This window comes from Ornithinibacillus californiensis (assembly GCF_001038485.1).
GTDB classification, from domain to species: Bacteria; Bacillota; Bacilli; order Bacillales; family Amphibacillaceae; genus Ornithinibacillus; species Ornithinibacillus californiensis.
Genome location: NZ_LDUE01000063.1, coordinates 57,672 through 114,146 on the forward strand (window position 1 = coordinate 57,672; position 56,475 = coordinate 114,146).

The 56,475-nt window shown below is 35.4% G+C and carries 66 protein-coding genes, 1 pseudogene and 1 other annotated feature (1 of these 68 cut by a window edge); of the genes and pseudogenes, 43 read left to right on the top strand and 24 right to left on the bottom strand.

The window, feature by feature from the left end:
• The 3 genes in view from TE34_RS16590 to TE34_RS16600 are tightly spaced (at most 25 nt apart) and all read left to right on the top strand, a layout consistent with a single transcriptional unit that may run on beyond the window.
• Positions 1 to 545, top strand: partial view of an MFS transporter gene (locus tag TE34_RS16590; RefSeq protein WP_047985938.1) — the final stretch only. It extends 712 nt beyond the left edge of the window; the window shows 545 of its 1,257 coding nt (coding positions 713-1,257); its start codon lies beyond the left edge, outside the window; it ends in the stop codon at positions 543 to 545.
• Positions 546 to 570: 25 nt separating this feature from the next.
• Positions 571 to 1,302, top strand: a complete 732-nt coding sequence (locus tag TE34_RS16595; RefSeq protein WP_053075115.1) for a DUF3784 domain-containing protein — start codon at positions 571 to 573, stop codon at positions 1,300 to 1,302.
• Between the two features lie 15 nt (positions 1,303 to 1,317).
• Positions 1,318 to 2,142 (top strand): SDR family NAD(P)-dependent oxidoreductase, encoded by an 825-nt coding sequence (locus TE34_RS16600; protein ID WP_047985939.1) that lies wholly within the window; start codon positions 1,318 to 1,320, stop codon positions 2,140 to 2,142.
• 40 nt (positions 2,143 to 2,182) lie between these two features.
• Here the strand turns inward: TE34_RS16600 and TE34_RS16605 are convergent, their stop codons facing one another.
• The 6 genes from TE34_RS16605 to TE34_RS21530 all read right to left on the bottom strand — a co-directional run bounded on the left by TE34_RS16605 (position 2,183) and on the right by TE34_RS21530 (position 8,790).
• A complete protein-coding gene (locus tag TE34_RS16605; RefSeq protein ID WP_047985940.1) occupies positions 2,183 to 3,655 on the bottom strand; it encodes a multicopper oxidase family protein in 1,473 nt (490 codons plus the stop codon).
• Between the two features lie 338 nt (positions 3,656 to 3,993).
• Complete coding sequence (locus tag TE34_RS16610; RefSeq protein WP_047985941.1) at positions 3,994 to 4,692, bottom strand: hypothetical protein; 699 nt, start codon at positions 4,690 to 4,692, stop codon at positions 3,994 to 3,996.
• Positions 4,693 to 4,722: 30 nt separating this feature from the next.
• Positions 4,723 to 5,613, bottom strand: coding sequence for an ABC transporter ATP-binding protein (locus TE34_RS16615; RefSeq protein WP_047985942.1), 891 nt, complete (start codon positions 5,611 to 5,613; stop codon positions 4,723 to 4,725).
• A gap of 55 nt (positions 5,614 to 5,668) precedes the next feature.
• Complete coding sequence (locus TE34_RS16620; protein WP_047985943.1) at positions 5,669 to 6,829, bottom strand: hypothetical protein; 1,161 nt, start codon at positions 6,827 to 6,829, stop codon at positions 5,669 to 5,671.
• Positions 6,830 to 6,890: 61 nt separating this feature from the next.
• Positions 6,891 to 8,120: a hypothetical protein gene (locus TE34_RS16625; protein ID WP_047985944.1), complete on the bottom strand. Its 1,230-nt coding sequence runs from the start codon at positions 8,118 to 8,120 to the stop codon at positions 6,891 to 6,893.
• 454 nt (positions 8,121 to 8,574) lie between these two features.
• The gene (locus TE34_RS21530) at positions 8,575 to 8,790 is read right to left on the bottom strand and encodes a cyclic nucleotide-binding domain-containing protein (protein ID WP_330218318.1); all 216 of its coding nucleotides are present in this window, start codon (positions 8,788 to 8,790) and stop codon (positions 8,575 to 8,577) included.
• Between the two features lie 301 nt (positions 8,791 to 9,091).
• Here TE34_RS21530 and TE34_RS16630 point away from each other — a divergent pair, with 301 nt between their 5' ends.
• The 3 genes from TE34_RS16630 to TE34_RS16640 all read left to right on the top strand — a co-directional run bounded on the left by TE34_RS16630 (position 9,092) and on the right by TE34_RS16640 (position 10,797).
• Positions 9,092 to 9,643: a histidine phosphatase family protein gene (locus TE34_RS16630; protein ID WP_047985945.1), complete on the top strand. Its 552-nt coding sequence runs from the start codon at positions 9,092 to 9,094 to the stop codon at positions 9,641 to 9,643.
• 53 nt (positions 9,644 to 9,696) lie between these two features.
• Positions 9,697 to 10,284: a GNAT family N-acetyltransferase gene (locus tag TE34_RS16635; protein ID WP_047985946.1), complete on the top strand. Its 588-nt coding sequence runs from the start codon at positions 9,697 to 9,699 to the stop codon at positions 10,282 to 10,284.
• A gap of 108 nt (positions 10,285 to 10,392) precedes the next feature.
• The gene (locus TE34_RS16640; protein ID WP_047985947.1) at positions 10,393 to 10,797 is read left to right on the top strand and encodes a VOC family protein; all 405 of its coding nucleotides are present in this window, start codon (positions 10,393 to 10,395) and stop codon (positions 10,795 to 10,797) included.
• A gap of 69 nt (positions 10,798 to 10,866) precedes the next feature.
• Here the strand turns inward: TE34_RS16640 and TE34_RS16645 are convergent, their stop codons facing one another.
• Complete coding sequence (locus TE34_RS16645) at positions 10,867 to 11,568, bottom strand: Crp/Fnr family transcriptional regulator (RefSeq protein WP_047985948.1); 702 nt, start codon at positions 11,566 to 11,568, stop codon at positions 10,867 to 10,869.
• A gap of 178 nt (positions 11,569 to 11,746) precedes the next feature.
• Between TE34_RS16645 and TE34_RS16650 the strand changes: the two genes are divergently transcribed.
• The 5 genes from TE34_RS16650 to TE34_RS16665 all read left to right on the top strand — a co-directional run bounded on the left by TE34_RS16650 (position 11,747) and on the right by TE34_RS16665 (position 15,324).
• Positions 11,747 to 12,037 carry a HesB/YadR/YfhF family protein gene (locus TE34_RS16650; RefSeq protein WP_047985949.1) on the top strand — a complete coding sequence of 97 codons (291 nt, stop codon included), beginning with the start codon at positions 11,747 to 11,749 and terminating at the stop codon, positions 12,035 to 12,037.
• A 57-nt stretch (positions 12,038 to 12,094) separates the two neighbouring features.
• Positions 12,095 to 12,268, top strand: coding sequence for a hypothetical protein (locus tag TE34_RS21270; RefSeq protein ID WP_169749109.1), 174 nt, complete (start codon positions 12,095 to 12,097; stop codon positions 12,266 to 12,268).
• A gap of 126 nt (positions 12,269 to 12,394) precedes the next feature.
• On the top strand, positions 12,395 to 13,567 hold the full coding sequence (locus TE34_RS16655) for a hydroxymethylglutaryl-CoA synthase (RefSeq protein WP_047985950.1): 1,173 nt from the start codon (positions 12,395 to 12,397) through the stop codon (positions 13,565 to 13,567).
• Positions 13,568 to 13,681: 114 nt separating this feature from the next.
• Positions 13,682 to 14,338, top strand: coding sequence for a reverse transcriptase-like protein (locus TE34_RS16660; RefSeq protein WP_047985951.1), 657 nt, complete (start codon positions 13,682 to 13,684; stop codon positions 14,336 to 14,338).
• 122 nt (positions 14,339 to 14,460) lie between these two features.
• On the top strand, positions 14,461 to 15,324 hold the full coding sequence (locus TE34_RS16665; RefSeq protein WP_047985952.1) for an AraC family transcriptional regulator: 864 nt from the start codon (positions 14,461 to 14,463) through the stop codon (positions 15,322 to 15,324).
• 69 nt (positions 15,325 to 15,393) lie between these two features.
• On the opposite strand, the gene helD is transcribed toward TE34_RS16665, so the two are convergent.
• From helD to TE34_RS16680, 3 genes are all read right to left on the bottom strand, one after another.
• The gene (gene helD, locus TE34_RS16670; RefSeq protein ID WP_047985953.1) at positions 15,394 to 17,673 is read right to left on the bottom strand and encodes an RNA polymerase recycling motor HelD; all 2,280 of its coding nucleotides are present in this window, start codon (positions 17,671 to 17,673) and stop codon (positions 15,394 to 15,396) included.
• 168 nt (positions 17,674 to 17,841) lie between these two features.
• Complete coding sequence (locus TE34_RS16675; protein WP_047985954.1) at positions 17,842 to 18,219, bottom strand: SLAP domain-containing protein; 378 nt, start codon at positions 18,217 to 18,219, stop codon at positions 17,842 to 17,844.
• 104 nt (positions 18,220 to 18,323) lie between these two features.
• A complete protein-coding gene (locus TE34_RS16680; protein ID WP_047985955.1) occupies positions 18,324 to 19,115 on the bottom strand; it encodes a nucleotidyltransferase domain-containing protein in 792 nt (263 codons plus the stop codon).
• Between the two features lie 145 nt (positions 19,116 to 19,260).
• On the opposite strand from TE34_RS16680, the gene TE34_RS16685 reads away from it, so the two are divergent.
• Positions 19,261 to 19,686, top strand: coding sequence for an OsmC family protein (locus TE34_RS16685; RefSeq protein WP_047985956.1), 426 nt, complete (start codon positions 19,261 to 19,263; stop codon positions 19,684 to 19,686).
• Positions 19,687 to 19,700: 14 nt separating this feature from the next.
• Here TE34_RS16685 and TE34_RS16690 read toward each other — a convergent pair whose 3' ends face one another.
• Positions 19,701 to 20,225, bottom strand: a complete 525-nt coding sequence (locus tag TE34_RS16690) for a CBO0543 family protein (RefSeq protein ID WP_047985957.1) — start codon at positions 20,223 to 20,225, stop codon at positions 19,701 to 19,703.
• Positions 20,226 to 20,701: 476 nt separating this feature from the next.
• Here TE34_RS16690 and TE34_RS16695 point away from each other — a divergent pair, with 476 nt between their 5' ends.
• The 5 genes from TE34_RS16695 (at position 20,702) to TE34_RS16715 (ending at position 23,600) form a co-directional block, all read left to right on the top strand.
• Positions 20,702 to 21,280: a TetR family transcriptional regulator gene (locus TE34_RS16695; protein WP_047985958.1), complete on the top strand. Its 579-nt coding sequence runs from the start codon at positions 20,702 to 20,704 to the stop codon at positions 21,278 to 21,280.
• 164 nt (positions 21,281 to 21,444) lie between these two features.
• On the top strand, positions 21,445 to 21,786 hold the full coding sequence (locus tag TE34_RS16700; protein ID WP_084710757.1) for a DMT family transporter: 342 nt from the start codon (positions 21,445 to 21,447) through the stop codon (positions 21,784 to 21,786).
• Positions 21,786 to 22,097, top strand: a complete 312-nt coding sequence (locus tag TE34_RS16705) for a DMT family transporter (RefSeq protein ID WP_047985959.1) — start codon at positions 21,786 to 21,788, stop codon at positions 22,095 to 22,097. Before TE34_RS16700 ends, TE34_RS16705 begins: the two co-directional genes overlap by 1 nt.
• 183 nt (positions 22,098 to 22,280) lie before the next feature.
• Complete coding sequence (locus tag TE34_RS16710; protein ID WP_047985960.1) at positions 22,281 to 23,228, top strand: RNA polymerase sigma factor; 948 nt, start codon at positions 22,281 to 22,283, stop codon at positions 23,226 to 23,228.
• A gap of 12 nt (positions 23,229 to 23,240) precedes the next feature.
• Positions 23,241 to 23,600 carry a VOC family protein gene (locus TE34_RS16715; protein WP_047985961.1) on the top strand — a complete coding sequence of 120 codons (360 nt, stop codon included), beginning with the start codon at positions 23,241 to 23,243 and terminating at the stop codon, positions 23,598 to 23,600.
• 44 nt (positions 23,601 to 23,644) lie between these two features.
• Here TE34_RS16715 and TE34_RS16720 read toward each other — a convergent pair whose 3' ends face one another.
• A complete protein-coding gene (locus TE34_RS16720; RefSeq protein WP_047985962.1) occupies positions 23,645 to 24,235 on the bottom strand; it encodes a cell wall hydrolase in 591 nt (196 codons plus the stop codon).
• A 331-nt stretch (positions 24,236 to 24,566) separates the two neighbouring features.
• Here TE34_RS16720 and TE34_RS16725 point away from each other — a divergent pair, with 331 nt between their 5' ends.
• A complete protein-coding gene (locus TE34_RS16725) occupies positions 24,567 to 25,043 on the top strand; it encodes a hypothetical protein (RefSeq protein WP_047985963.1) in 477 nt (158 codons plus the stop codon).
• Here the strand turns inward: TE34_RS16725 and TE34_RS16730 are convergent.
• A complete protein-coding gene (locus TE34_RS16730; protein ID WP_047985964.1) occupies positions 25,028 to 25,246 on the bottom strand; it encodes a hypothetical protein in 219 nt (72 codons plus the stop codon). The genes TE34_RS16725 and TE34_RS16730 overlap by 16 nt on opposite strands.
• A 141-nt stretch (positions 25,247 to 25,387) precedes the next feature.
• Positions 25,388 to 25,614: a binding site (T-box leader), on the top strand.
• A gap of 41 nt (positions 25,615 to 25,655) precedes the next feature.
• Between TE34_RS16730 and argS the strand changes: the two genes are divergently transcribed.
• From argS to TE34_RS16760, 6 genes and pseudogenes are all read left to right on the top strand, one after another.
• Positions 25,656 to 27,338, top strand: coding sequence for an arginine--tRNA ligase (gene argS / locus TE34_RS16735; RefSeq protein WP_047985965.1), 1,683 nt, complete (start codon positions 25,656 to 25,658; stop codon positions 27,336 to 27,338).
• Between the two features lie 107 nt (positions 27,339 to 27,445).
• Complete coding sequence (gene trhA / locus TE34_RS16740; RefSeq protein ID WP_047985966.1) at positions 27,446 to 28,084, top strand: PAQR family membrane homeostasis protein TrhA; 639 nt, start codon at positions 27,446 to 27,448, stop codon at positions 28,082 to 28,084.
• Between the two features lie 497 nt (positions 28,085 to 28,581).
• Positions 28,582 to 29,433, top strand: a pseudogene (locus tag TE34_RS16745) (DUF72 domain-containing protein).
• A 195-nt stretch (positions 29,434 to 29,628) separates the two neighbouring features.
• Positions 29,629 to 30,240, top strand: coding sequence for a class I SAM-dependent methyltransferase (locus tag TE34_RS16750; RefSeq protein ID WP_047985967.1), 612 nt, complete (start codon positions 29,629 to 29,631; stop codon positions 30,238 to 30,240).
• A 31-nt stretch (positions 30,241 to 30,271) separates the two neighbouring features.
• Complete coding sequence (locus TE34_RS16755) at positions 30,272 to 30,586, top strand: MGMT family protein (protein WP_047985968.1); 315 nt, start codon at positions 30,272 to 30,274, stop codon at positions 30,584 to 30,586.
• A 28-nt stretch (positions 30,587 to 30,614) separates the two neighbouring features.
• A complete protein-coding gene (locus TE34_RS16760; RefSeq protein WP_047985969.1) occupies positions 30,615 to 31,442 on the top strand; it encodes a VanW family protein in 828 nt (275 codons plus the stop codon).
• 40 nt (positions 31,443 to 31,482) lie between these two features.
• Here the strand turns inward: TE34_RS16760 and TE34_RS20350 are convergent, their stop codons facing one another.
• Positions 31,483 to 32,568 (bottom strand): response regulator transcription factor, encoded by a 1,086-nt coding sequence (locus tag TE34_RS20350; RefSeq protein ID WP_053075117.1) that lies wholly within the window; start codon positions 32,566 to 32,568, stop codon positions 31,483 to 31,485.
• Positions 32,569 to 32,706: 138 nt separating this feature from the next.
• On the opposite strand from TE34_RS20350, the gene TE34_RS16770 reads away from it, so the two are divergent.
• Positions 32,707 to 33,600, top strand: coding sequence for a 3-hydroxyacyl-CoA dehydrogenase (locus TE34_RS16770; RefSeq protein ID WP_047985970.1), 894 nt, complete (start codon positions 32,707 to 32,709; stop codon positions 33,598 to 33,600).
• Between the two features lie 45 nt (positions 33,601 to 33,645).
• On the opposite strand, the gene TE34_RS16775 is transcribed toward TE34_RS16770, so the two are convergent.
• Positions 33,646 to 35,202 carry an ABC-F family ATP-binding cassette domain-containing protein gene (locus tag TE34_RS16775; RefSeq protein ID WP_047985971.1) on the bottom strand — a complete coding sequence of 519 codons (1,557 nt, stop codon included), beginning with the start codon at positions 35,200 to 35,202 and terminating at the stop codon, positions 33,646 to 33,648.
• A 188-nt stretch (positions 35,203 to 35,390) separates the two neighbouring features.
• Between TE34_RS16775 and TE34_RS16780 the strand changes: the two genes are divergently transcribed.
• On the top strand, positions 35,391 to 36,239 hold the full coding sequence (locus tag TE34_RS16780) for a DegV family protein (RefSeq protein ID WP_047985972.1): 849 nt from the start codon (positions 35,391 to 35,393) through the stop codon (positions 36,237 to 36,239).
• Positions 36,240 to 36,281: 42 nt separating this feature from the next.
• On the opposite strand, the gene TE34_RS16785 is transcribed toward TE34_RS16780, so the two are convergent.
• A complete protein-coding gene (locus tag TE34_RS16785) occupies positions 36,282 to 36,596 on the bottom strand; it encodes a hypothetical protein (RefSeq protein ID WP_047985973.1) in 315 nt (104 codons plus the stop codon).
• Between the two features lie 112 nt (positions 36,597 to 36,708).
• Here TE34_RS16785 and TE34_RS16790 point away from each other — a divergent pair, with 112 nt between their 5' ends.
• The 10 genes from TE34_RS16790 (at position 36,709) to TE34_RS16835 (ending at position 45,058) form a co-directional block, all read left to right on the top strand.
• On the top strand, positions 36,709 to 37,182 hold the full coding sequence (locus TE34_RS16790) for a DinB family protein (RefSeq protein WP_047985974.1): 474 nt from the start codon (positions 36,709 to 36,711) through the stop codon (positions 37,180 to 37,182).
• Between the two features lie 136 nt (positions 37,183 to 37,318).
• Entirely contained in the window at positions 37,319 to 37,702 is a 384-nt protein-coding gene (locus TE34_RS16795) for a CopG family transcriptional regulator (RefSeq protein ID WP_047985975.1), read from the top strand.
• A 9-nt stretch (positions 37,703 to 37,711) separates the two neighbouring features.
• Complete coding sequence (locus TE34_RS16800) at positions 37,712 to 38,452, top strand: metallophosphoesterase family protein (protein ID WP_047985976.1); 741 nt, start codon at positions 37,712 to 37,714, stop codon at positions 38,450 to 38,452.
• A gap of 140 nt (positions 38,453 to 38,592) precedes the next feature.
• On the top strand, positions 38,593 to 39,117 hold the full coding sequence (locus TE34_RS16805; protein ID WP_047985977.1) for an RNA polymerase sigma factor: 525 nt from the start codon (positions 38,593 to 38,595) through the stop codon (positions 39,115 to 39,117).
• Positions 39,104 to 40,021 (top strand): archaellin/type IV pilin N-terminal domain-containing protein, encoded by a 918-nt coding sequence (locus tag TE34_RS16810; protein WP_047985978.1) that lies wholly within the window; start codon positions 39,104 to 39,106, stop codon positions 40,019 to 40,021. Before TE34_RS16805 ends, TE34_RS16810 begins: the two co-directional genes overlap by 14 nt.
• 22 nt (positions 40,022 to 40,043) lie before the next feature.
• Positions 40,044 to 41,174, top strand: coding sequence for a glycerate kinase (locus TE34_RS16815; protein WP_047985979.1), 1,131 nt, complete (start codon positions 40,044 to 40,046; stop codon positions 41,172 to 41,174).
• A 271-nt stretch (positions 41,175 to 41,445) separates the two neighbouring features.
• A complete protein-coding gene (locus TE34_RS16820; RefSeq protein ID WP_047985980.1) occupies positions 41,446 to 42,204 on the top strand; it encodes a MerR family transcriptional regulator in 759 nt (252 codons plus the stop codon).
• On the top strand, positions 42,197 to 42,826 hold the full coding sequence (locus TE34_RS16825) for a VC0807 family protein (RefSeq protein WP_047985981.1): 630 nt from the start codon (positions 42,197 to 42,199) through the stop codon (positions 42,824 to 42,826). The genes TE34_RS16820 and TE34_RS16825 overlap by 8 nt, the downstream gene beginning before the upstream one ends.
• Before the next feature lie 139 nt (positions 42,827 to 42,965).
• The gene (locus TE34_RS16830; protein WP_047986064.1) at positions 42,966 to 44,186 is read left to right on the top strand and encodes an MFS transporter; all 1,221 of its coding nucleotides are present in this window, start codon (positions 42,966 to 42,968) and stop codon (positions 44,184 to 44,186) included.
• 110 nt (positions 44,187 to 44,296) lie between these two features.
• Entirely contained in the window at positions 44,297 to 45,058 is a 762-nt protein-coding gene (locus tag TE34_RS16835) for a MerR family transcriptional regulator (RefSeq protein WP_047985982.1), read from the top strand.
• Between the two features lie 47 nt (positions 45,059 to 45,105).
• Here the strand turns inward: TE34_RS16835 and TE34_RS16840 are convergent, their stop codons facing one another.
• The 3 genes from TE34_RS16840 to TE34_RS16850 are packed head-to-tail and all read right to left on the bottom strand — an operon-like array spanning position 45,106 to position 47,648.
• A complete protein-coding gene (locus TE34_RS16840; protein WP_047985983.1) occupies positions 45,106 to 45,894 on the bottom strand; it encodes an ABC transporter permease in 789 nt (262 codons plus the stop codon).
• A complete protein-coding gene (locus TE34_RS16845) occupies positions 45,895 to 46,671 on the bottom strand; it encodes an ABC transporter permease (protein ID WP_047985984.1) in 777 nt (258 codons plus the stop codon).
• Positions 46,668 to 47,648 carry an ABC transporter ATP-binding protein gene (locus TE34_RS16850; protein WP_047985985.1) on the bottom strand — a complete coding sequence of 327 codons (981 nt, stop codon included), beginning with the start codon at positions 47,646 to 47,648 and terminating at the stop codon, positions 46,668 to 46,670. The genes TE34_RS16845 and TE34_RS16850 overlap by 4 nt, the downstream gene beginning before the upstream one ends.
• Positions 47,649 to 47,779: 131 nt before the next feature.
• Between TE34_RS16850 and TE34_RS20450 the strand changes: the two genes are divergently transcribed.
• The 4 genes from TE34_RS20450 to TE34_RS16865 all read left to right on the top strand — a co-directional run bounded on the left by TE34_RS20450 (position 47,780) and on the right by TE34_RS16865 (position 49,359).
• Complete coding sequence (locus tag TE34_RS20450; protein WP_064971738.1) at positions 47,780 to 47,920, top strand: YpzI family protein; 141 nt, start codon at positions 47,780 to 47,782, stop codon at positions 47,918 to 47,920.
• A gap of 164 nt (positions 47,921 to 48,084) precedes the next feature.
• The gene (locus TE34_RS16855; protein WP_047985986.1) at positions 48,085 to 48,312 is read left to right on the top strand and encodes a PepSY domain-containing protein; all 228 of its coding nucleotides are present in this window, start codon (positions 48,085 to 48,087) and stop codon (positions 48,310 to 48,312) included.
• 132 nt (positions 48,313 to 48,444) lie between these two features.
• Positions 48,445 to 48,879, top strand: a complete 435-nt coding sequence (locus TE34_RS16860) for an NUDIX hydrolase (protein ID WP_047985987.1) — start codon at positions 48,445 to 48,447, stop codon at positions 48,877 to 48,879.
• Positions 48,880 to 48,894: 15 nt separating this feature from the next.
• Positions 48,895 to 49,359, top strand: coding sequence for an NUDIX hydrolase (locus tag TE34_RS16865; protein ID WP_047985988.1), 465 nt, complete (start codon positions 48,895 to 48,897; stop codon positions 49,357 to 49,359).
• Between the two features lie 158 nt (positions 49,360 to 49,517).
• On the opposite strand, the gene TE34_RS16870 is transcribed toward TE34_RS16865, so the two are convergent.
• From TE34_RS16870 to TE34_RS20820, 4 genes are all read right to left on the bottom strand, one after another.
• Positions 49,518 to 49,925 carry a hypothetical protein gene (locus tag TE34_RS16870; RefSeq protein WP_053075118.1) on the bottom strand — a complete coding sequence of 136 codons (408 nt, stop codon included), beginning with the start codon at positions 49,923 to 49,925 and terminating at the stop codon, positions 49,518 to 49,520.
• A 117-nt stretch (positions 49,926 to 50,042) separates the two neighbouring features.
• A complete protein-coding gene (locus tag TE34_RS16875; protein ID WP_047985989.1) occupies positions 50,043 to 51,980 on the bottom strand; it encodes a hypothetical protein in 1,938 nt (645 codons plus the stop codon).
• Positions 51,973 to 52,224 (bottom strand): hypothetical protein, encoded by a 252-nt coding sequence (locus tag TE34_RS16880; RefSeq protein ID WP_047985990.1) that lies wholly within the window; start codon positions 52,222 to 52,224, stop codon positions 51,973 to 51,975. The genes TE34_RS16875 and TE34_RS16880 overlap by 8 nt, the downstream gene beginning before the upstream one ends.
• A gap of 270 nt (positions 52,225 to 52,494) precedes the next feature.
• Positions 52,495 to 53,535, bottom strand: coding sequence for an ArsR/SmtB family transcription factor (locus TE34_RS20820; RefSeq protein ID WP_053075119.1), 1,041 nt, complete (start codon positions 53,533 to 53,535; stop codon positions 52,495 to 52,497).
• A 156-nt stretch (positions 53,536 to 53,691) separates the two neighbouring features.
• On the opposite strand from TE34_RS20820, the gene TE34_RS16890 reads away from it, so the two are divergent.
• Positions 53,692 to 54,219 carry an STM3941 family protein gene (locus TE34_RS16890; protein ID WP_047985991.1) on the top strand — a complete coding sequence of 176 codons (528 nt, stop codon included), beginning with the start codon at positions 53,692 to 53,694 and terminating at the stop codon, positions 54,217 to 54,219.
• A gap of 24 nt (positions 54,220 to 54,243) precedes the next feature.
• Here TE34_RS16890 and TE34_RS16895 read toward each other — a convergent pair whose 3' ends face one another.
• The gene (locus tag TE34_RS16895) at positions 54,244 to 55,161 is read right to left on the bottom strand and encodes an SDR family oxidoreductase (protein ID WP_047985992.1); all 918 of its coding nucleotides are present in this window, start codon (positions 55,159 to 55,161) and stop codon (positions 54,244 to 54,246) included.
• A gap of 119 nt (positions 55,162 to 55,280) precedes the next feature.
• On the opposite strand from TE34_RS16895, the gene TE34_RS21275 reads away from it, so the two are divergent.
• Both TE34_RS21275 and TE34_RS16900 read left to right on the top strand, forming a co-directional pair.
• Complete coding sequence (locus tag TE34_RS21275) at positions 55,281 to 55,445, top strand: hypothetical protein (protein WP_169749110.1); 165 nt, start codon at positions 55,281 to 55,283, stop codon at positions 55,443 to 55,445.
• Positions 55,446 to 55,598: 153 nt separating this feature from the next.
• The gene (locus TE34_RS16900) at positions 55,599 to 56,435 is read left to right on the top strand and encodes a mechanosensitive ion channel family protein (RefSeq protein WP_047985993.1); all 837 of its coding nucleotides are present in this window, start codon (positions 55,599 to 55,601) and stop codon (positions 56,433 to 56,435) included.
• Positions 56,436 to 56,475 lie beyond the last annotated feature (40 nt).

A 56,475-nucleotide genomic window follows, 5' to 3' on the forward strand; every position in this document is an offset into this window, starting at 1 on the left:
GTTTTACAACTACTGGATTAATGGATACACATCTCATTCCCTATTCAAATCACCATGGCCATTCGACGGTTGTAACAAGTACAGCAGTAAGTGTTTTAGCTGCCTTCAATATCATTGGAATATTGCTGTCTGGTATTATAGTAGACAAATGGAGTAGTAGAAAGGTATTAGTATTTTTATACATAACACGAGCCCTATCGATTTGTATGTTGATATATATGCAGGATTCTACATTTTTGATTATTTTTGCAATTATTTTTGGTTTAGTTGATTTTGCTACGGTAGCACCAACACAACTATTAGCAACACAGTACTTTAAAGCGTACTCTATTGGATTTATTGTCGGTTGTTTATCACTTGCTCATCAAATTGGGTCTGCATTAGGTGCTTACGTACCAGGAGTAGTTTATACGATTTATGGTAGCTATGAATTGGCGCTTTATGTTTCCGTATTGATATTGTTTGGGGCTGTTATAATGAATCTGTTGTTACCAGAGCCAGAACAATTAGAAACATTATCGGAATCACAATCGTATAAGAAGTAGTTAATTAGAAGTTGAGGTGTTTTTCGTGTCAAAAGGAATGTTAATATTCATCATTGTAATGGGCTGGACGTTAATTATTCATGGAGGTTTAACTTATTTAATTGTCAAAAAGAAAGAATATAGCCTAATCTCTGGTTTTAATAATCGTCCAAAAAAAGAACAAGATTATTTAATCGAAAAAGGCTATATTACTACTCTTGGTAAAATTTTCACTTATTCTTTTTACCTATTATTATTGGCAACACTATTATCCATTCTACGTATTCCCTATGGAGCAGAATTTGGCTTTGGACTATTCATTGTATTCCTCTTAAGTGGAATAATCTATCTTCAAAGGTTCGAAGTGCCACATAAGAGGAAGCGGTATCTATGGATAGTAAATAGTATCTCGGTTGTTACTGTAGGGGTAATCGTTGGTGCCCTGTACACTGGGAGCGCAGAAAATGAGGTTAAAATTGAAGCTAATCACCTTATTATAAGTGGGATGTATGGATTGGAATGGCCAATCGATGAAATTAAAAATGTTGAATTATTAGAGGAACTTCCTGAGGTAATCATGAGGACAAATGGTTTTTCTTCAGAAAATGTACAGAAAGGGAAATTTAAGCTGGAAGAACCTTATGGTCAGGGTAGATTATTTATTAAAGGCGGTGAAGGTCCCTACTTATATATAGTTTTTGGGGATGACTTTGTTATTTTAAACAGAGAACATAAAGAGGAAACGATTTCCCTTTATGATCAGCTTGCAAATGAGTAGTAAGGGGGAAGTGTAATGAGGGTCGCGTTGGTTACGGGTGCTAATGGTGGGTTTGGAAAACTTATCGTTATGGAGTTATTAAAGGCAAACTATTTTGTGGTTGCAGCTATGAGAACCGAAACGAATAAAGATGAGTTATTAGAGATGGTAAAGCAGTTAGATTTAGAGGAACGAATATTTGTTGCTGAAATGGATGTGACAAAAGAAGAACAAGTTAAGCAAGCAAGCCAGTGGGTGCAAAACCGTTTTAATAAGTTAGATGTTTTAATTAACAATGCAGGTTATTCCCAAGGGGGATTCACTACTGATCTAACTATATTAGACTGGCAAAAGCAATATGATACAAATGTGTTAGGTGTGATTCAAACAACTTCTAACTTCCTACCACTATTAAAGAATTCTAAGAAGGGACAAATTATTAACCTGAGCAGTGTCAGTGGTTATTTTGGTTTTCCTGGAATGGGCCCTTATTGCTCATCTAAATTTGCATTAGAAGGATATAGTGAAAGCTTACGATTGGAGCTAATTTCAGAAGGGATTTATGTTTCTCTTATAGAGCCTGCTTCTTTTAAAACCGGAATCTGGGAAAAGGGATTGGAAATAGGTGCTGTGATTCATGATGACACTTTGAAGAAAAATGCACTTGCCTTTGCAAAACAATCTTTTCAAAATGCAGGTGATCCATTGGAAGTTGCTAAAGTAATTGTTAAAGTTTGCAAATCGAACCGCCCGAAATTTCGATATCGAGTTGGAAAAGGTGCCAATTCATTATGGTTCATAAAAAAGTTTGTGCCATGGTCGATTATCGAAAGAACTGTTACAAAGAAATTAAGTAAATAAAAAAGTCGCAGAGAAGGAAGCAAACCTGCGACTTTCTTTATTATTTCACCTCATATTGTCCCATCATGCCTGCATCTTCATGCTCGAGGATATGACAGTGATACATAAATACACCTTTATGCGTAAAGTTGGTAATAATACGTACAGTTTCTCCAGGTTGAACTAGTATTGTATCTTTCCAGCCAGTTTCATTTGCGGGTGGAGGATTACCATCACGATCCAAAACTTGGAATTGTACACCATGTAAATGGAATGGGTGAGGCATCCCCCCTTGAGTTCCAGTACGTTGATTGGACACCTCCCAAATTTCTGTGTCTTTCCATTTGACGACTTCATCAATTCGTCCCATATCCATGGATTTATCATTAATGGTTAACGTAGCTCCTACACCAGCCATAACCATTTCCCTAGTAACTGTTGAGCTAGTTGGATCAATCTTTTCAATATCTGTTAATTGATCTGGTACTTCGAAGAGTTCTGTTTGCTCATCTGTACCAATAAATTTCATTAACGAAACATGATTATCTGAAATTGTCTTCCCAAGTTCTGATACAGTATCAATTAATTCGATCGTATCGCCAGTTTCTAACGTGGAGAAATCAACTAATATTTCTGCTCTTTCCGCAGGGCTTAAACGAAGAGTTGTCAATTCTACTGGTTTCTCTAAAAATCCCCCATCACTAGCAATTTGGTGAAATTCCTGATTATTATCAAACTTCAGTTCATACGTTCTACCATTTGAACCATTGAGAAGTCGTAAACGGACCATTCCCTTAGGTGCTTCTAAGTAGGGGGAGATTGCTCCATTCACTAGAAACGCATTTCCATATAACCCCATCATAATGTCATTCATTCCAGGATCATACTGCATGTTTCCACTAGAATCCAACCTTTTATCTTGAATAATTAATGGAAAATCATTTACGCCAAAATCTTTTGGTATTTCTAGACTATCCGATATTTCATCTTCAATAATAAATAGCCCTGCAAGCCCTTCATAGACTTGTTTAGCTGTTGAATGCATCATATGAGGATGATACCAGAGCGTTGCAGCTGGTTGTTCAATGGTAAATTCAGGTTCCCATGTCTCGCCTGGTTTTATACCGGAATGAGGTCCACCATCATCCTCAGCATCTACACGAAGTCCATGCCAGTGTAATGTAGTTGACTCATCCAAATCATTCTTCATTTTTACTTTAACTTCTTCACCTCTTCGGACCTTAATGACAGGACCAAGAATATTCCCGTTATATCCCAACGTTTCTGATTCCACACCATCTAATATTTCTGTCATACCAGGTGCTGCGGTTAAATGGAATTCTGCTTTGCTTGGAGCAGGATTTAAGTCCTCTAGTAAAGGTGGTATTGGTAAAGGCTTTGACTCTACTAAATGAGACATATCATCTTTCGCGTTAGGGGAGGATGTATCATCCCGCGTCCAGTTTACTAGTAGAATAATTGCACCGATAAGTACTACTGCTAGAACTACTATAAATATATAAGTCTTTTTCATCAATAATTCTCCAATCTGTTCTAAACACTACTCTTTCTATTTTAACGCGAAAAATGAATAATTCGTGGATATATTATTAACGTTCTTTGACAATCTTGATCGAAAGGTTACTTTTAGCAATGGTTGTGATAAATGTCACATCAAGAAATGTGATATAGATTTACAGTAAAGTCGTTATCAGTGCAGGGAGGGAGGCACTTGGATGGACATCGTTATTTATGGCAATAGGAATTGGGGTTTACTTTATTCAATCATTGTTTATTGATGATGAAGAGTATATGGAAGAAGACATATAAAAGGTGAATACTAGCGGACTAGTATTCACCTTTTTTTACTTTCTAAGATTGTGGTTTGAATTGGAGAAGAGATAGTCCAGAAATTTTTAGCTTCTGTCCTTCTGTTAAGCTCACATCTATTTTTGAATCAGGAGTTGTGTTCAATATTTCAAAGACTCTAGGATTTTTTCCTTCTTCCAAAATAATTAGATCACCAAAGGCATACCCCGAATCAGCCATAACAGAGTAGCTCCCTGCTTCAATATCCGTTCCAACCTCCCAGATTCCCGCAGATAATTGATTCGAAATCTGTGTAGGTGTTGGCGTGAACATAGCTTGATCTAAACCATCAATATGAACGATATGGGAGCCGTTTAAATCAACGGTGACACTACCTACACCATACCCATAATCTATTAATTCATCTATTAAGAGTGTGCCATTTTCATCGTAGACAAGTAATCTTCCTGACTGTGGGTTACCATTTGGTGATTGTCCTGTAATTGTGTATCTTCCCTCAGGAGGGGTAATATCTTCCCCAGTTCCCTCAATGGGACCAATCATTAACTCTTGTGCATTAGCGTTACTGCGGTCAATGGAATCGTAAATAGTATCACTTATTTCTCCAACAATCTCATCTCGCTCTGGACCAATGATTTCATTGTTCTCCTCGTAAAGTAATACCTTATCCGAGGGTTGCTGACTGCAGCCAATTAAAACGAATATACATGTTATCAAACTGAGGAAAACGATCCGTTTCATTTATTTTCCCTCCTAGTAATCTTAAATCTTTTAATCTTCATGATAGTATTTTTCATAGAATTCCGCTGTTCCGAGTGGTCCTATAGTTAGTTCCTTCTCTTTGATAGCTGCCAATTTTACTACCCATTCTTTTTGTTCATCAGTATCCATATTGCTTATAGGGATACAACATAAGTGATTCGCGATATAAAGATGGTCTTCTGGTAGCATATATGCTACCTTTTTGTATTGTTCAGGTGCTAATTCAAACTTAATATATTCGTCGGTAGTTTTATTCATAGTCTGCTCATGGATTATATCGCCGCCTTTTAAATAAAGAACCCGGTCAGCATATAAATCAAGATTAGATAATAAATGGGACGCAACAAATATTAGTTTTCCGTCTTGTTTCATTTTCATTAAATGATTCGAAATAAGTGAAACGTTAGCTACATCAAGACCGTTCATTACCTCATCCATCAGCATCATAGGGGTATCAGCTGCTGCAATCATAGCAAAACATAATCGTTGACGCATACCTAATGAATAGGTTTTTACTTTCTTTTTTACATAGCCTTCCATATGTAGCTGTTCGTAAATCTCTTTTACATGTTTACTAGTACCTTTCCACATATTCGCATACAACTTCATGTGGTCGACACCTGTCAATTCCTCAAATAAGTCTCCTTGATCAGGGAAGGTGGCTAGCTGTTTATGGATGGAAATTTCTTTTCGTTCTGTTTTATATTGAAGATTCCCTTGAAATGTTACATTCCCTTTATTCGGTTTTAAAAAGTTCGAAATAACATTAAATAAAGTAGTTTTACCAGTTCCATTTGGTGCAACTAGACCAATAATTTCTCCACTTTCTGCAGTTAACGATAGGTTATCCAATACTACTTTGTCTTTATATTTAACCGTAACATTTTCGAGTTTTAGCATAACGATCCTCTTTTCTCACAAATTCTCCAGTCTTTTTTTAAGATAAACTTTTTATTTAGAAAGCTTTTTCCAATGGAACGTTTTTTGGTACGCGTTGATAGGCAAACTTGTTAACAGCATATATTATACCAATTAATACTAGAGTTATTATTCCAAGAGTAGCCATTGCGTTCCAATAATCAATAGAACCATTGCCTAGTGTAGTAGCAAGATCGCCTGAGAGTACCTTATACATATCGATGTATTTAATCGGATGTAAGAATGGTGCATGAATTCCTGCTGCTGTTGCTATGTCTGGTAGGATAAAGAATCCTAACCCAATAAGAATATTAGCAAAGGCATTTTTGAATAACATATTAAGTAAAATCGATAGCGATAGTAATAAGAGAATTACTAGTCCAAATCCTAAGAAGATATAGAATAGGTACTGCCCAGTTGATAGTGCTATAAAATTCTCATTCTTATAGACTAATACTGGGAAAGAAAACTCACTCGCCTGAAATTTATTAGCTACATAGATACTACCAACTAAGAATCCTAGAAGTAAAAAACTATAAACATGTGTGAAATAAATCATTATTTTACTATATATTTTACTCATAAACGATAAAGGAAAGCCTTTCATAACCGATTGGTGTCTTTGTTCATAAATTAGCATTTCATTACCACTAATTAGTACGATTACGAGGAATAATAGTCCGGATATCATAGCTAATGCATTTGTTATATAATGATTCGTTGCAAAAGAATCTGATTCAATTGGTAGATTATTATCTTTAATATAATGTAATAAAGCATCTTCTTTTAATATGTCTTCTTTAGTAACGATTAAATGTTCAGGGATACCATCATTTCCTAGTTCGTGTACAGTTAATCGTAATTTGTTTATTTCTAAGCCATTCTCGATATATTGATCACTATCGTCGCCATTACCTATGTACCATAGTTGCATTCCTAATAATGATTGAATTTGAGTATGATAGTTGTATACTTCTGCAACTTCAGGTAGATCATGTCTCTGAAGGTCAAGGTATTCAAAGACGGCATATGACGTATTAGTTTCTGCTCTCTTCTTATCCTTTAATGACACTGGTTCATCTTGACTATAGTACATAAAGAACAAAGCGAAAATTACCAGAAGGAAAACAGCAACAAACCAACTTTTTCTATTTTTTAATAATAATTTCGTTTCAAAAAGGGTAAACTTCCAAAACATATCGACTATCCTTTCTGTCTTCAATCGCTTAGCTAAGTTGCACAGCGACTGTGCTTATTCACTATGCTGCTTTATGGTAGAAGCGACGTTTACTTATGATTCGGGAAACTACAAATAAGGAAATTTCTATTACTAAAATGGTTATCAGTAATACGATAATTCCTTTTTGATAGTTAATCGCATCTAGATGTAAGAGATAGTACTTTTCACCAGATATAATTCTTCCAAAGTCAAAGTATGTCTGAGGAAGATGACTAATGTTAATACCAAAAAGCTCATTTAATGTCCTAGAGTAATAGATTCTTTCGGAAAATAAGATAACCGTACTGACCATTAGGACAAGCCAGGAATTTTTAAATAAAAGACTCAAAATTGCATTTAAGCGAATAAATAAGTAAATCAGAACCGGAATGATTCCTAGTGCTAGTAAAAGAAACTTCGCTATTGAAATCGTATCAAATTCACTGAATCTGTAGCCGAAATAATCGTCAGGTTGTGAACTAGGCAAAGTGATTGGAACAGAAAGATTAAAAGATCCAAAACCATTTTGTATAGATATAATGACCACCGCTAGTAGTAATAACCCAAGTAGAACGAAAAGAGTGTAACCAAAGGCAACTCCAGACTTTACATTAATTAGTCGATACCAACCGATTGGCATTCCTTGTAGAATTGTGCGATGCTGCCTATCTCTAGAAATAATGTCACTACTGAAGTAAATGGAACAAAATATTACTATTAAAGCTGTTGTTCCTAAGAGGAAGTTAACAATCGTCTGCAAAGCAGTTTTTTGTTCAATCATTTCATAAGTTATAGGAATATTTGCATCTAAGTAACCTTGATAGCGAAGGTTTTTTAAGCTGACATCCCGACTTTGGTCCAAACCAGGAAATGGTGAATTAGCTATTAGCATCCAATCTCGGCTTGCACTTTGTACGTTATAATCAAAGCCTTTCATCCGTAATTGGATGAAGCGATGGAAGTTCTCATCTTCAAAAGCTTGTACCATTCTTGATTGTACTTTATAAGCGTATGTGTTATTTGCGTAAGGTGCTCCGGTCATTCCGCCAAAACCTGTCCCACCTCTAACAATCATACCTTGTCGCACAGCATCTAAGTTTTTTAGTTCTACTTTCATTTGTTCTGCATCAAAAGAATCCGGTGTCTCGGTAGCAGGTAGAACTAAAAGTGAGTAAGTTAAAATTAAACTAACTAGTGCAATGATAAATAAAATGTTCTTTTTACTTCTCATCATCATTTTGAATTCGTGAATCATCATCAATTTCATCATATTGAGTACCCCTTCAATGCCTTTTCACATTTGAGTTTGTTAATTTTTTGTCGAGTTTGAAAATATTGAAAAATAATCTTATATCCAATAGTAAATTTAACTTACAAAAATTGCAATTAGAATCTTCACAGAGTTCAATATATTTTTTCTGAGACTAAAGTACGAATAGGTTATTTAAGAGCAGGCGATAGTATTAGAGGTTGAGGCGGGAAGTAGGAGTCGGATTCTCAAAAACTAGTGGAAATTATTACTAGGCACAAATCACAGAAATATGGGACAATATCACAAAAAATGTCTACCACAAAATGGTAGACATTAATTATCTGAATTGAGCGTTCTATTGGAACAATGTAGAATAAAGTGCTCCTTTTTTACCATTTAATAGAGGTCTCTAATTTTAGATTGAAACTTCTACATCTGGGTGCTAGACCATCTCATATATTCAAAGGTTAAATTACTGTTTGAAACCAACGCTTCTTCTAATTCTTCTTTTCTTATGACTTGTACTTCTCCTGAAGAAAGTACCTTTCCACTTAATAAATATTTGGTCATCACTAAATAAGGACAATTCACCGACCATATCATCATGGCTACAAATACGTAGAATCAGTTCTTTCCCGTCAACTGTTAATTTTGATACCTGTACAAGACCAGACTTTACAATGTATATTTCATCGGCCTTTAGTCCTTCGTGGAAAGGTAGGCATCTTTAAAAAATCTCTTCGTGGTACTAATTGAAACCAGTAAGTCTTCTAAATCTTGGAAAATAGCTAGTTTCGTGCTACTTTTAGAACCCAAAATCCCCTTATAAAGGAAATTATTGTACCTTTAATGTTAGTTTACCATCAACTAGTGGTTACGATATTGTGAAAATTGGAACATAATTACTTGACATTAACTGAATACTTTCTCTTCCGCCAAAATCTAAATCATGGTAATATTTTCTATATAAAGAAAAGGGAGAAGCTATAGTGAACAAAATATACTTCGTACGGCATGCACATTCTATCTATACACCAGACGAGCTAAATAGACCATTATCAATAAAAGGATTAAAAGACGCTGAAAAAGTCACGGATTTCTTAAAAGAAGAAGATATAGATTTGGTTTATTCAAGCCCATACAAACGAGCTATTCAAACTATCCAAGGAGTTGCAGATTATCTTGATGTACCAATTCAGATTGAGGACAACTTTAGAGAGCGACTTTTATCGGATTATCCTGTAGAAGATTTTAATGAAGCTATCACTAAGGTTTGGCAGGATTATGATTATTCCTTTCAAGGTGGAGAGTCTAACAATGTTGCTCAAAGAAGAGGCATTATAAGTCTGTTAAAGGTTATGCAAGAACATCCAGATAAAAATATTGTAATCGGCACACATGGTAATATCATGGTGTTAATGATGAATTATTATAATTCAAAGTATGGTTTTGAGTTTTGGAAGCAATTAGAGATGCCTGATATTTATGTGTTAACATTCGATAATTCAAGATTAATAGATGTGAACAGAATCTGGATATAAGTAGGTAGCCACTAGATGGATAAATTTCTATGTAGTTAGAAGAGGAGAAGTTAATGGAAATTAGAGATTATGTACCAGCTGACGAACATGGCTGGGTAAGGTGTAGAGTGCTTTCTTTTTTGGACACAGCTTATTTTGATAACGTTTTAAGGGAAAAAGAACAATATGATAATCCAGCAATAGAGTTAGTAGCAGTGGAAGACGGACAAATTGTAGGGATCCTTGATATTGAGTATGAATTAGAGGAAGGAACTGTATGCTCAAGAGGTTCAGGACTTGGTGGTATGATTTGGCATATAGCAGTTCATCCGGATTATAGACGACAGGGAATTGCATCCAAACTTCTACTAAAAGGGGAAGAGATAGCAAAGGTGAAAGGATTGAATCGACTAGAGGCGTGGACGAGAGATGACCAGTGGGTAAATACCTGGTATGAGAAAAGTGAGTTTCAAAGAATGGATTCCTATCTCCATGTATACCTTGAAGGAGACGAAGAATTAAAGGGCCATATTTCGAGTGAAATACCTAAACTCTATCCTGTTCAAGCTTTTGCTCATTATATAGGAGTTCAAAAGGAAGAAATAAAGGATAAGTTCAAGCGAGTACATGAATGTAGATGTTATGAAAAGGCATTAGGTTAATAGATTTCTTTGTTGGAGGTTGTATGGAATTAAGTAATTCAAAAAAAAACAGACAGTAGGAGATTATACTTTACTAAATTATTACCAGGATAAAAGGAGGAAGTAAAAATGAGCAATTTTATAAAACGTGTTGGAACAACTTATTTACCTGTAGAGAGTCCAGCAGAGTCTTCAAGATGGTATCAAGAAATACTCGGTGCAAAAGAGAATTATCGTGATGAAGAAAAAGCAATATTAGACTTTGCAAATCAGAGCTTTTTTCTTGTGAGAGCAATGCCAGGTGAAAAAATAGGATTTAGAGATAGTCGCGAAAAAGACCATTTCTTGTTTACGTTTGAGGTGGATGGTCTGGAACAGCTTATAGAATTTCAATCATTTCTGAAATCCCAAGAAGTAAGAGTTGGAGAAATAGAAGATCGCGGTCACCCTGGTAATAACTTTATCTTTTACGATTTAGATGGAAATATGTTTGATGTTTGGAGTGAATTAAGTCCAAGTTATAAAGATAAATAGTTTAGTCAAAGGACTTCTCCAGTTGGGGGAGGTCTTTTTTGGTATTAAATATAAATCTGACAAAACAGATCAAATTAACAATAAAGCATCCAAATCCAAGACCTCAATTCGTTTATGAGGTTTTTGTTTGATTAATCCTTTTTCTTCTAGTTCAGCAAGCTTTCGGCTAATAGTTTCAGGAGTTGTACCTAGATAGGATGCTAAGACTTTCTTACTCATTGGAAGTGTGAGTTCATCCGTATCTTCATCAGGGTCAATACTTTCGGCAAGAAATAGGGCAATTCGTTTCTCAACAGTTTCCGTTGAGAAACGTGTCGTTTGTTTTTTAGATTGCTCAAGTCGATTAGAAAACTCTGAAAGCAGCTTCATTGCTATAGTTGGATACTTCAATAGTAATTCTTGTAAGTCATCTCGTTTAATCACACAAATATTAGTAGCTACAATAGCCTCTGCATAGGATTCATGTAGGGATTGTTTAAATAATGCTAATTCCCCAGTATAGTCACCAGAATTTAATATTCTTACTAACTGTTCTTTACCGGATTCTGCTAATCGGTAGATTCTAATTTGTCCTTTATTCACGATATATAACGAATCAGCTTCGTCTCCAGCATGATAGATATGTTCTCCTTTATTAAAAGAAATTGATCGGGTCATCGTCATAATTTCATCTAAATACGTTTTTTCTAAGTGATTGAATATGGGGACTTGGGTTACACATGCTGTCGGGCCATTATGATGACAGCGGCACGGGATTTGATCTTTATTCATAACATTTTCTCCTAATGAACTTATCTAATTATAAGTATAACGAATAGTGCTATGAAAAGTTAGTCTATATTCATATTGTCATGTTTTTTTCGAATTCCTTAAGTCATATCCTCCACTTTTTGAGTTAAGCTATAGTAGAATAAGGTTAGGTTTTAAATAAGATGAGTGGGGTGTACCGATGGGTTTGCAAATCACAGAAGAAGCAGCGAAGTGGTATATAGATGAAATGGGCTTAGAAGAAGGAGATTATGTTCATTTTTTCTTGAAGATATATGGTGGAATTAAAACAGACCACCCTAACTATTTCCTTGGACTTTCAATTGGTCAGGACGGTGAAATTGGAGTTAAACAAGAAGTTAATGGGATTATTTTTTATTTTGGGGAAAAAGACACTTGGTTTCTAGATGAATTCGATATGAAAGTAACGATGGGCAAAGAAGAGGTTGAATATCAGTTCACTGAGAAATAAGAATAACTAATATGGACATAATAATCCTTGAATATGTTACAACTAGGAGGATGAATTATGTCTGAGCAAAATAAAAATATGAACCGAGATACTGGTAGACAAAAGAACCATGGAATCAAATATAATACCGAACCAGAACGTAATGGGAAGCGTGATACAGAATTTGCTAGTGATAGTGAATTCTTAAATGTTAACGGTAAGAAGAATAAACGTAAAAGAGATAACGGCTAAATTTTGATAGAAATGGAGCTTGTTGAAATTAACAAGCTCCCTTTACATAAATGTGCTTTGATTTGTGTGATTTTTCACATATAGATATAATAGGGGCAGAGAAACTGTATTAAAGGAGAAGACAACATGAAAATAGGGATCGAAAAAATAGGATTTTACACGCCACATATATATGTAGATATGGAGAAATTAGCGGAGGCTCGAGGAGTTGAACCTGCTAAATTTACTATTGGAATTGGGCAAAGCCAAATGGCTGTTGCACCAATTACACAGGATTCTGTAACTTTAGCAGCTAATGCAGCGTTAAGTATTATTGACGATGAAGATCGAGAGAAAATAGATTTTGTAATTTTTGGTTCAGAATCTGGAATTGATCATTCGAAATCAGGAGCAGTTTATGTCCATCGTTTAGTAGGGTTAAATCCGCATGCACGTGCGGTGGAAGTGAAGCAAGCATGTTATGGTGCTACAGCAGGGATACAAATGGCTAAAGGTCATGTGGCTTTGAATCCGGAGAGTAAAGTACTCGTGCTAGGATCCGATATAGCCCGTTATGGCTTGGATACTCCTGGTGAATCAACACAAGGTGCTGGTGCTGTAGCAATGATTATTAGCGCTAATCCACGAATCATGGAACTAGAGAGTCATAATGTGTATTTAACAAACGATATTATGGATTTTTGGAGACCGATATATTCGGACAAGGCTTTTGTAGATGGTAAGTTTTCTAATGAACAGTACATTCTATTCTTTAACAAAGTTTGGGAAGTTTATAAAGAAAAATCAGGGTTAGAGTTAAGTGATATGGAGGCTATTTGCTATCATCTTCCTTATACGAAAATGGGACTAAAAGCTTTGCGTACGGTCCTTGAAGAAGCACCTGAAGTTGATAGAGAGCGGTTGTTAGAAAATTATCAAGTAAGTACTCTATATAACCGTAATGTTGGGAATATATATACAGGGTCTCTTTATCTAAGCTTACTTTCTCTCTTGGAAAATAAGGACGATCTCAAAGAAGGCGCTAGAATTGGCATGTTTAGCTATGGATCAGGAGCTGTTGGGGAACTCTTCTCAGGAGTTCTTCAACCAAATTTTAGAGAACACTTAAACATCGAAGGTCATAATAAACTATTTGATACAAGGAAAGAAGTCTCTATTGAAGAGTATGAACAAATTTTCAATGAAACTTTACCGGAAGATGGGGCTGACATCGAATTAGATATCGATAAGGATCCTGCGCCTATCGTATTAAGCGGAGTAGTTGATAATAAACGTCAATATGTTAATAAACGTAGCTAATGAAGGAGAACTCTAGGAAATTTCTTAGAGTTCTTTTATAATGGGTGAAACGGTATGATGCAGGAATTTCGGTTGAAAATATAACTATCCAATACATAATGAGGATGATTATAATTGAAGATTAAAATTGAAATCACTTATCGTACACCAAAGGGTACGGAGGCTACTTTTCACTCAGATGAGATGAATCCGGAAAAGGCTTTGTTGTTAGCGGAAGATTTTGAAAAAAATATACGTATTAAGAGTATGACTTTCTATGATAACCATGAAACCACATGGATGTATAAAGAATTAAAGAAATATGTAGAAAGTGTGGACTCCGAGCCACATCATATAGTTGTATTCTTCGATGGCGGATTTGATATTGAAACGAAGCAGTCAGGTTTAGGCGTTGTGATTTATTACGAGCAGGATGGTAAGCAATTTAGAATAAGAAGGAATGCAGCAGTAGAGGAGCTTAATACGAATAGTGAAGCAGAATATGCTGCTCTACATTTAGGTGTATCCGAATTGGAACTTCTAGGTGTTCATCATTTACCAGTAACCTTTACTGGAGACTCGCAAGGTGTTATTAATCAATTAAATGATGAATGGCCGTGTTATGAGGAAGAATTACTTCGGTGGATGGATCGAATTGAAAAGAAGATAGAGCAGTTAGGAATAACACCAGAATACCAATTAGTACCACGAAAAAAGAATAGGGAAGCCGATCATTTAGCAACACAAGCAATCAATGGAACCGAGATTATGAGTCATAGTGAAATTACATGAGGTGTTACACATCGATAAGAAGCATCTGTTAAAGGTGCTTCTTTACTGTCTTAATCGAGCATGAAAAGACAGGAATCCATAAGAATGCATTGTTAGAATGAATACAGGAAGGAGTGATTTAGTTGGAAAGGTTGCAAAGTATGATTGAAAGTATTGAGTATATTGAAGAGAATTTAGACGGTGAATTAACAGTAGAAGCAATCGCTCAAAAGGCATATATGTCTAAGTTTCACTTTCAACGTATGTTCAGTATGCTGACCGGCTTTACAGTTAGTGAATATGTTCGTAATAGGAGACTTACAAAAGCGGCTCAAGAAATTATTAATAGTGATGTTAAAATTATTGACATCGCTATGAAATACGGTTATGAGAGTCCAGAAGCTTTTACAAAAGCCTTTCGGAGTATTCACGGTATAAGTCCCACTTTCGCAAAGAAAGATATTCATTCACTTAAAGCCTTTCCGAAACTCTCTTTCCATATTCAAATTAAGGGAGATGTGGAGATGGATTACAAGATTGTAGAAAAGGAATCATTTCACGTTGTAGGTAAAAGTATTCGCACGACTACGATTGGTGGAGAAAACAATAGAAAGATTGCAGCCTTTTGGAATGAATCCAATACAAATGGATTTTCAAGAGAGTTAGCAAAAAATTGTGGACCATTAGGCTTACTAGGAATATGTATGGATTTTGATCAACAACAAGAAAATTTAACATACTTTATTGCAACTGAGAAAAATGTTAAATCTATCCCAGAGGAGTGGGAAGAAAGAGTAATTCCTAGTGCAACTTGGGCTGTTTTTTCCGTTATAGGCGCTATGCCTGATGCGATGCCTAAAGTATGGGAGAGAATTTTCTCAGAGTGGTTTCCCGCTACAGGGTATGAGCATGCTGGTGGTCCAGAGATGGAGGTTTATCTAAGTGAGGATGATCCTTCTTCAGAGGACTATTATAGTGAAATATGGGTACCAATAAAAAAGAAATAGTAGAAACTAGTAACTGGTTTTATTAAGAAAGTATGCACCGTCTTTTTATAAGCGGTGCATACTTTTTATTTATGTTAGAGCCTCTTGGATAAAAGTACAAGGACTCTCGTTAGTAACAATAGTTAAGGAATGCATTGCTCTTGTACAAGCAGTATAGAAAAGTGTTCGGTCTGATTCTTGATTGTAGTGTTCCTTGGAGGCGTCAGGAATGATGACAGCATCGAATTCAATTCCTTTGGCCAAGTATACCGGTAGTACCACTATTCCTTTTTCAAAAGAATAGGTATCTTCTTTGATTTGCTTTATTGGAATTTTATCTTTTAGCAATGAAAAGATGTGGTTACTTTCTTCTAGAGTTTTACAAATTAAAGAGATTGTTTCAAATTCTTGATCTTTCAAGTGATTAATTATATTGATTAACTCTACTTGATTATCCATTTCATTACTAAGTGTAACGATTCTAGGTGGTTCCCCCTTACGTTCAAAAGGCTCGATTATATCTCCACCAGGAGCGAATTTTTTGGTGAACTCCACGATCTGCTCGGTTGAACGATAGCTTTTAGTTAGAACAATTCTTTCGTGAGATTCTTCCATGATATCCGGTATCAATGGATTCTCGGAAGTAGCAAAGGTATAAATAGCTTGGTTGATATCGCCTAATAGCGTCATTCGGGTATAGGGGAAGATCTCTTTTATAAAGGAATACTGAAAAGCAGAGTAATCCTGTGCCTCATCAATAAATAAATGTCGAATAGATCGTTTTTCTTCATCTCCAAGTATCTTTCCTCTGAAATAACGATAAGGGGTGGCATCTTCCCATGTTAAAAATCTATTATCTATATGTTGGATTGTTAGCTTGCATATAGAGGGCCATTCCGCTGGAAGTAGATTTGATGACCACTCAGAAAATACTTGGCGATAAGTAGCTAATGTATTAACAAATGCGTACTGCTTAATTTGCTTCTTAATAGATGCGAACTGCTTCTTTACTACGATGGTACGCAAAATATCTTCCTCTAGGCTGGAGTCTTCTTCATCAATCCGTTGATTTTTATAGTAAGCTTGTAAGTATGCTTCTTTATCTAATAACTCTATTTGCTCCATTACCCAGTCCTTGGATTTTTCTTTCTGTTGATGTACTAGAAGTTCTTTCAATAGCCATTTAGCAACTAGTTCCATTTTGTTAGGGATAGACATGTTCTCATCAAGTGAATAAAAATACTCAGAGATACTCTCTCTTGAGATGAATACTTGCCCACGGAAGGTAATATTTCTAAACTGAATACCTTTCACTGACAAGGAATTTATATATTTATCTAATAAGGATTTATATTCTAGACTCGACTTAAACTTCATGTTTAATTGTCTTATCCCTAGTGTAGTTTTATCGTTGCATGTCAAAGAAAATTCCATTTGTTCAAATGGGGATTCAATTACAATATCTTTTTCTATACTGTCACGCAAAAAATCATAAAAAGTTGTTTGGCTAATATTAGTTTCTCCTAGCTCAGGAAGCACGTTAGCAATATAACTTGAGAAAAGGGGGTTAGGAGAAAATAGCAACAGATTCTCAGCGTTCAAACTGTCACGAAAGCGATATAATAAGTATGCAATTCGTTGAAGTACAGCGGATGTTTTACCACTTCCGGCAACTCCTTGTACAACTAGTAGTTTGCTATGTTCATTTCTAATGATCTTATTTTGTTCCTTTTGGATGGTGGCTACAATGCTTTTCATAGTCGTGTTAGCATTATTACCAAGAGCCGCTTGAAGTAGTGTATCGCCAATAGTTACACCAGTATCAAACATACCTTTTATTTTACTTTGTCTAATAATGAATTGACGTTTTAAGGAGATTTCACCAGTTATCGTTCCATCCATCGTTTTGTAATTAGCTTTACCAGGTGAAAAGTCATAATAGAGACTAGAAATGGGTGCGCGCCAGTCATAGATTAGAAATTCTTCATCTTCTCGATCCATGAGTGAGGCAATACCGATATAAATCTGTTCTGTTTGATTTCCCGGTTCCTCGATAAAGTCAATTCTTCCGAAATAGGGTGAATCCTTTAGTCGGTTTAATATTTTCAGCTCTTTTCCTATTCCACCATGTGATCGTTCCCGTTCTGCTAACAATTCAGCTTGTTGTTTTAAGCTTGCTTGTGTCTCAATAACATCATCGGGTTCATCAAGGTTAACTGTAACATCCTCCCAAAAGTTCTTTCTTAAGTCAACAATGCTTTCTTTAAGATGTAAAGACTTTCCGTAAAGTTTTTCTTGTTTGATGTTGATTTCTTGTACGACGTCATCAACCCGTTTTTGTTCTTTCTGTAATTCGTTGTCGTGACTCATTCCATCAACCCCATTCTTTTTTCTATTTTTGTTTGACTATCAACATGGGAAGTGGTATAATATAATTGGGTTAATATTAGCTATGTTGATAACACGCAGACACTTTATTAGTCTACCATATTCTGTAATAACCTGCAACGTTTTCTATAGAAAACGTTATTTCTGTTTTCATGGAAATATCTTAAGTACCCCTTCCGACAATCCCTCACTATCTTTGTAGCTCCCAACAGGAAAAATAAATGTCCAAGGTATACTAGTTTTTGCTTCAACAACCAAATTAGGTAATGTAAAAACATACTCTGCCAATGTGACCTCTCCATGTACAAGCGATATTTTATCATTCATGAACTTTTTTTCTTCATCTGTAGTATTATGTACAATTACTATGACGAGTAATTCACCTTTATAATTTCGATCCATCCGAAGTGGCGTGAATTGAATCGGCTCACCATTAAATGATTCCTGTTCAAATACTCTTTGAACTAAAGATCTGTCCTTCTCTGATATAGCCTTTTCCCAAGTGGCTTCAAGTTTTAGTGTTTGCATTTTATTTAATCTCCTTTTAATGATTCTCCTAGATAGAATATTTATTGTAGGTATTGCAATAGTACCAATTCCATATGAAATTAGCTAATCAAAGATTGAACTTATTAGTCAAGACAGTTTTTAATTTCGTTTAGTGTGTTGCGGAATATATCGTTTAGTTCCTCTGTTATGTTTATTTGACGTTTATGAAGAGATTTAATGGTGATTTCCAAATAGTCCATTTCTTGTAAAGCATACTCCAAAAGAATCTGACTATCAGAGAAAGTTTTAGTCATTCCTCTCCTTTTTAACGTTATCAATGACAAGATAGCTCCTTTTAAGTCACCTTGTGGGATGAATTCGTTAACAAGTCTTTGAAAATCTAATGGTGGAAAGCTGTGATAGTTTATAACCCATTTTGCAATAAATATTGGACGTAAGATATTAAGTATAATTTTTACATGATTGGTAGTTTCCTTTTGAGTCTTATTAAAATTAGATCGAGCCATCTGTAAATAATGAAGTGTGCATGATTTATAATCTAATACTGTTGGTAATAATTCGTTCATATCATCGATAGTCGAATAGGCTTGATAATATTGCTTAGGAGATTGAAGCCATTCCAGTAGGGAGGGGTTTGACTTTCGAAATAATCGTAAAGCCTTTGTTAATTCCCAACCGCTAATTTCAATGTTTTCATGGTTATACAGTTCAATGGAATCTTTTTTGCTGCCAATTCCAATAGGATCTATACTTAAATAAATGCTTTTCGGATGGATATAAATAAACCGTACATCATAATCACTTGAAATAGACTCCAGCCCCCAAGCACGACTTCCTGCTTCACAAGCATATAAGATTTTTACTTCGTGCTTTTCTTCAATTTGTTTTAGGATGGTAATTATTTTGTCTTTCATACAAATACCTACCTCTTCCTGTAATTTGAATTGTTTCTTACTATAACATGGATATTTTGATAAAGCTTGAAACAAATTTGTTGTAAAGATAGTTTAAAATAGGCACACTAAGAGAAGAAATAATTATTTATTGGAGGGTTTACCGATGGAGATGAATATTAAATGGAACGACAAAATGTCCTTTACAGGCTTTGCACCGTCTGGACATGAACTACAGATGGATGCTGCTGAAGAAGTAGGCGGAGAGAATAGTGGTGCTAGGCCGACCGAGTTATTATTAAGTGCGGTGGCAGGTTGTACTGGAATAGATATCATTTCTATATTAACGAAAATGCGATTAACTCCGACATCTTTTGAAATGGATATAAAAGGAAACCGTGCCGAGGAGCATCCGAAGAAATTCACAAAGATTACGATTCATTATGCCCTAGAAGGAGAACTACCGAAAGATAAGGTTGAGAGAGCAATTGAATTATCAATGGACAAGTATTGCTCTGTATCACATTCCTTAAGTGCAGAAATTGCAGCAACGTATTCGATTAATGGAGTGAACGGCGAGAAAAGCTTTTAAGCTTTTCTCCTTTTTTATGGCAAGGCACTAATAGGGATCTGAAAGTAGATGATAATAAAGCTGGACCAGGTGATAGCCATTAACCATGCAAAAAGTGGCCATTTATGATGGACCCATATGGTAGTAAACATGACAATATTAAATACGAAAGACCAATAAATATTCCAACCATTGTCATGCACCATCTGACCTAAAAAGGTTACATTGATAAATTCTACAATCCAATACAAAAATACCCACATTAGGATCCAAAGAATACTTTTCGATACGCCTTTTGGAAATTTACTTAGATAAAGTACTGTTGTAATTGGATACACAATTACCATAATGAATAGCGTAATGATAGTATGGTTTCGTAGTATTTCTGCAGCAAAGATAGTTTCCTGGTATTGCCATAGTGGATAGTTATAAGTCACCACATTGGCAAATAAATCACAAACAATAAAAAATAAAATAGTAGGGTAATATTTTTGCCATTCCCGCCAATTGCCCCATCTCCAACCTATTAACACTATTCCAAATATAAATAAAAAATGCATGGCTCTCTCTCCAAGTTTAGACGTTTGCGTTGTCATGGTGCTTCTGTAATTTTTTGATCCAAATAAAATTGAGGTAGATGATTAAAAAAATAATTGGATAAATTAGCGCTGAGTACCATAGTTTCCAATCTACATAATAAAAGAGCTCGGTCTTTACACTGAAATATTCATAGATAATCGCAAAGATACTCCATCCGAGTATGCTATCGCCGTAAATAAAAATGCAGAAACTAATACATAGACCATCTGATCCGTCCCATCCTAATTTACTGTTATTTTTCTAAGTAAGCTAGAAATTATACCTTTATTTTCCATAGGTGCAATCTATTTGATTTCAATTAGTTCTAAAACTTTCTGAAGTTGTGTTCTATCGATATAGTTGTCGTTTTATTCGGGCCTAATATCCAGTGACCAACTTGACTTTTTTGAAAATTACTGTATAATGAATGACAATCAGTCATTTTCGGAGGAAGTAGATGGATAATAAAAAAGAGCGAATTATACATGCAGCGATGGATGTATTTACTGAAAAAGGATTAGAGAAGACGAAAGTATCAGATATTGTGAAAAAAGCTGGTATAGCACAAGGGACGTTTTATATTTATTTTTCTTCCAAACTATCCGTCGTACCCTCGATAGCTGAGGTGATGGTAGAAAAAACATTAAATGAAATTATTAAAAAGGTAAATAAAAATGACCCATTTGCAGAACAGATGAAGGATGTTATTGATGTAGCCTTTTCTGTAACCAAAGAATATCGACAAATATTTGCGTTAGTTTATGCAGGATTAGCTTCAACAGATTACCTTCAAGAGTGGGAAGCTCTTTACTCACAGTATTATTCCTGGATGAGCCGATTCCTTGGTGAGGCAAAAGAAGCTGGTACATTACGTGAAAATCTAGATCCTGACCAAACAGCAGTATTACTTATTGACTTAATCGAGTCAGCTGCTGAACAAACTTTCCTATACTCTCATGGGGATAAAGATATGGAAGCAATTAAAAAGAAGGAAGTATGGGAGTTTTCTATGTATGGTTTAGGGGTAAAGTTATAGAAAGTTTAATAGAATAATTGACTAATCATGCCAAATGCTCAAATGGATGTCGCCTGATAATGGTTAAATATTTTATAGATTATTCTCTTTACAAGTTGAAAGGGAATTTTCTTTTAAAGAAAAAATGACTGAATGTCAGTCACGGAATGATGGAGAGTGTTAGTATGAATAAGTCTTGGATATATGTTGTGTTAACGAGTCTTTCTGAATTAGTTTGGATTTATGGTTTCAATACGGCATCTACTTGGTGGCATTGGGCGTTGATTGTATCATTTATTTTATTGGATTTACATTTTCTAGCAAAGGCTTGTGAAGGATTACCAACTGGTACGGTGTATGCGATTTTTGCAGGTTTTGGTACTGTCGGTACGTTTTTAATGGACATTTTTATATTTGATGAACAAATCAGTATCTCAAAGGTTTTCTTTATTATGTTGATTATCGCTGGTGTTGCTGGCTTGAAACTATCCGATGATAAAAAAGAATCGAAAGGAGTGTTAGATTAATGGGTTGGATATATATCATTTTAGCTGCTGCCAATGAATTGATTGGTGTATGGGGTTTGACCCGATTTAGTAAAAAAAGAAACATGGCTAATGCTTTACTATATGTTGGCGGTTTAGGTCTATCCTTCGCCTTTATATATGCTTCTTTTGATTACCTTCCTACAAGTATTGCCTATGCTACTTGGACTGGTGTAGGAACTGGTGGTGTAGTATTAATGAATATGTTATTTTTCGGAGAATCAAAGAGCATTTTCCGTATGGTTAGTTTAGTAGCAATCATTATTGGTGTTACAGGACTTAAACTAGTTTAAAGAAAGGGTGCCTGTCATGTCCCAAGTTAGTAATGAATTTGGGATATGGCAGGCATCCTTTTTTGCAGGATATTGTCTCTATATGTCGAAGTAGTTAAGTATACATATAAAAGTTTCATGTTACTAGTATAATTTTATCCATGGATCTCGTTAGAATAGTAAATACGTAATAGGGGGTATTAAATGTCATCGATAGAAGAAAGGACATTGAAATTTACCGATAAGTCCAGGGAGTTAAGAGAAGAGTTTAGTGAACTTATACTAAATTATCGAGAGGATCTTTGGAATTATTGCAGATATTTAACAGGATCTCCTTGGGATGGAGAAGATTTATTTCAGGAAACGTTGATTAAATCATTTGGTGGGTTTTACCAGGTTTGGCAACCGGAGAATCCTAAGTCATATCTATATAGAGTGGCGACAAATACGTGGATTGATCACTGTCGTAAACAAAAACGAATAATTGGTACATTAGATGATGTTGAGGAACCAGCAGAAGAGTTTAAAGATGGTTTAGAGACGGAGGCTGCATTAAGTCATCTAGTTGAATTGTTTTCGCCAAGACAGGTTGCTGTTTTCTTGCTTATAAAAGTATTTAAATTTAAAGCAAATGAAGTTGCTAGTATTGTAAAAACCACACAAGGAGCTATCTATGCTACTCAAAGAAGAATGGAAAACAAGCTTAAAAAAGAAGAGCTGTCTTTTAAATCTGAGAATAAGATAGAGAAGATTCAGAATCGGGATCCAATTATTCAAACCTATATGGATGCATTAAATAATGGAAATTTAGATGCTTTATTTGAGCTAGTAAGTGATCATTTACATCACGAGGCTTCACTTGGCTTTCAAGAGTTTTCTAAAGAATCGATGCGTAAAGGGTCTATGCAACATGGTTTACCCAACTATAGGGCAGAAGAATTTTATTTATGGGGAAGACCGGTTATTGTTAAGCTTGTTGATAGTAAAGAGGGTCCACTTATTCACGATATTCAGTATCAAGAAGTGGAAAATGGGAAAATCGTATATCACAGAAGTTTTTATTTTAGAAAAGAATTTATAGTAGCTGCTGCAAAAGAGCTAGGTATTCCTCCACAACTAGAAAAGTTTCCTTTGAATTGGGATAAGAAATAGGAGTTGAAAATGATGAATAATCCATTGAAAAATAAAGTAACTACAGTATTTATACCTGTTAAAGATGTAGAGATAGCTAAAGAGTGGTATGCCAACATCCTTGGTATTGAAGGGGAAATCATGCATGGACACTTATGTGTACTTGATATGGATGGAACAGGAATTGTTCTAGATGAGATGCCAGCTTGGAGAAACGCTGAAGGAGAGATAAGTCCGTTTCAAGCTCCCTTTGTTCAATTTGCTACCAATGATATTCATGCCTCTCATAAATGGATGAAAGAGAATGGTGTAGTAATGGTAACTGGCATTGAACATGAGCATTATTTTGTTTTTAAGGATTTAGACGGAAATATGTTAATGGTGTGTCAATAAAAAAACAGGCATATGCGATACTATCTATATCGCATGTGCCTGTTTTATTTTGCAAAGCGGTGATTTCCGATTGTTACAGTGACTTCACGTGTAGTAATCCAACTGCTTTTAGCTGTTTTCGGGTTATAAAAATAGATTGATCCACTTCCTTGTCCTCGGAAGGCGATAGCTTCGTTAACAGCTTTCATATCCTCAGCAGTATAACCTCCATTGATTTGACCATTTTGTACAGGTGTAAATGCATAGTATCCACCTGCAGAACGTTCATATACAACTGCCTTTATTGTGTTAGGGAATTCTTTGTGGTCCACACGATTTAATATTACTGTTGCTACAGCAACTTTACCTGCATAAGGCTCACCTTTTGCTTCTGCATGAACCAATTTAGCCATAAGTTCTTTGTCAGCTTTTGAAACGTAATCTGGTACATTTATAGTTTCCCCAGCAAATAGTAAGTTGCCAGATCTTTTATTAGAGATTTGTAGATTTGCAATTGTCGTTCCATACTTTTGTGCAATAGACCAAAAAGTATCCCCTTGTTGAACTGTATATGGAGCAGCACCGCCAATTGTTGGTATTGCAAATATAGAAAGCGATAATGTCACAGTTATTAGTAATTTTTTAAGGTTATTCATGTTGTAAACCTCCTATTTGTTTTGGCTACATATAAGAGATTACTAGATGTAACATAGTTTATCAGTAGTAAAATATGGTAATTGCATGTTGAACCTAGTAAAGCTAATAGGCATGAGGGATATTTATATTTGTGGAATTATTAACCAGTAATAAAAAGTATCCAAATAATGGCCAACCTACCAACCTGAGGATTAATCGTTACATATATTTCAGAAATGTAACTTATTCTCAGTCCATATTCTTAAGAATAATGTTTTAACTTAATATACAACAGAGTTTCGTTGGTTAGGCTTTTAATTTATAGTTAAAGAATAGAAAAGGAGATATTTCATGAGCAAATGGTTTGTTTTTAATTTTGTATTATTAATTTTTTTGACTTGGAAAGTTGTGAACTATCATTCCTTTCCTTTTATGCAAGTACATATATGGTTTGGTGTTATTGGAGTGTTGTTATACATATATAATTGGACGAGGAATGCAGTGTTTGAAACGATAAGAAATGTGCCAAGTCGTAAAACAAAAGTTCGACTTGCGAGGTTTTCAAAAAAAGTGGTAACTGTTCATCGTTGGACTGGTAATATTGCTCTTATAGTAGTGCTATTTCATGGCTTTCTCATACTCAATCGTTATGGATTTAATTTCAGTAATCCTAAAATGGTAGTAGGTTTATTGGCACTTTTAACATTAACATTTCAGGTAATGACAGGTTGGTTACGTTTATATAAACCGACTATTAAACTTCGATATGTTCACTTATATACTGGAATGAGTCTCTTTTTCTTAGTATTACTTCATATTATTTTATAGTTTAATGCAAAATAAAAAGAACCGTTATCCCACTGTTTTGGCTGACGGTTCTTGTATTTCTCGCGGTATAAATGATCCTTTTTCGTTTTTGTTCTTCTAGTTCTTAAATCTAATTCGACGTAAGGGCTTCGATTAACTTCAGGATTAAGCCTTCCTTCACGCATGAGTTTCTCTCGTTTTTTTAATGCTTTTGATTTACTCATAAAAATCACTCCTTCTTTTGATTCTATTATATAAGATGATTTGGAATAATTCTATAAGAATTGTAAGTTATAGCTTAGGCAATTCCAAAATGTATAGTGACAGGACTGCTGAATTTTGCTACAATAGGATAAATTCTAAAATGAAAATCAATGAAAAAGAGAGTAGTTGTCTGAAAGGCTTAGCGAGCTGGGGAATGGTGGGAGCCTAGTGCATGAGCAGACAATGAACCGGACTTTGGAGATGCTTTCTTGAAGTAGTAGTAGGGAAAGTCGGGGAAGACCTCGTTACTAACGTTAAGTGGTTTTTAAACTTGTTTAAAAACAAATGGAGTGGTACCGCGGGATGAATTTTAGCTCTCGCCTCTTTGATATGAAGAGGCGAGGGCTTTTTTAATGGGAGGTAAAAAGAATGCAATATAAGCAAGTATTTGGAAATGCATTAGCGAATCAATTAACAGATGTACTATCCTATGACAGTCTAATGATGATGATTGAAAGACCAAAGCATGATTCATTAGGCGATTTTTCTTTTCCATGTTTTGAATTGGCCAAACATTATCGAAAATCCCCTAATATGATCTCTAAGGAAATTGCCGATAAATTAGATTCTCCTCTATTTGAAAAGGTAGAGTCAGTTGGTGGCTACATTAATGTCTTTTTAAAGAAAGAAAAGGTATCTAAGAAAACGGTTGAAGCTATATTGAAAATGAAAGAAAACTATGGTAATTCATTAGTTGGTGAAGGCAAGACAATAACGATTGATTTCTCATCACCAAATATAGCTAAACCATTTTCAATGGGCCACTTACGCTCGACTGTAATCGGTAATTCATTATCACTAATCGCTGAAAAGAACGGCTATCAAGTAGTGCGTATTAACTACCTAGGAGATTGGGGAACACAATTTGGTAAACTCATCGTTGCCTATAACAAATGGGGTAAAGAGGAAAAAGTTAAACAAAGACCAATTAAGGAATTATTAGCATTATATGTTAAGTTTCATGAGGAAGCAGAGAAAAAACCAGTTCTAAATGATTTGGGTCGTGAAGCTTTTAAAAAGCTTGAAGATGGTGATGAGGAAGCGTTGTTATTGTGGGAGTGGTTCCGTGATGAGTCATTAAAGGAATTTTTGAAGATCTACAATAAATTAGGTGTTACCTTTGATTCTAATCATGGGGAAGCTTTCTATAATGATAAAATGGAGAGAGTAGTAGATACTTTAGCTGAAAAGAGTTTATTGGTCGAGTCAGAGGGGGCACATGTAGTTGAAATAGAAGGTCTTCCTCCAAGCCTCATAAAAAAACGTGATGGAACGACATTATATGCAACTCGTGATTTAGCTGCGGCGATTTATCGCCAAGAGAACTACCATTTTACGAAGTCTCTCTATGTAGTTGGTAATGAGCAAAGCCTACATTTCAAACAGTTATTTGCTGTCTTGGATAAAATGGGGTATGAATGGCAAAAAGGGATGGCTCATGTTCCATTTGGTATGATTTTGAAAGAAGGCAAGAAGATGTCTACTCGAAAAGGGAAAATAGTACTATTGGAAGAAGTAATCACGGAAGCTGTTCAGATTGCTCTTACTAATATTGAAGATAAAAATCCAAATCTACCTAATAAGTCTGTAGTTGCTGAACAACTTGGCGTAGGTGCGATTATATTCCATGATTTAAAAAACTACCGATTAAATGATATTGAATTTTCTTTAGAAGATATGTTGCGGTTTGAAGGGGAAACTGGGCCTTACGTTCAATACACACATGCTCGTACATCTTCATTATTAAGAAAAGGGAACTATATAGTTCGTGAGGATCATCAGGTTAATTATACTGATGAAGAGGCATGGCCAATTATAATGCTCTTAGAGGCTTTCCCACAAACTATTTCGAAGGCAATGGATGACTATGACCCTTCTCAACTCGCTAAGCTACTATTAGCATTATCGAAAACATTTAATAAATACTATGCTTCTGTAAAAATTCTAGATGATAACCACCAGGAAGATAGACTTTCTTTAGTATATGCTGTGAAGATTGTGTTAAAAGATGGTTTGCGTTTATTAGGTATTCAAGCTCCTGAAGAGATGTAATTTGTACTTGGAGTTAAACTTTTTCGTGTAATTGTAGTTATGATAGTTGCTTATTTTAGTAATACTGGATTATGATTAATGAATCTTATAAAGTGAGGATGATTGTATTGGCAGAAACACATACCTTCTCAAAAGGTGAAGAGATTGCTAATGCGATTACACATGGTATTGGCGTTATTTTAAGTATTGCTGGTTTAGTTTTATTAATTGTATTTGCCGCATTTAATGGGACGGCAGTACATGTCGTTAGTTTTACCATCTTTGGCGCAACCATGGTCATTCTGTATACTTCTTCCACATTAGTCCATGCGTTTCCACCGGGTAAAGCTAAAGATTTGTTTGAGATATTTGATCATTCTTCCATTTACTTATTTATTGCAGGAACCTATACACCATTTACTCTTGTTGTCATTAAAGGCGCTTTAGGATGGACAATGTTTGGCATCATATGGGGACTTGCGTTAGCTGGGATTGTCTTTAAAGCCTACTTTGTTAAAAAGTTTCTCTTTACATCCACGATCCTATATTTATTGATGGGTTGGATGGTTGTTATTGGCTGGAGTAGAATTGTTGAGAATTTAGAGTATGGAGGCGTTGTACTTCTTGTCGTAGGAGGTCTATGTTATACGGTTGGGACAGTATTTTATATGTGGCGAGCGTTCAAATATCACCACATGGTATGGCATCTCTTTGTTCTTGCAGGGACGATTTGTCATTTCTTTTGTGTCCTTTTATATCTGTTATAAAAATAGCCAAACCATTAGAGTTAGGATTCTTCCTAGCTCTTTTTCTCATATCTTAGGAAATTATAAAATAACTGCCTGTGGATAAAAAGACATAAACGGCCACGTCCAGCTCCAGCGCCCAGGGACTAGCGAAGGAACTACTTGGAATGGCTTCTTTGCCTTTGTGCCGAGTAACCGCAAATGTTTTCGGTGGGGCGAGTAACCGCAGCCCCAGGCACAAGACTTCCCTCACCTCCGTACGATAAGTCAACATCGACTCGAAGGATAAAGGAAGGTCGACTAAAACCGGCCTATTCGGCCAACGTCGACATACCCCTATGAAGGGGCATGTTTCCTTTATCTCCTTCGGGGGGAATGGTCAACTAAAACCGCCACTTTGCGTGGCAACGTTGACCCACCTGGCATGGCCAGGTGCAGTCCGTAGTCCCTAAACAGGCGCTTGCGCTTTTGTTCTATGGTACTATGGAAGATAATAATAACTGATAGGAGGAAATAGCATGATCTACATCGGATTAACTGGCTGGGGAGATCATGATTCGTTATATACGGATGTAACAAAAGCAAGAGAAAAACTATCCGAAAACAGCAGTCATTTCCCTATTGTAGAATTGGATGCCTCTTTTTACGCGATACAACCTTTAAGAAATGCTTTAAAATGGATTAGAGAGACCCCTGAAACTTTCCGCTTTGTAATAAAGGCTTATCAAGGAATGACTAAACATATACGGACGGATAATTCTAAGGAGACTATTTCTGGAATGTTTCAAGCGTTTATCGAGTCTTTAAAACCCTTTCAAGATGCAGATAAATTATCGATGGTTTTGTTCCAATTTCCACCTTGGTTTGACTGCACTAGGGAAAATGTTACTTACTTAAGATACTGTAAGAAAATGATGGGTGATATTCCGGTTGCTTTGGAATTTCGTAATCAGTCCTGGTTTAATGATAAACATCGTGACAGTACGATTGCCTTTATGGAAGAAAATGGTTGGATTCATTCGATTGCGGACGAGCCCCAGGCAGGAGAGGGATCTATTCCAATTGTACTAGAAGCAACTAATTCTGATCTTACGCTCATTCGAATGCATGGACGTAATGTCCATGGTTGGACGAAGCCCAAAAATGCGGATACGGATTGGCGTGATGTTCGATATTTATATAAGTACAATTAGGAAGAGTTATTAGAATGGAAAGATAGAATATTAGAGCTCTCAAAGCATACGAAGGATATTATCGTTTTATTTAATAATAATTCCGGCGGTGATGCTGCTGGGAATGCGAAGGAATTTCAAGAATTGCTTGATATTAAGTATGAGGGTTTAGCACCGAAACAGCTTGACTTGTTTTAAAAATAAGCTACCATATGCTAACAATAGCTCGTACAAAAGATTACTAAAGGGTGTACGCAGGTTAGGACTTTTACACTTAACCTCTGTCTTTATAAAGTAAGTGTATTTTTACTGAAAATTCATACAACAACTTTTTGATAATACTTTTGTATGATAATATAAGTTTAATAATATAAATTTTAGGAGCCTATTTTTATGAAACAAGAAAAGTTAATAAGAAAGTTTGATAGGCAAGCTGATATGTATGAGAAAAATAGTAATAACCCAACCCTTTCTACTTGGAGAAAGAAAATTATTAAGGATGCTAGTGGACGTGTACTCGAAGTAGGTATTGGGACAGGAGCAAATTTCTTTCACTACGATAAGAGTAAAGTAGAGGAAGTAATTGGTGTTGACTTTAGCTTTGAGATGATTAAACGTGCAGAACAAGCAGCACGAGCTAATCAATTACCAGCAAAGTTTATACAGCAGGATTTAGATAATTTATATTTGGAATCTAACTCGGTTGATAGTATTGTTTCTACGCTTACGGTTTGTGGATACCCAGATCCAATAACTACTTTAAATAAATATAATGACTGGTGCCGAGAGGATGGAAAATTACTTTTTATGGAGCATAGTTTAAGTTCAAATTCTTTTTTGTCGGTAACACAAAAGGTAGTAGATCCATTATGTAAGAAGATTGCAGGTTGTCATTGTAATCGTGACATAATCAATCTGATAGACAAATCTGATTTACAGATAGAAAAAGTAGAGAGGTATTGGTCAGGAATTCTTTGTTTAATTTGGGCTAAACCAAAGAAATAACATTAGAAAACTTCAAGTTGGAGGATAAGTAGTGACACCATTTACAGAAAGAGTTATCAATATCATTCAACAAATACCTGAAGGAAAGGTGATGACTTACGGCCAGATTGCAAGACTGGCAGGTAGTTCAAGAGGAGCACGACAGGTAGTTCGAATTCTTCATTCCATGAGTAAGAAATATAACCTCCCATGGCATCGGGTAATTAATGCAAAAGGTCAAGTGGCTTTGAGAGATGAGGCATCTTATCAAGAACAAATTCTAATTTTAGAATCTGAAGGTGTAGATATTGGGTTAAAAGATGAAATAAATTTAGAGTTATTTCAATGGCATCCAGAAGAACAATAGAAATGAAAAGGAAAAGAGGAGCAGTTACATGGATGCATTAAAGCCTATTAAAAGAAGTCCTCTTAGAATTTACTTAGGGAAAAAATATTATCGGTTAAAGCGTTATCGTGAATGGTTTGCTGGTAATATAAATTATGCAACTAATAAGGATGATGAATTATTACAGCATATAGCCTTCACTCATAAAACCTTACTCCTGAGAGAATTAAAAGACGTTGATATGTGGTTGCAACATAATAAAGTACATAACCTTAAGGTAGCTACTAAGACATTAACTAATATAGTAATTAGACCAGGAGAAACATTCTCCTATTGGAGACTATTAGGAAATACAACGAGAAGAAAAGGTTATATTGAAGGCATGATACTACATTACGGTAAAGTAAAAACAGGAGTAGGAGGCGGACTTTGCCAGTTATCTAATTTAATCTATTGGATGACACTCCATACCCCGCTTACGGTTACAGAGAGATACCGCCATAGTTATGACGTGTTCCCAGATTCTAATCGAACACAACCATTTGGAAGTGGTGCAACATGTGCTTACAATTATCTCGATTTACAAATTAAGAATGAAACAGATCATACCTATCAGCTAATGGTGTATGTCGATGAAACGCATCTAGTGGGTGAATGGTGGTCTAATGTCCCACCATTATATAAATATAAAATATATGAAAAAAATCATTTATTTACGAAAGAATATTGGGGCGGATATGTAAGGCATAATCGAATCCATCGTAAAGTTCTAAGCCAGGAAGGAAAGCTGGTGAAGGATGAGTTTGTTACTGAAAATCACGCCATTATGATGTATGAGCCGCTGCTAGATGAACCTCAGATGACTAATAAGGAGTAATAATAAGCACCCATCGATTAAGGTAGGTGCTTATGTTCTATTAATCTACTAATCCCATACGAAAAGCCATTGAGATAATTTGAGTTCTGTTCTTCGCTCTTAATTTGGTCATGAGAGTCTGAATATAGTCCCTTACTGTATATTCGCTTAAAAACAAGAGTTCGGCCATTTCTTTATTTCTATATCCCTCTGATAGGAGATGCAAAATAGCTAATTCTTTATCCGATAATTCTAACGGGTATTTTATCCCTTTACCAAGTTGTTTTCTAGATAAATACATACCTAACCGTTTGCCGGCAATTTCTAGTATATCAAGGAATAGCTTTGTACATTCGAAACTTTCACCACGTTGATCCAATGTAACCCAACCATATAATTGTTGTTCATGAATTATCGGTATAAAGATGATAGAAGACAGGTTAAACCATTCAATAGCAACTTGTTGCACGTAAGGATCTGGTTTCTTTAGGAATAACGGTCTTTTGAGTGAAAAAACTGGTTCGGTTTCAATCTTCCCCCTCAATAATTGTACTTTTTCTAATTCCTCACCGATAACCCCTGAAAATTCCTTTAACCATGGATTATAACTGATAAATACACACCGTTTAAATCCAAAAATCTCTTCTACACGAGTAATTAGATATGGTAAATCATCTATGCCGTTGCATTGAATAAGACTTTCATTGAAAGAGTCTAACTGAAGCATATACTTTTTCTTTTCTTCCATTGCCTTAGGGGGATTTTCAATCCATTTTAAGTAAGATGTAATAATTTTATTTCGCAACTCCTGATGTAATGAAACGAGTTCATCCTTATAGGGATGATTTTGTTGAGTAATCACGTTTTGAAAAGATTCCTGAAATATTTTCAGAAATACATGTGATGTTGAAACCGACAAATCATTACTATGCATTTGAATCCAATGGGATAAAGCCTCTTCTTCTATCCTAGTACTTTTTAACTGAGTCATTAAAAATAATATAAAAGCTGACATGATATGCCTAAGTTGCTGTTTTTGATTTTTATCTAATTCATTATTTTTCTCTAGAAGTACCAATGCATTCTTCATCAGTTCATCTCGATAGATTTTATTAAATAATAAGTATTGGAATTCTATTCTTTTCATCATTCACCTACATTTGTATGATTATATTTCCTTATATTTCCCTATGAATATAGGTACATTATGGCATAAAAGTCCTATAAAATAAAATAGTAAACTGTTATTTACATAGACTATTATTAGGGACAAAGGGGAATGATTATGGATTACAATAAAGTTTTAGTTGCTGGAAGTGGCGTATTAGGTAGCCAAATCGCTTTTCAAACTGCATTCTTTGGATATGATGTAAATGTTTACGATATCAATGAAGAGGCTATTCAAGCAGCAAAAGAACGTCTAACTAAATTGAAAGCGATTTACGCAGACTATTTTAATAGTGAGGAAAAAGCAGAATTAGCGTACGGTCGTTTATCTTTTAGTGCGGACTTAGCGGAGTCTGTTTCAAATGTAGATTTAGTAATTGAAGCTGTGCCTGAAGTAGTACAAATTAAACAAGATTTTTACAACAAACTTGCTACTGTAGCACCAGAGAAAACCGTATTTGCTTCTAACTCATCTACAATGTTACCGAGTCAATTTGCTGAGTTTACTGGTCGTCCAGAGAAATTTCTAGCATTACATTTTGCTAACTCTATCTGGAAAAATAACACTGCAGAAATTATGGGACATGCAGGTACTGACATTAAATATACAGAGGAAGTTACTGAATTTGCTCGTACAATTGGTATGATTCCATTTGTTGTGAAGAAAGAGCAACCGGGTTATATCTTAAACTCATTATTAGTACCATTCCTAAATGCTGGTCTATCGCTTTGGGCTAATGATATTGCAGAGCCACAAACCATTGATAAAAACTGGATGATCTCTACAGGCTCACCACATGGTCCATTCGCTATTCTTGATATTGTTGGTATGGAAACTCCATATAACTTAAATCTAGCAAAATCAGAATTAGATCCGAATTATAAATTAATTGCAGAAAAACTAAAAAAAGAAATGATTGACCAAGGGAAAATGGGACAAGCAACTGGTGAAGGTTTCTACACATATCCGAACCCAGCATTCGCAGACCCAGATTTCTTAAAACAAAACTAATCAAAAATGCGATAACAATCGAGAAGTTGTTATCGCATTTTCTTATTAAAATATTTTCGTTGTCCAATCCTCGCAATTCCACTTATCCGTTACTATATCTTCGTAGAATTCTGGTTCGTGGGAGATTAGAAGAACACTACCTTTGAATTCCTTCAATGCACGCTTTAACTCGACTTTCGCATCGTGATCTAAGTGATTCGTTGGCTCATCAAGAACTAATAAATTAGTTTCTTGATTAATCAATTTACACAAGCGTACCTTTGCTTTCTCACCACCACTTAAGACTTGAACCTTACTTTCAATATGCTTCGTAGTTAGTCCACATTTTGCAAGGGCTGCGCGAACTTCATATTGTGTAAAGTGAGGGAATTCCTCCCATACTTCTTCTATACAAGTATTAGTGTTAACTGTTTTAATCTCTTGTTCGAAATAACCAATATGCAAGTTGTCTCCACGTTCTACGGTACCTGATACTGGTGGGATTTCTCCTAATATACTTCTTAACAAGGTGGTTTTACCAATTCCATTAGCACCATATAGGGCAATTTTTTGTCCGCGTTCCATTGACAAGTTTAATGGGCGAGATAATGGTTCATTATAGCCGATTACAAGGTCTTTTGTTTCGAATAGATATTTGCTTGGAGTTCTTGCTTCCTTAAAGCGGAATTCTGGCTTTGGCTTCTCAGCATCAAGTTCAATAACATCCATCTTGTCCAATTTTTTCTGACGAGATTGTGCCATTCTTGCTGTAGCAGCATTTGCTTTATTACGTGCAACAAAGTCTTTCAAATGTGCAATTTCTTTTTGTTGCTTTTTAAATGCTGCAACTTGTTGTTGTTTCTTTAATTCGTGTAAGCGTAAGAATTCATCATAATCCCCAGGATATCTAGTTAATTCTAGGTTTTCCATATGGTAAATCAAATTAACTACACTATTTAGAAATGGAATGTCATGGGATATTAATATAAAAGCATTATCGTAATTTTGTAAATATGTTTTTAGCCATTCAATATGCTCGACATCTAGATAGTTTGTTGGTTCATCAAGTAACAATATTTCGGGTTTCTCTAGAAGAAGTTTTGCTAATAATACTTTTGTACGTTGTCCACCACTTAGGTCATGAACATCCCGTTCTAGCCCAAAGTCATTTAACCCAAGTCCATTAGCAACTTCATCTACCTTTGCATCAATTGTGTAGAAGTCATTATTCGTCAGTGAATCCTGCATTCGACCAGTTTCTTCTAATAGCTTTTCTAACTCTTCAGGGGATGCCTCACCCATTTTAGCAAATAGCAGATTCATTTCCTCTTCCATATCATATAAATACTGAAAAGCTGTTCGTAATACATCTCTTATAGACATACCTTGATTTAGAACGGCATGTTGATCTAAATAGCCAACCCGTACATGCTTGGCCCAAGAGATATTACCAGCATCCGGTTGTAATTTACCAGTGATAATATTCATAAAAGTGGACTTACCTTCACCATTAGCTCCAATTAGTCCAATATGTTCTCCTTGTAATAAACGAAATGATACATTTTCTAATATCGCACGATCACCAAAACCGTGACTTAAATTTTGAACTGTAAGTAAACTCATAATCTGTAACACCTTTTCCTTCCTAGTACATTCTTTCTTATTATACGGCTCAAGTTGGAAAAGTGGTAGGGGATTATTTATAAAAATAGGAGTTAATTACTATTTTTAATATCAGATATTAGTACTTGGTATAATTATTTATTCGATGTATAATTATTTATAAATAAGTAAATGGAGTGGGACTATTTATGGCTAAAAAGAAAATTGCATTTGTAACAGATAGTACCGTTTTCTTAACGGAGGACTTAAAACACCATCCTGATGTCTTTGTAGTGCCAATTGTTATTATTTCAGAAGGCAAAGAATATGAGGACGGTATAGAGTTATCAACAGAGCAACTGTATGAAATGATTCGTACAGAAAAGGAAGTACCCAAGACCTCCCAACCTAATGTTGGTAAATTTATAGAATTATATGAGAGATTGAAAGAAGAATATGAGCAAGTGATAGCCATTCATGTCTCTTCAAAGTTAAGTGGAACTATTTCGAGTTCTAAAGCAGGCATGGAGCAAGCTGATTTAGATGTAGAGATAATCGATTCACATTCCTTATCTTTTGCAATCACTTTCCTGTTGGAACAGGGGATTGAACTTGTAAAACAAGGTAAGGATGCTAAAGAGATTGGAGAATATTTACGAGAGAAGGCAAATCGTCATAGGAACCTTATATTATTAGATACGTTAGAGCAATTATTCAAAGGTGGAAGATTGTCAGGTGCTCAATTTGTGATCGGTAATCTTTTAAGTATAAAACCAATTCTGTCTATAGGAGAAAATGGAGAGCTTGGGGTACTTGAAAGGATCCGTTCGGCTAAGAAAGCCAATCGTAGATTAATAGAGTTAATCAAAACTTCTTGTGAAGAACACGCTGTTAAGAGAATTGGAATCGCTAATGCAAACGCCCCAGATAAAGCGAATGCACTAAAAAGTGAATTAGAATCACAAGTTCCGGGCCTAGAAGTTGTAATAGGGGAGGTAAGTTCTTCCTTGGCAGTGCATGCCGGAGAGGGAGCGATAGCGGTATTCTGGAGTATATAAAGTAACGACATAGGCCATGAATTGCCTATGTCGTTTTGCTTTTTATTCTTTATGGTAGGTTAGATATTGATAATTTTCGGTAGGGACACGACTAATGATGTTTCCTTCTGCATCCTTATGAATGACATATTCCTGATAAGTTTCTACGATGTTTCCGTCGATTTCTTTCATGTCCTCCAGAACAAATTCTAACGAACTAGCTACTGAACGCTGAACGATCTGAGCATCTGCATCTACGGATTCATCATTCGGCATTTGATAATAAATGGAATCTTCACTCGAAGGTGGAGGAGAGTCTAGCATTGCAGCTATTCCGATAATTAAGATTGCACCAATGAAGGCTAGCTTTGTTTTCATAGTATTCTCCTTTCTGGTAATCCTGTTATTTATGTATATGCAAGTCCCATGTAATTAATGGTAAAATTGGTTAAAATGAAGAGGAACGCAATTTAGGAAGGAGAAGATTCAGATGTACAGAGAGAAAGAAGACTTTTTACAGGATTGGAATTTAGCGGTTGATGGTACAGTTCGAGTTCTCGAAGCAATGAAGGATGATAAATTACAACAGTCCATTGAAGAGGGACATAATTCACTAGGTTGGCTTGGTTGGCATTTAGCAACAGCTTTAGCTTTCTTTGGTGGTCAGATAGGATTAAAAGTCGAAGCGGCTGGAGGTCCAAATGATGTACCTGGGTGTGCAGCAGATATCGTTGCAGCCTATAAGAAGTCAGCTGAAAATGTAAAAGAAGAGGTAGAAAAGTTAACGGATGAACAACTTGTTGAAACGGTTGATAGTTTTGGTCGACAAGTGCCTAGAGGTGCTTTATTGCGCTCCATGATTGATCACCAAACACATCACAGAGGTCAAATGACTGTGCTGCTAAGGCAGGCTGGCTTAAAGGTTCCTGGTGTGATGGGACCAACAAGAGAAGATCAGATGTAATGTGGAAAAGCAAGACTCGATATTAGGGTTTTGCTTTTTATTTGCTTCTAATTAGTAATTTACCATCTATATGGATGGTAAATGGATTCTGTGTTAAGATGTAGGAAATAAAAATCTAATGTGAGGGGTTAAAACGATGGCAGAAACGGAAAAAGTAACAGTTAATCTTAATGTAGTTGACCTAGGTAAAATTGATTTATTAGTCGAGCAAGGTTTCTTTTCTAATAGAACAGACTTTATTAAGAGCTCTATCCGTAATCAATTATCAGAGCATTCCCAGGTGGTCGACAAAATAATAACTGATAAAACGTTTACACTAGGTGTAGCGTATTATTCACGTAAAGAGTTAGAAAAGGTAGTTGCATCTGGTAGAGTCTTAGATATTAAAGTTATTGGCATGTTAGTTTTTGATGAGGATGTTGATAAGGATTTAGTAAGGAAATCAGTAGGGTCACTGAAGGTTTTAGGAGTATTGCGTGCATCAAGTGAAGTGCGAAAGGCTTTAGAAGGAGTTAAATAGGAGGATAAAATGGGGGAAAAGTTTGCAATCATTACAGATATTCATGGAAACAGTGATGCACTAAAAGCGGTTTTACAGGATATAAAAAAAGATAGCAGTATTGAGCAAATATACTGTTTAGGCGATATGGTCGGAATTGGACATGAGACGAATGAGGTTTTAGAGTTACTATTCTCCGAGGAAAATATATCGTTTGTTATGGGGAATCATGACCAGTCTATTTTAAATATTATTGATGGAAAGAAGCCCCATAGTAAAGGAATTGAGTTAGAGCACCATGAGTGGATTGCGAAGCACTTAGACGAGAAATATTTAGACCGTCTAACTACTATTCCGAAGAAGATAAACACGGTCATAGCAAACAAGAAGGTTTTGTTTGTACACTACCATCTAGATCAAGATGGTAGATTTTTACCTTTGAATACAGACCCTACTGGTACGAGTCTGGAGGAAATATATGGACGTACGGATATTGATCTAGTTTGTTTTGGTCATCATCACACCATTCACCACTTTAAGTCGAATAAGCGGGTCTATTTTAACCCCGGTTCACTTGGTTGCGGACATAAATCTTTTGCGCCATATGGAATTGTACATATAGGGGATGAGGGACAGATAGATATATATTTTAAGGAAGTTCTCTATGATAATACCAAGTTTCTGAAATCAATCTATGATACTAAGTTTCCTGCTTATGAGATTGTATTGAAGAACTTTCATGGCAATCAGCATTTATATATAGTGGATTAGGATTAGATAATAATACCCTACATGAAACGCTAGGAAACTCTAGCGTTCTATTTATATGGAGTAAAAATTCTATTTTATTGTAACTTATTTTAGATTGAGTCGTCTATAAGAAAACGATTTGAATATGAGAGGTGAAACAGTTGGAGGATTATGCCAAACAGCAATTGGAGGAGTGGTATCACCTTTATAGTGTAGATGTTTTTCGATTTATCTTTATCTTGATTGGTGATCGAGAAAAGGCAAAAGATCTCACACACGATACATTTCTAAAAGCATTTCAAAGTGTTCATTCTTTTCAACATAAAACGAGTGATAAGAATTGGTTATATAAAATTGCACGGAATACGACCATCGATGAAATGAAGAGAAAGAAACCCTTTTACTATGCGGTGGAGAATTTGTTTTCTCTAACAGATAACCGTCCAAATCCGGAAGAAATGGTTGCACTAGGGGAGAGAGAAGAGCAACTTTATCTATCCCTTCGCAAAATTAAGCGTCCATATCAGGAAGTAATCGTTTTTCGTAAAATTAAGCAATTATCTATTAAAGAAACAGCTGAAATCCTTGGGTGGAGAGAAAATAAAGTGAAAGTTTATTTACATCGCGGGTTAGAAGACCTAAAAAAACAAATGGTAAAGGAGGGGTATGTGCATGAGTCCAATTAATAAAAATGAAGAGCTCGATAATACTTTCAATCATCTTAATACATTGGACCTAACCGAATCAGAACGTAATGAGATTTATTCAAGATTGATGAAGAGTGTGGATAAAACCAAAAAGAAACAGACTTTTTCTCGTTTGATAACATACCCTGTTATAACGACTGTACTATTTATAGCATTTGTTTTTGTCGGTGGATTTTTCTTATTAAATGAAGGAAACTTTTCTAACCAGGTGATGGGTGATGATTCAAAGCAAATTAGCCAAATTTTACAGGACCCAGTAGTACGTGAAAATTTATTTGGGGATGAATCTGCTGTTAAAGAGATACAATATATTGGTAGTAACATCTACCGGGTAAGTAATGAAAGTAATCAATTTTTGATAGAATCAAAGAGTAAGGGATCTCTCGAAGTATATGAATTTAAAGAGAGTTTAAGGGGAACTTTTGTATATGAGGATGAACCTTATTTGAAACACCTGTTTGCTGGTGAATTAGAAAAAAATGAAAAGTATAATGAAGATTATCCTTTTTCTTATAAGATGCCAACCTATTTGCCGTTTGAATATGAGCAAGTTTTAATTTTTGAAATGGAAAAGGGAACTGAGATAGTTCATAATTGGTATTTTGATCTAGCATTTTATGGGTCTAAAGGAGAAGAACATCTAGTTGTTACCCTTGATGATATAGGGGATTCGGAAGTTCATATAGCGGGTGAAAATCGAAAAGAAGTGAAACTTAGTAATGGAACGCAAGCTATTTATATGTTTAATGGTAGTTCTCAAACATTGGCTTGGGTAGAGGGACAGTTAATTTACTCAATATCCGCTCAGGCTGCTAATGGAGTAGAACGGTATCCTGTTGATGAATTAATAAAAGTTGCTAATTCTTTTGAGCGGTATAAGTAGTTATAAAGGAGTATGCATATAGATGAGAATTGTGGTTGCACCAGATTCGTATAAAGGAAGTATCTCTTCTATAGAAGCATGTAATATCATGCGCGATGGAATTAACTCGATTTTTCCAGAAGCAAAGGTTACGTTAAAACCGATGGCTGATGGTGGAGAAGGGACATTAGATTCACTTGTCAATGCTACAAATGGTAAAAAGATTCCCATAACGTGCACTGGTCCACTGGGGAAAAGCATGCATACTGAATATGGATTGATTAACGGAAATACTGCAGTTATCGAATGTGCAGCCATAGCTGGCCTTACTCAGGTACCGGTGGAACTACGAAATCCTGATAATACCACTTCTTACGGGCTTGGAGAAGCTATTACGGATGCATTGGATAGAGAGTGCACTGAAATAATCATAGGACTTGGCGGTAGTGCAGTAAATGATGCTGGACTTGGGTTGTTAGTAGCTTTAGGAATGAAGGCTTTAAACGAATCTGGTGACATAATTGGATACTTTGGCCGGAATCTACAAGAAATATCGTCTGTAGATACTTCAAGACTAGATTCAAGGTTGAGTAGCGTTTCCATAAAAGTGGCCTGTGATGTAGACAACCCACTCTGTGGTAAACGTGGTGCAACATATGTTTACGGACCTCAAAAGGGGGCAACGGATGATCGACTTGAACCATATGATCAGGCTATTAAAAAGTATGCTAATTTAATTGAAGAGAAAGTTGGAGGTTCTTATAAGGAACTGCCTGGCGCAGGTGCAGCGGGTGGCCTTGGCTTTGCCCTATTGGCACTAGGTGCAGAAATAGTACCAGGTGCTAGGTTTATAGCCGATGTGATGAATGTTGAAGGTGCAATAAGTGATGCTGATCTAGTTTTCACAGGTGAAGGGCAAAGTGATGAACAGACTTTATACGGAAAAGCACCGGGATATGTTGCTTCGCTCGCGAATAAATATAACGTGCCGGTTATATTGTTATCAGGAGGACTTTCTGGTGATTTAAAAGAGCTAGGAAGGCAATTTACTGCCTGTTTTTCAATAACAAATAGGCCACTTTCGCTTGAGGAATCTATAGAACGTTCAAAGGAACTTTTATATGAACAGACTAGACAAATCTTGAAATTAATTACTTCAGTAAGAAGTTTGTAAAGCTCCTATTGGCTCTTTTTGATCAATTGAGATTTAATTTCAGTAAATTTATTCTGAGTTTGAAACTCTACTATTAGTGTTCTGTAGAAGTCGAATTCAAGTAATAATTACGTATAGTTCTTTTTGTTTAGACAATTGTTTTATAAGAATATAAATTTTGTATACTTGTTTGTAGGAACGTTAATCAAACATTAATCATAAACCCCTTGTATCTACCGTAACGTAATGTTTTATAATAAAAGAAAGAAACCACAGAACAGGGGGAAATGCGTTGTATTCAATAGGAAAACTAGCAGAGCTGAGTAATGTTACAGTTCGAACGCTAAGATACTATGATGAAATTGGTTTACTGAGTCCAACTGCGTTAAGTGATGGAGGACATCGTTACTATGAATCTTCTGAGATTGAAAAACTACAAAACATCCTCTTCCTAAAGGAAATGGGATTCAATCTAAACGAAATTCAAAAAATTTTAGCCAACCATATAAAATCCTCTAAGGAATTACTTCAACTCCGTTTAGAAATACTCAACGATGAACAACTTCGATTGAAACAACAAGAACAAAAAATAAAGGCTATATTGGATATCATGGAAATGGAAGGAACAACTGATTGGCAAGCAATATTTGAGTCTACTAATTTTATCAAAAACAATAATTCAAACAAGCTGAAACATTACTTTACAAAAGATGAATTATATATTCTAGACCAACTTCCGAAGTTTGGTAGTGACGATGTGATAGCTCAAAAATGGGTTGAACTAATTAAAGATATTAAGGCAAATATTAACGTGGAAGCTTCTTCTCAAATTGCACAAGACTTAGCGAAGAGATGGTTGAATCTAGTTTATATTATGTACAAGGGTGATTGGAAACTTGCACAGAAGGTATGGAATATAAAATGGGAAAAAAATGAGGATATGGGTGCTTATAAATTTGAACCAGAAATTATTGACTTTATGAGAAAAGCACAGTCATACTACTTCCAAGAGAATATGGATAGCATTAAGCAGGTGATTCCAATTGAATAGAAAGCTAGTGATATTAGATATCCTATGTTATGCAGTAATTCCTTACGTGATATGGACGAACGGAAGAGAACTACTTGGAGATTATTGGGCTATTATTCTATCAACAGTTCCAGGATTTATCTACACGATTTACCGATTTGTTAATGAGAGACAGTTTAATATATTAGGCTTATTCATTATCAGCTCTCTACTTCTGGAAACAACAGTTAATCTACTATCTTCAACAGCGGAATCTATGTTATGGAACCAAGTTTATTTAGGATTTGGATTTGGCGTATTGTATATACTTTCCATGGCTATTAAAAGACCACTAGCATTATATTTTGCTGTCGATTATGCGTATTTAATGGGATATGCGAGAAAAGATAGTATAGCATTATATAATAGAAAGGAACTCTTCTCTAGTTTTCAATGGCTTACTCTATTATTCGTAATACGTATTTTATTTCAGAACACGTTTAAAGCATGGTTATTAAGTACTTATGGTGCTGATGCATATGGACAAATGCTTATCTATTTAAAAATTAGTAGTTGGATTTTTGCTGGGTTAATTATGATAGGTTTTATGATAATTAGCGTTAAGATTAATAAGTTAGTGGAACAATTATATGGTGCAGCATAGGGTAAGGATGCTTCCTTATCCTTTTTTCTGTCATCATTTTTATTTTTGACATTGTATTCGTCACCCTTTTAGTGTATAAATTACTTAGTTAGAAATAAATGGAAATGGGCGTGACTTCGTGGGAAAAACGAATACAACGATGGATCAATGGAAACGTAATAGCATACTTTTTCTTGGTAGCCAATCCGTTTCCCTTTTTGGTTCTTCTTTAGTACAATACGCCATTATGTGGTATGTGGTTTTAGAAACGCAATCCGGCAGCATGATGACAATTTACATTTTATGTGGATTTATTCCAACTTTTATATTGTCCCCATTTGCTGGGGTTTGGGCAGATCGCTATGACCGAAAGAAATTAATTATTATTTCGGATGCTTGTATTGCGTTTGTAACATTGATTTTAGCTATCCTTTTCATGATAGGGTATGAATCATTATGGCTAATGTTTTTAATTGCAGCTGTGCGTGCTCTAGGTACCGGGATACAGACTCCTGCAGTTGGAGCAATTATACCTCAGTTTGTACCGGAGGATAAGCTTGTAAAAGTTAATGGTGCTAATGGCAGTATTCAAGCACTTGTAATGCTATTGGCACCGATGGCGAGTGGTGCGTTATTGGGGCTAGCTTCCATAGAGATAATCTTTTTTATTGATGTAGTAACTGCTGCTATTGCAATTGTAATTTTATTGACATTTCTTCATATACCCAAACATGAGAAGGCAGTAACCGAAGAGCCTGTAACATATCTAGAGGATTTAAAGAAAGGGTACCTCTATATTAAAAATCATTCTTTCTTAAAGAAGTTCTTTCTTTTCTTTGCCTTGTTCTTTATCTTGGCTGCAGCACCCTCTTTCTTAACTCCACTACAAGTAACGCGTAGTTTTGGTGATGATGTTTGGCGATTAACAGCTATTGAAGTTGCTTTCTCAATAGGCATGATGATTGGTGGAGTTGTGATTGCTTCATGGGGAGGGTTTAAGAATAAAATCCATACGATGACATTAGCTAGTTTTATGTTTGCTTTTTTAACGATTGGTTTAGGTGTCATACCTAGCTTTAGTATTTACTTATTGCTTATGGGAATTACTGGTGTAACGATGCCTCTATTTAGCACCCCATCGACAACGCTTTTGCAAGAAAAGGTGGAACCCGATTATCTTGGTAGGGTGTTTGGAGTCGTAGGTATGATTTCCACCTCTATGATGCCATTAGGGATGTTAATTTTGGGGCCAATTGCTGATGTCATAGCGATAGAATGGATATTAATCGGTACCGGAATTCTAATGTTTGCTGCAAGCTTCTTTCTAATCGGTAGCAAAGTTTTGGTAGATGCAGGAAAGCCTAAAGAGAATCAAGTATAGTTATTAATGAGTTTGAAGTGCTTTTTATAAAATACTTCAAACTTTTTATTTTACCCTTGACCTTTACGTTGCGTAAAGGTTTATGATGGAGTTGTCAGGAGGGGAATAGTATGGAATATACCGTTAACAAGCTCGCTCGTATAAGCGGAGTAAGCGGCCGCACGCTTCGTTATTACGATCAAATTGGACTGTTAAAGCCGGCAAGAATTAATTCATCTGGTTATCGTATATACGGCCAAAAAGAGGTAGACCTCTTACAACAGATATTATTCTACAGAGAGCTAGAGGTTAGCCTAGAAGATATTATGGAATTAATCCATCAACCAGGCTTTAATCAAAAGGAAGCACTAGAAAATCATTATGAACAATTAAAGCAAAAACGGGCCCGTCTTGACACTATTATGGCAACCGTTGAGAAGACGATTGCTAGTATTGAAGGAGGAGTATCTATGGAAGATAATGAAAAATTTGAAGGATTTAAAGAAAAACTTATTGAAGATAACGAGAAGAAATATGGAAAGGAAATCCGTGAAAAATATGGTGAGGAAACCATAAACGAAAGTAATGCTAAATTAAGAGGAATGTCCCAAGAAGATTATGATGCGATGACATTACTTGGGGATGAGATTATGATGTTACTGGAAAAAGCGTACGAAACAGGTGACCCTGGATCAGAGGAATCCCAAAAGCTTGCAGCAAAACATAAAGAGTGGCTAATGTATTCGTGGCCAAATTATTCCAAGGAAGCACATGCTGGGCTTGCGGAAATGTATGTTGCTGATGAACGATTTACTGCCTATTATGACAAAGTTGTTAAGGGCGGGACAAAGTTCTTGCGAGATGCGATTATCATTTATTTAGGTATGGAGTAAAATAAAGCCATGCATGTTATTACGTGCATGGCTTTATTTGATTTGAATTAATCTAGATCCATCGTTCCTTTTACTCTGGATAAGTGCTCTGCATATTTTAGAAAAAGAAAACTAATTACAAAATAACATATTCCTAAGATGAATTCAGCACTCAATAAAGGTATAACATTAGAATAATTTCCTTCATTTAATAGTTGTTTTGTTAGCTCTACTCCTTTTGTCAATGGAACAAAATCAGCAAAAGATAATAGCCAATCAGGCATGATGTTTTGCGGATAATTGGCTCCACTTAGGAGTAATAAGCTACTTGCCAACAAATTAGCTAGTAGGTGCATGGATGGGGTCCATAGGGAGAAACATCCAATGATTAACCCTAGACCACAAGCAGCAAAAATGGATACCATCCAAACAGTCATAAGTGGAAGGATTGCTTCCAAAGGAATTGTGATTTGAAAGATTACCATTCCAAAGATTAAACCTAATACAGAGGTAAAGAGTCCGTTCAGAACATGTGCAAGCGATCTGGAAAGAAACAATCCTATCTTATTGACAGGAGTAGCCATAACAAGCTGAAGTGTTCCCATTCTTCGATCGGAAGTAATGATAGACATTATACCGAATACAGAATTTAAGACACATAGAATTAATGCGTTAGCACCTATGTATCCTACTAGGTCATCGCCATCATAGACATAATTTACTAGTACGGCAAAGAATAATATTTGGCTGATGGGATTCATGACCATTACTAGAATATAAACCTTAGGATCTAGCCAACCAAATAATGCCTTGTATGATAAAAAACTATGTCGAGCAAAGCGTAGTATACCTTCCACTTAATACACCCCCAATTTCCCAGAAATTCTTGCCTTTCTTTCTACTGCACGATAACAGGAATAGCCCAATGCTACATAAATCATAGTTGTAATAAGGAGTCCAGTTAAAGGGATTTTGATGCTTTCAAAAGTAGAATTTTCTACTGTAACTACACGCAACAGCTCAATAGCCCATGTTGGGGGCAGAGCATAAGAAAGTGGCTGTACCCAGAGAGGTAGAATTGTAACTGGGAACATAAATCCACAGATTAAATAGATCGGATATTCAATAAAATTCATTAGTGCCTCGGCTTGCCTGGAAAGAGTGAAAGCAAGAGAGAGGAAGAATGAAAAAACAATTAAAGCAAACAAAACTAATATTATAGCGCTGACGAAGGCAAAGGGATTTGGAATCGTAATCTCAACTTGAAAAATTATCATTAGATACACAAACGAGATGACCATAGATAGGAATCCCCAGACAGTGTTACCTATAATCTTTCCAATTAGTATAACTACAAATGGAACAGGGGCAACAAAGATGATTTCAAGTGTTCCATAAAATCGTTCTCGATTAATATCGCTAGCTGATGAAAATACGATGGAAGACCATAATGCCATGAAACCTGAACCAAGAATCACATAATGGAATATCTCCTCTGGTGAAGCGGAACTATAGATGAAAATAGCAATCGTTGCTAGAAAAAGTGGTGACAGCCAAATAATAAATTGAAACATTGGTCGTGCCATGGACAAGCCCATATGCACCCGAATGGTCTGAAACAATGCTCTCATCATAAAACTTTTCCTCCTATTAATTGTACATATACATCCTCGAGTGATGGCTTCGTAATCGTTAAATCCTGAATAACGAATCCCGGCATCGTATCATAAATAAGTGGGACAATGGATTGTGGACTACGTGTATGTAATTTGATAGTAGTTAGATAATCTTGTTTCGAAGATTGGACATGTTGCACGTTTGGTAAGCGAGAGAGCTCGTTTAGCTTTTCCATATTTACTCCAATAACTGTAAAAGCAATAATGGAAACATTGTCCGTTTTTTGTTTGATATTTTCAGGACTATCAATATCCACTATTTCTCCTTTATCAATAAAAGCTATTCGATCGCAAAGCTCGTCTGCTTCGAACATATAATGTGTCGTTAGTAATATCGTTGTCCCCTTACCATTTAGATGTTGTATTATTTCACGAAGTTTCCTTGCACTAACAGGGTCTAACCCGATGGAAGGTTCATCTAAAAATAAGATTTCTGGATTGTTCACTAAACCTCTTGCAATTTGAAGCCGCTGTTTCATACCTTTTGAGAATGTCTCTACTCTTTGATGAGCAACATCAGTTAAGCCAACTAATTCTAATAGATCATCGATTGTTTGTTTTTGTTCGTGTCGAGGTAGTTTATACAAGTCAGCAAAATAGGCCAAATTGTCATACGCTGAAAGTCTCCAATACAGATTTCGTTCTCCACCTAGAATAAAGTTAATGTGTGGTCTAAGTGAATTCATCTCTGTCACAGGATTGAAACCCAATATAGAGACCTTTCCAGAAGTTGGAGTAAGCATGGTTGTTAATATTTTTATCATGGTTGTTTTACCTGCTCCGTTAGGTCCAAGTAAGCCGAAAATTTCTCCCTTCTCAACAGAGAAAGTTATTCCCTTTAAGGCATCTACTTGTCTTCGCTTTTTCTTTATATAGCCAGTTTCCGTTTTATAAGTTCTTTTCACATCGGTAACGCTTATTATCGAGTCCTTCATTTTCTCCACCCCTTAATATTAGATATATATCTTATAAGATGATTGTATTATAATAACTGATTATGTCAAGATTATTTTTACACGCATAATTAAATGTTACAAAAACCATCTTAGTACTAGGAGGTGCTTAGATGGGAAAAGACCGTCAAGAGAAAAAGCTAAAGAAGAGTAGACGAGTTGAATCGGATCGTGATGTAGGATTGCGATACAAAGGTTCAACCATTATGTCTAGTCCAGAAGAAGCAATGGAATTAAATGATGGGAAGAAGTAAATGAGAGGATAGTCCTTTTTAATGGACTATCCTCTTATTTCTTTATCATCGTTTTCTAATCTTCTTATTATCTTTCTGTAAGGTTGGATGATTATAGTTAGGACTACCAAGGGGATTTATCGACTAAGGCGGATGATAATACTCCGAAACAGGAGGGTGACAAAATGGATCAGGCCATGAATCCGAATCTGTTATCTGAACTTCAAGCAATTGACATTGCAGAAAGCGTCATTGAAGGGACGGTAATGGAGATGGAATTTAATCAAAATGAGGGTATCTATATATATGAACTAATACTTACAACTAAAAATGGTAAAGCGGTAATTAAGTTAGACGCGATCTCGGGTATGGTTATAAATAAATTAGAAAAAACGAGAATAGCTATTGAATAATAATGAAATGTACCAAGGTGAGGGGCGTTTTCCTTTAGTAGCAGAAAATATATCCTTGCTAATGGAATTCTAGCATTTATAATATAAGAAAATTATAAAATATACATTATTGATTATTAATGAGGTGGGAAGATGAAACCGATATTTGGAAATAAAATAACAAATATGGACTATCAAGTCAGGAAAGGTGCTTATGCAGTTATCTTTAATGCAACAGGTGATAAAGTTTTATCCGTACATAACAAGGGATATCATTTTCTACCTGGTGGCGGCATTGAGAATAACGAAAATGAGAAAGGGTGTATAGAAAGAGAAATGTTAGAGGAAACGGGGTTTCAGGCTGAAGTCGGTCCTTTTATTGGTCAGGCGTTTTTCTACTTTATTTCTAGCAAAGATGAATATATTTTAAGTGATGGGTATTTTTACCGGGCACGCTTAATGGAAAAACTGCAAAATCCGATAGAAAAAGACCATCAGATGGAATGGATTCATGTGAAGGATATGGATAAACTATTTTTCTATCAGCATCAAGTTTGGGCGGTTAAAGAAGCATTAAAATCAATATAGCAGGGGGCTAACGAGTTGGGGTATATAGAGGAATTAAGAAAAATAGTAGGTCATCGTCCATTAATATTTGTAGGTTCGGTTGTTATCATAACAGATAAGCTGGGACGTATTTTATTACAACAACGAAAGTTTCCACATGGGGTTTGGGGCATACCGGGCGGATTGATGGAATTAGGTGAATCTACTGAAGAAGTCGCTAGAAGAGAGGTGAAGGAAGAAACAGGATTAACGATTGGCAACCTACATTTAATCAACGTATATTCAGGCAAGGAACATTTTATTGTTGCAGAAAATGGCGATGAATTTTATGTTGTTACAGCCGCTTATTATACAGATGAATTTGAAGGGGATATACAAGTGGATGAGTCAGAATCGTTACGGTTTGAATTTTTCCATCCTCATCGACTACCAGAAAGATTAGTTGGAAGTCACATGGAAGTAATAAATGATTATATAAACAAAAAAGGAGAGTCTTTTTAAATAAGTAGTTCAGATAATGTGGAGAAAATATGAAAAAACAGTACAAATAACTAACTAAAAATAATCTTAATTAACAAACAAAATAACAATATATTTAGCACACAAAAACGCTTGAGATAATCTCAAGCGTTTTAAATTTACAACCGAGTATTTTTCTACTATCCTTCAAGCATTTTTAGATATGGTATTTCCTTCCCATCTACATCTACAATAGCAATATAGATTTGTGTATCAGTTTCATATATTTTTGTTCCAACGGGCAGTTTGTTAGATGTGCCATTTTCAAATTCATTTGCTTTGTCAGATTGCTTTGTAATTTCTCCAACCTCTTCACCTATTGTATAATCCGATTCTTTTACCCAATCTACGTCTTCAACATTAGAATAGACGATGCCATCTAAAACAAAAATGTCTGCATTACCATCCTCAAGAAAGTCCTTTGGAGTAGGATTACCTATTGTTTCTGATTGCCTATTCCCTTGAGTATTTCCGCATCCTGATAAAACTACAAGTAGGATGGTTAAAAACAAGAGAAATTTCCCTTTCCGACTAAAACATTTAAGCATTCTATCACCCCTTAATTACTTATTTCACATCAATCTACTTTTAAAGTAATCTATACATTCAGTTTAACATATAATTCCAAAATCCTTAAAAATTTGTTCGTAATATTCAGACGAACACTACCTAAGATAAATAATGTCTTTTAAGTCAAACACTTTGTCGGTTATGCCTAACCGTTGGGCTGGAGTAAGTTCTTTGCCATCGGCAGATTTATAAGTCTCACAAAAGTTGTAGAATGTTCTTAGAATGGTCAGTGCGTATTGAGCATACTTAGGATTGAAATTGGCATATATATAACTCTTTCCATCGCCCCTTGCAGTCATCAAAGGTCTTTCAAGGATGGATAGCCTTCTGCGAATTTGTTGGATAAAACTATTGGTAGCATTGTCATTCACATTCATTATCATTTTGGCTATTTCTTTCGGTTCAAGAGAAGATAAATCAGTTGTACAATCCACTTTATGAAACCCTTTATCTTTCGATGCTAATGGGTGTGTAATTGGACTTTTAGCCCAAACATTGAAGGATTGTTTGTCTGTTTTAATTTCAGTATGAAATTTATGCGTTTCAAATAGTTCCTTTAATGAAAAATAAGCCAATTTACGCAAGTTCTTCGTTTCGTATCCTCTATGAAAGCCCCAATCCAATAAATCGGCTTTCGCATCATCGAATTCTTCTAAACATTGCTTTCTACTCTTGTTCTTTTCAAGCAAACATAGAAAATGGTGGGCATCAGACAGCCTTACTTCCTTTGAGAACACTCTAAAAAATGCAGTTATGATAGAAGAATCGTTATCGCTTATCATTCTCCATTCTCTTGTTTTAACCATTTGTTTTATGAGCCAATAATGAGCGATTGTCGTATAGGTGGGATTGACGTGAAGACCATCGACATACTGCATTCTTTTATTGAAATCATTTAACTCTGTTCGATATTCGTGTGGCTTTTGGGTATCATTTGGTGACGGTTCTTGTGGGTAATATGAAAAGTCCAAACGATTATTCTTCTTGCTGAAATCATTCAAATGGTCTTCTTTATATATGACAGTATCGTATTTTAAATCTTCTACTGTCATTTCCCAATCATAAGCAACGTCAGACCGAAACACATATCGTGAGAGTGCATCTGTTGATACAACTACATATGTCTGTACTTGGCTGTCTTCAAAGCCAAAATACTTTTGACCACCTTGCCCTTTCTTGCGAACATTATTAAGGTTATAGTGCATTTTATCGGTATTTAGCCACATTTCTTTAAATGATATATTAGCCAAAGGAGTTGTTTCATATTTCTCTAAAAACTCTAAACAACAACGGTACAGCCATTCTAACTTTTGATAATAAGTGCCGACACCGATTTCTAATATATCGCAAGTACGACTGATTGGCATTTTGTTTAACAGCAATTTCGCAAACAACGGGAGAATATCATTTCTCTTCTGACGATAGGTTGTGGATTGTCGCTTGTTTGGTAGAATGCTTGTCTTTTTTTTACATACTTTGCATTGCCATCTTTGAGAATTATTCAAGGTTTTACCTTGTTTATAAAAGCCTTTAGGAGATTCAAATGGTGTCAAATTTCTCGCAGTACAACCATCCTTATGAAAATTGTAATCAGGCTCAACTTCTTGAGTTTGATTGACACGAATTAGCCTTGAAATTTCTTCGGCAACTGACCAATTCGAAACAGTTATTGAATTACAGTTTAATGTCATACCTCTATCGGGGTTGATAACGTCTGGATTACATACAAGCGATTTTTTACTTTTAGTTCCACTAAGTCTATATCGCTTACTTTTTCCCTTTAAAGTGGCTTGTTCCTTACCACACCATTTACAAAAAGGGTTAGTACAGAAGTTGTATTGGATTGTATGTGTATTTCCATTCCAAGTAAATTCAATGGGAAGAAACAACATATGGTTATAGCGGAACGCAAATCGCTTATCAGAAAGAATTTGATACTGTATCTTTCTGTCATTCAAATCTTCTTCGCTTACAGGATTATGAATAACAACGATGCCGTCTTCTTTTGTCGCCAATCGTTGCAATTTAGCCAAGTTTTTCAACCTCCAAAACTTCCCCTAAACCCATTTTCCTTAACATTCTTTTATTGTGTCTAATCCCATCAATCCATTTAAGGAAATCTTCGTCTTTTAGAAGGTTTTTTAAGAACATATCCACTACTTCGCTTTCGCTATACTCACAGTATTCAGCATAGTTCTTCACTATCTCTCGGACTTGTTCAGAGATTAACCAATCAACTTTGTCAGCGTTATTGTTTTTAGGTTTTATAAACTGCATCCTTACTTCACTCCTTTAAAAGATAGTAGAAATAGCATAGTAATTAACACCTATTTTAACACCTCAATTTTATACTTGACAATAGTTATTGTCACTCTGTTATTTAGTATGTGATTTTAGTTGCTATTTTATACTTATTTTCATTAAAAACATTGACTTATCAACAAAAATAAAAGACCAAATCATTATGTGATTTGGTCTTAAAATTGATATTCTTTTTCTACAGTTTCTCCACAAAAACTGAACTACTTACTTTTTAAAGGGCTCTCCTTATGCTTTATCAATCAGGACAAAATTAGTAAGACTATCAAATATTTCTTTTGTAGATTCGATATCGCAAGTAAAGTATTTAATATTGCCTACCTTTTCCTCTTTAATATATCCTGCCTTTTTTAATATCTCTAAATGATGGGAAACAGTTGCAGTTGTTATGCCTAAATACTCTGCCAGTCTAGCACCATATTCTCTCTTTCCAGAAAGCATTCTTAGCATAAGCAAGCGATTCCGATCAGATAGGGCTTTTAACTTTAGCTCTAACTCCGCACTAGTTTCTCTAGTATCTGATATAGGATCCGCACAGCCATAGATGACAATACATATATCCTGATTGAATATACGTATCCGATGTGGAGTGAAAAAATATGACGGAATAAAGTAATACATTTTATAAAGGCTAGTACGTTTGAACGTCTTTCCCATTACATATTGGGCAAGATTCAGTGGTTTCATTTGTAAAGTTTTTATATTCTCTAATGACTTTTCTATGGTTTCTTTGTTCTCCGTGACGCCATACTGAAAAGCATTTGAATTAGCGATATGTATCAAGAGTTGAGATAAAATCTTTCGATAACTTTCGATATTAGAGAAAAATGCTTTGATAAAACGGCGTTGGTCCGTTGTCTCCCATAAGTTATGTGGCTCAAATGAATCTACGGAAGGAGGTGAGCTAATCAATTCCTTTACCTGTACTAGAGGAATTTCCTCACCAAAGAAGTGATACATAAATTCTTCGTTCGGTAGCAAATCTAGTTTATGTACAAATTGTTCGATATCCCTAAAGTATGGAACTGGGAGAAACAAATTAAAAAAATCTAAAAAATCGCTGTTCGAATACTTTTGCCATTCTCGAATAAATTCCTTGGACTCCAATGGTATTTCCTTCATCAATTGCTCATGTGTTGTGGTAGCAAACTCATGTTGACTTGGATTTACGAAAGAGGAGAGGAGAGCAATAGCTTCTACTACAGGAGAGTAAAAGTGCTCTACTATTTCTTTTGAATTAATAATGTCTTCTTCTTTCTCTGAGGCCATCCAATACCCCCTATACTTGTTTGTTAATATCATATAAGATAGTTATCTAATTATCAAATTTTAAATATATTTCCCTGTATGGAAAAGGACTTTTTACCCTTGTTCCATCTAGTTCGAAGGATATACTAGTGTAAGAGAATAAAAGGGGGGAATCAAATGAATGAGTTAGTAATATACCCCAAAAAGGGTAAAATGATTTTATATGGAATTGGAAGTCTTCTCTTTGTAGCTTTAGGTGTTCTGCTTATTGGGATTGGCTTGTCGGAAAGTGGTGTGGATAGCTTGAAATTTCTCATTATCGGAGGAATCTCAACTCTATTTTTTGGTTTTTGCATGATTTATTGGGTGAAAAGCATGATTAACTTAAAACCAGCACTAATCATTAACAGTGATGGCGTAACAGATCAATCTTCCTTTATTTCACCTGGACTAGTCAAGTGGGAAGAAATTGAAGATATTGATTTTGTACAATTCGGTGGGCAAACATATCTGGGACTATTTACAAAAGATCCGAATTTAATAATTAACCGTAGTAGCTCTTTGAAGAGAACGTTAAATAAAATGAATAAAGGATTACTACCATCTCAAGTAAATATACCAGTTAAAATTCTTAATTGTTCAGTAGAAGAACTTGTAGAATCAGTCAGTAAGCAATGGGAGAAGCAATGGAATCAAAATGCCTAGAATGCTAGGCATTTTTGCTAGCTTCTATCCGAAAATTTCTCCACCATTAACATGTAGCACTTGGCCGGTTACAAATCGCGAATCATCCGATGCAAGGTATACAAACGTTGGAGCAACTTCAAATGGTTGCCCTTGACGATTCATTAGATTGTTAACTTGGGTAACTTGGTCTGCAGAAAAACTGGAAGGTATAAGGGGAGTCCAAATCCGCCCTGGTGCAATGGCATTCACACGAATTCCTTTACCCGCTAAATTCCTTGCAAGTGCACGTGTAAAGCCAACATTTGCTCCCTTTGTAGCTGTATAATCAATTAACTGGTCATTTCCTTCAAAGGTGACTACGGATGCTGTATTGATAATCGAACTACCTGCCTTCATATACTTCAGAGCTTCTCGTGTAGTATAGAAATGGGAGTATACGTTAACTTTGAAAGTATCATCAAATTGTTCATCGGATATATCAAGTAGACTTAATTGTTGGAACTGGATACCAACATGGTTACAAAGGATATGCAATTGGCCGTAAGTATCTATCGTTTTCTTTACAATCTCCGTACACTGTTTTTTTTCACGAAGATTGCCTGGCAATAGAAGGCACTGTCTTCCTAGTTCCTCAATTCTTTTCTTCGTTCGATTAGCATCTTCATGCTCATCTAAGTAAGAAATAGCCACGTCTGCTCCCTCTTTAGCAAACGCAATGGCAGCGGCTGCGCCTATTCCACTGTCTCCTCCAGTAATTAAGGCAATTTTTCCTTCTAATTTTCTACTTCCTTGGTAATTAGGGTTTTCAATAATTGGTTGGGGAACCATTAAGCTTTCAATACCGGGCTGGCGATATTGCCTTTGTTCTGGTACTGTTACTGGAACTTCTCGATATTGTGTTACCTTACCGTAGTTTGGGTACATAGGGTATCCGCTATTTTCTGAATTATTCTTTGACATCTGGTATCCTCCTCTTCGTTCATAGTTACTATATTCGTTCTGGGCGAAAGCGTGCGACAGTCCCATTATTTCGTTGATTAGAATAGGATATCAGGAAGAAAATGAAGGGAGACATATTAATGAATTATTATTACAACCCAGAGATTAAGTTACTACTCCTGGATGTATCCAAATTAAAAGTGGTGGTTACCTATCAGGATAACGAATTTCAACTTCCGATGGTAGGCCCAAGACCACCATATTACACAAATCCGAAATATGAACAATATTTTCCAACGATATAAAACGACTAAGTGCTAGGAAGAATCCCTAGCACTCTAGCTTGTTCGACAAAAGGATATAGATTGACATACTATGTTTAAGTTTGGTAGATTTAGGCAATACTCAAATTGTAATCTGTTTTAAGATTACTAGATTAGAATACTAGAGGTGAAAGTATGCTAGATTGGATCGACGATATTGATTGGACAGAATTAATGATGAATGTAGGAGAAATTGCATTACGATTAATTGCTATTCTCATTCTTTATTTTATAGTCAAATCCATTGGTAACCGTGCAATTGGAAGAATATTTAATCGTAAACAAAGTGAAATGTCTACAGGAAGAGCTAAAACACTAGAATCGATTTCTAAAAACATTTTTGCTTATTTCCTGCTATTTATCTTTGCAGGATTTGTATTTTCTATATTTAATTTTGACATCACTACTTTACTTGCTGGAGCGGGTATTGTAGGGCTTGCTATTGGTTTTGGTGCGCAAGGATTAGTAAGCGATGTTGTGACTGGCTTTTTTATTCTTTTAGAACAACAAATAGATGTTGGGGATTATGTTACTGTAGCTGGTAAAGATGGAGTAGTGGAAGAAGTTGGTCTTCGTACGACAAAATTAAGAGGATTCGATGGCACACTACATTATGTGCCAAACCGTGAAATTACAAATGTTAGTAATCATTCCCGAGGAAATATGCGTGCATTAGTAGATATTGGGATTTCCTATGATAATGATATAGACAAAGCTACACAAATTTTACAACAAGTATGCGAGCAGATAGCATCTGAAGATGAAACAATAGTAGAAGGACCAGATGTGATTGGTGTTCAAGCCTTTGGTTCATCTGAAGTCGTTCTTCGAGTAATTGGAAAAACAAAAAATGGAGAACAGTTTGCCGTTGAACGTAACTTACGTAAGGCTATAAAAGAAGCATTTGATCAAAATGGAATTGAGATTCCTTATCCACATCAAGTGAACATTAGCAAGAATGCTCAGAATTAAAGCGGGATTATAAAATGATGAATTGGTAAAGATAAGGTTA

Bases quoted from the DNA above. Each gene is read 5' to 3' on its own strand.
- TE34_RS16880 (WP_047985990.1), bottom strand. From the start codon at position 52,224: ATGCAGTTTATAAAACCTAAAAACAATAACGCTGACAAAGTTGATTGG.
- TE34_RS16685 (WP_047985956.1), top strand. From the start codon at position 19,261: ATGGAGATGAATATTAAATGGAACGACAAAATGTCCTTTACAGGCTTT.
- TE34_RS16750 (WP_047985967.1), top strand. From the start codon at position 29,629: ATGAAACAAGAAAAGTTAATAAGAAAGTTTGATAGGCAAGCTGATATG.
- TE34_RS16800 (WP_047985976.1), top strand. From the start codon at position 37,712: ATGGGGGAAAAGTTTGCAATCATTACAGATATTCATGGAAACAGTGAT.
- TE34_RS16655 (WP_047985950.1), top strand. From the start codon at position 12,395: ATGAAAATAGGGATCGAAAAAATAGGATTTTACACGCCACATATATAT.
- TE34_RS16715 (WP_047985961.1), top strand. From the start codon at position 23,241: ATGAATAATCCATTGAAAAATAAAGTAACTACAGTATTTATACCTGTT.
- TE34_RS16680 (WP_047985955.1), bottom strand. From the start codon at position 19,115: ATGAAAGACAAAATAATTACCATCCTAAAACAAATTGAAGAAAAGCAC.
- TE34_RS16605 (WP_047985940.1), bottom strand. From the start codon at position 3,655: ATGAAAAAGACTTATATATTTATAGTAGTTCTAGCAGTAGTACTTATC.
- TE34_RS21275 (WP_169749110.1), top strand. From the start codon at position 55,281: ATGAATTATTATTACAACCCAGAGATTAAGTTACTACTCCTGGATGTA.
- TE34_RS16645 (WP_047985948.1), bottom strand. From the start codon at position 11,568: ATGAATAAAGATCAAATCCCGTGCCGCTGTCATCATAATGGCCCGACA.
- TE34_RS20450 (WP_064971738.1), top strand. From the start codon at position 47,780: ATGGGAAAAGACCGTCAAGAGAAAAAGCTAAAGAAGAGTAGACGAGTT.
- TE34_RS16635 (WP_047985946.1), top strand. From the start codon at position 9,697: ATGGAAATTAGAGATTATGTACCAGCTGACGAACATGGCTGGGTAAGG.
- TE34_RS21270 (WP_169749109.1), top strand. From the start codon at position 12,095: ATGTCTGAGCAAAATAAAAATATGAACCGAGATACTGGTAGACAAAAG.
- TE34_RS16730 (WP_047985964.1), bottom strand. From the start codon at position 25,246: ATGAGTAAATCAAAAGCATTAAAAAAACGAGAGAAACTCATGCGTGAA.
- TE34_RS16835 (WP_047985982.1), top strand. From the start codon at position 44,297: ATGGAATATACCGTTAACAAGCTCGCTCGTATAAGCGGAGTAAGCGGC.
- TE34_RS16610 (WP_047985941.1), bottom strand. From the start codon at position 4,692: ATGAAACGGATCGTTTTCCTCAGTTTGATAACATGTATATTCGTTTTA.
- TE34_RS16830 (WP_047986064.1), top strand. From the start codon at position 42,966: ATGGATCAATGGAAACGTAATAGCATACTTTTTCTTGGTAGCCAATCC.
- TE34_RS16695 (WP_047985958.1), top strand. From the start codon at position 20,702: ATGGATAATAAAAAAGAGCGAATTATACATGCAGCGATGGATGTATTT.
- TE34_RS16790 (WP_047985974.1), top strand. From the start codon at position 36,709: ATGTACAGAGAGAAAGAAGACTTTTTACAGGATTGGAATTTAGCGGTT.
- TE34_RS16890 (WP_047985991.1), top strand. From the start codon at position 53,692: ATGAATGAGTTAGTAATATACCCCAAAAAGGGTAAAATGATTTTATAT.
- TE34_RS16705 (WP_047985959.1), top strand. From the start codon at position 21,786: ATGGGTTGGATATATATCATTTTAGCTGCTGCCAATGAATTGATTGGT.
- TE34_RS16850 (WP_047985985.1), bottom strand. From the start codon at position 47,648: ATGAAGGACTCGATAATAAGCGTTACCGATGTGAAAAGAACTTATAAA.
- TE34_RS16700 (WP_084710757.1), top strand. From the start codon at position 21,445: ATGAATAAGTCTTGGATATATGTTGTGTTAACGAGTCTTTCTGAATTA.
- TE34_RS16900 (WP_047985993.1), top strand. From the start codon at position 55,599: ATGCTAGATTGGATCGACGATATTGATTGGACAGAATTAATGATGAAT.
- TE34_RS16860 (WP_047985987.1), top strand. From the start codon at position 48,445: ATGAAACCGATATTTGGAAATAAAATAACAAATATGGACTATCAAGTC.
- helD (WP_047985953.1), bottom strand. From the start codon at position 17,673: ATGAGTCACGACAACGAATTACAGAAAGAACAAAAACGGGTTGATGAC.
- TE34_RS16845 (WP_047985984.1), bottom strand. From the start codon at position 46,671: ATGATGAGAGCATTGTTTCAGACCATTCGGGTGCATATGGGCTTGTCC.
- TE34_RS16815 (WP_047985979.1), top strand. From the start codon at position 40,044: ATGAGAATTGTGGTTGCACCAGATTCGTATAAAGGAAGTATCTCTTCT.
- TE34_RS16870 (WP_053075118.1), bottom strand. From the start codon at position 49,925: ATGCTTAAATGTTTTAGTCGGAAAGGGAAATTTCTCTTGTTTTTAACC.
- TE34_RS16710 (WP_047985960.1), top strand. From the start codon at position 22,281: ATGTCATCGATAGAAGAAAGGACATTGAAATTTACCGATAAGTCCAGG.
- TE34_RS16810 (WP_047985978.1), top strand. From the start codon at position 39,104: ATGAGTCCAATTAATAAAAATGAAGAGCTCGATAATACTTTCAATCAT.
- TE34_RS16615 (WP_047985942.1), bottom strand. From the start codon at position 5,613: ATGCTAAAACTCGAAAATGTTACGGTTAAATATAAAGACAAAGTAGTA.
- TE34_RS16760 (WP_047985969.1), top strand. From the start codon at position 30,615: ATGGATGCATTAAAGCCTATTAAAAGAAGTCCTCTTAGAATTTACTTA.
- TE34_RS16785 (WP_047985973.1), bottom strand. From the start codon at position 36,596: ATGAAAACAAAGCTAGCCTTCATTGGTGCAATCTTAATTATCGGAATA.
- TE34_RS16625 (WP_047985944.1), bottom strand. From the start codon at position 8,120: ATGATGAAATTGATGATGATTCACGAATTCAAAATGATGATGAGAAGT.
- TE34_RS16640 (WP_047985947.1), top strand. From the start codon at position 10,393: ATGAGCAATTTTATAAAACGTGTTGGAACAACTTATTTACCTGTAGAG.
- TE34_RS16620 (WP_047985943.1), bottom strand. From the start codon at position 6,829: ATGTTTTGGAAGTTTACCCTTTTTGAAACGAAATTATTATTAAAAAAT.
- TE34_RS16775 (WP_047985971.1), bottom strand. From the start codon at position 35,202: ATGAGTTTACTTACAGTTCAAAATTTAAGTCACGGTTTTGGTGATCGT.
- TE34_RS16650 (WP_047985949.1), top strand. From the start codon at position 11,747: ATGGGTTTGCAAATCACAGAAGAAGCAGCGAAGTGGTATATAGATGAA.
- TE34_RS16690 (WP_047985957.1), bottom strand. From the start codon at position 20,225: ATGCATTTTTTATTTATATTTGGAATAGTGTTAATAGGTTGGAGATGG.
- TE34_RS16855 (WP_047985986.1), top strand. From the start codon at position 48,085: ATGGATCAGGCCATGAATCCGAATCTGTTATCTGAACTTCAAGCAATT.
- TE34_RS16600 (WP_047985939.1), top strand. From the start codon at position 1,318: ATGAGGGTCGCGTTGGTTACGGGTGCTAATGGTGGGTTTGGAAAACTT.
- TE34_RS16895 (WP_047985992.1), bottom strand. From the start codon at position 55,161: ATGTCAAAGAATAATTCAGAAAATAGCGGATACCCTATGTACCCAAAC.
- TE34_RS16675 (WP_047985954.1), bottom strand. From the start codon at position 18,219: ATGCAAACACTAAAACTTGAAGCCACTTGGGAAAAGGCTATATCAGAG.
- TE34_RS16780 (WP_047985972.1), top strand. From the start codon at position 35,391: ATGGCTAAAAAGAAAATTGCATTTGTAACAGATAGTACCGTTTTCTTA.
- TE34_RS16720 (WP_047985962.1), bottom strand. From the start codon at position 24,235: ATGAATAACCTTAAAAAATTACTAATAACTGTGACATTATCGCTTTCT.
- TE34_RS20350 (WP_053075117.1), bottom strand. From the start codon at position 32,568: ATGAAAAGAATAGAATTCCAATACTTATTATTTAATAAAATCTATCGA.
- TE34_RS20820 (WP_053075119.1), bottom strand. From the start codon at position 53,535: ATGGCCTCAGAGAAAGAAGAAGACATTATTAATTCAAAAGAAATAGTA.
- TE34_RS16795 (WP_047985975.1), top strand. From the start codon at position 37,319: ATGGCAGAAACGGAAAAAGTAACAGTTAATCTTAATGTAGTTGACCTA.
- TE34_RS16770 (WP_047985970.1), top strand. From the start codon at position 32,707: ATGGATTACAATAAAGTTTTAGTTGCTGGAAGTGGCGTATTAGGTAGC.
- TE34_RS16725 (WP_047985963.1), top strand. From the start codon at position 24,567: ATGAGCAAATGGTTTGTTTTTAATTTTGTATTATTAATTTTTTTGACT.
- argS (WP_047985965.1), top strand. From the start codon at position 25,656: ATGCAATATAAGCAAGTATTTGGAAATGCATTAGCGAATCAATTAACA.